The organism is Streptomyces sp. NPDC019937, assembly GCF_040631655.1.
Taxonomy (GTDB): Bacteria; Actinomycetota; Actinomycetes; order Streptomycetales; family Streptomycetaceae; genus Streptomyces.
Genome location: NZ_JBEYAL010000006.1, coordinates 164,725 through 220,570 on the forward strand (window position 1 = coordinate 164,725; position 55,846 = coordinate 220,570).

The 55,846-nt window shown below is 71.2% G+C and carries 53 protein-coding genes, 6 pseudogenes and 1 riboswitch (2 of these 60 running past the window's edge); of the genes and pseudogenes, 44 read left to right on the forward strand and 15 right to left on the reverse strand.

All coding sequences use genetic code 11. The annotated features are described in order from the left end of the window. The 19 genes from ABZ562_RS07765 to ABZ562_RS07855 all read left to right on the forward strand — a co-directional run. Window positions 1-45 carry the 3' end of a hypothetical protein gene (locus ABZ562_RS07765; protein ID WP_361475324.1) on the forward strand. The gene continues 1,710 nt to the left of window position 1, outside the view, so 45 of the gene's 1,755 nt are visible here — the last part of the coding sequence; its start codon lies beyond the left edge, outside the window; the stop codon is at window positions 43-45. 67 nt (window positions 46-112) lie between these two features. Further along, window positions 113-1,831 carry a hypothetical protein gene (locus ABZ562_RS07770; RefSeq protein ID WP_361475326.1) on the forward strand — a complete coding sequence of 573 codons (1,719 nt, stop codon included), beginning with the start codon at window positions 113-115 and terminating at the stop codon, window positions 1,829-1,831. Window positions 1,832-1,900: 69 nt separating this feature from the next. Further along, the gene (locus ABZ562_RS07775; RefSeq protein ID WP_361475328.1) at window positions 1,901-2,173 is read left to right on the forward strand and encodes a hypothetical protein; all 273 of its coding nucleotides are present in this window, start codon (window positions 1,901-1,903) and stop codon (window positions 2,171-2,173) included. Further along, window positions 2,173-2,517, forward strand: coding sequence for a hypothetical protein (locus ABZ562_RS07780; protein WP_361475330.1), 345 nt, complete (start codon window positions 2,173-2,175; stop codon window positions 2,515-2,517). The genes ABZ562_RS07775 and ABZ562_RS07780 overlap by 1 nt, the downstream gene beginning before the upstream one ends. A gap of 21 nt (window positions 2,518-2,538) precedes the next feature. Continuing rightward, window positions 2,539-3,429 (forward strand): hypothetical protein, encoded by an 891-nt coding sequence (locus ABZ562_RS07785; RefSeq protein ID WP_361475332.1) that lies wholly within the window; start codon window positions 2,539-2,541, stop codon window positions 3,427-3,429. A 4-nt stretch (window positions 3,430-3,433) separates the two neighbouring features. Next, window positions 3,434-3,970: a hypothetical protein gene (locus ABZ562_RS07790; RefSeq protein ID WP_361475333.1), complete on the forward strand. Its 537-nt coding sequence runs from the start codon at window positions 3,434-3,436 to the stop codon at window positions 3,968-3,970. An 8-nt stretch (window positions 3,971-3,978) separates the two neighbouring features. Further along, window positions 3,979-4,353, forward strand: a complete 375-nt coding sequence (locus ABZ562_RS07795; protein WP_361475335.1) for a hypothetical protein — start codon at window positions 3,979-3,981, stop codon at window positions 4,351-4,353. Between the two features lie 3 nt (window positions 4,354-4,356). Then, a complete protein-coding gene (locus ABZ562_RS07800) occupies window positions 4,357-5,592 on the forward strand; it encodes a phage tail tube protein (RefSeq protein WP_361475337.1) in 1,236 nt (411 codons plus the stop codon). A gap of 40 nt (window positions 5,593-5,632) precedes the next feature. Next, on the forward strand, window positions 5,633-5,989 hold the full coding sequence (locus ABZ562_RS07805; RefSeq protein ID WP_361475339.1) for a hypothetical protein: 357 nt from the start codon (window positions 5,633-5,635) through the stop codon (window positions 5,987-5,989). Between the two features lie 243 nt (window positions 5,990-6,232). Beyond that, window positions 6,233-6,688 (forward strand): hypothetical protein, encoded by a 456-nt coding sequence (locus ABZ562_RS07810; protein WP_361475341.1) that lies wholly within the window; start codon window positions 6,233-6,235, stop codon window positions 6,686-6,688. A gap of 45 nt (window positions 6,689-6,733) precedes the next feature. Next, window positions 6,734-10,405 carry a phage tail tape measure protein gene (locus tag ABZ562_RS07815; protein ID WP_361475343.1) on the forward strand — a complete coding sequence of 1,224 codons (3,672 nt, stop codon included), beginning with the start codon at window positions 6,734-6,736 and terminating at the stop codon, window positions 10,403-10,405. A gap of 12 nt (window positions 10,406-10,417) precedes the next feature. After that, on the forward strand, window positions 10,418-13,837 hold the full coding sequence (locus ABZ562_RS07820; protein WP_361475345.1) for a hypothetical protein: 3,420 nt from the start codon (window positions 10,418-10,420) through the stop codon (window positions 13,835-13,837). A gap of 15 nt (window positions 13,838-13,852) precedes the next feature. Beyond that, window positions 13,853-14,401 (forward strand): hypothetical protein, encoded by a 549-nt coding sequence (locus tag ABZ562_RS07825; RefSeq protein WP_361475347.1) that lies wholly within the window; start codon window positions 13,853-13,855, stop codon window positions 14,399-14,401. Between the two features lie 71 nt (window positions 14,402-14,472). After that, complete coding sequence (locus tag ABZ562_RS07830) at window positions 14,473-15,294, forward strand: C1 family peptidase (protein ID WP_361475349.1); 822 nt, start codon at window positions 14,473-14,475, stop codon at window positions 15,292-15,294. A gap of 28 nt (window positions 15,295-15,322) precedes the next feature. Beyond that, window positions 15,323-15,547 (forward strand): hypothetical protein, encoded by a 225-nt coding sequence (locus ABZ562_RS07835; protein ID WP_361475351.1) that lies wholly within the window; start codon window positions 15,323-15,325, stop codon window positions 15,545-15,547. A gap of 3 nt (window positions 15,548-15,550) precedes the next feature. Continuing rightward, window positions 15,551-16,360, forward strand: coding sequence for a peptidoglycan-binding protein (locus tag ABZ562_RS07840; protein WP_361475353.1), 810 nt, complete (start codon window positions 15,551-15,553; stop codon window positions 16,358-16,360). Between the two features lie 35 nt (window positions 16,361-16,395). Then, on the forward strand, window positions 16,396-16,719 hold the full coding sequence (locus ABZ562_RS07845) for a hypothetical protein (RefSeq protein WP_361475355.1): 324 nt from the start codon (window positions 16,396-16,398) through the stop codon (window positions 16,717-16,719). A 39-nt stretch (window positions 16,720-16,758) separates the two neighbouring features. Continuing rightward, window positions 16,759-17,076 carry a hypothetical protein gene (locus tag ABZ562_RS07850; RefSeq protein WP_361475357.1) on the forward strand — a complete coding sequence of 106 codons (318 nt, stop codon included), beginning with the start codon at window positions 16,759-16,761 and terminating at the stop codon, window positions 17,074-17,076. 186 nt (window positions 17,077-17,262) lie between these two features. Beyond that, window positions 17,263-17,580 carry a hypothetical protein gene (locus ABZ562_RS07855; RefSeq protein ID WP_361475359.1) on the forward strand — a complete coding sequence of 106 codons (318 nt, stop codon included), beginning with the start codon at window positions 17,263-17,265 and terminating at the stop codon, window positions 17,578-17,580. Window positions 17,581-17,640: 60 nt separating this feature from the next. Here the strand turns inward: ABZ562_RS07855 and ABZ562_RS07860 are convergent, their stop codons facing one another. Further along, on the reverse strand, window positions 17,641-18,303 hold the full coding sequence (locus ABZ562_RS07860) for a helix-turn-helix domain-containing protein (protein ID WP_361475361.1): 663 nt from the start codon (window positions 18,301-18,303) through the stop codon (window positions 17,641-17,643). A gap of 97 nt (window positions 18,304-18,400) precedes the next feature. Here ABZ562_RS07860 and ABZ562_RS07865 point away from each other — a divergent pair. After that, window positions 18,401-18,850, forward strand: a pseudogene (locus tag ABZ562_RS07865) (DUF6233 domain-containing protein); the annotation flags it as partial. 115 nt (window positions 18,851-18,965) lie between these two features. Then, entirely contained in the window at window positions 18,966-19,340 is a 375-nt protein-coding gene (locus tag ABZ562_RS07870) for a hypothetical protein (protein WP_361475553.1), read from the forward strand. 527 nt (window positions 19,341-19,867) lie between these two features. Here ABZ562_RS07870 and ABZ562_RS07875 read toward each other — a convergent pair. The 3 genes from ABZ562_RS07875 to ABZ562_RS07885 are packed head-to-tail and all read right to left on the reverse strand — an operon-like array spanning window position 19,868 to window position 21,772. After that, entirely contained in the window at window positions 19,868-20,101 is a 234-nt protein-coding gene (locus tag ABZ562_RS07875) for a hypothetical protein (RefSeq protein WP_361475363.1), read from the reverse strand. A gap of 41 nt (window positions 20,102-20,142) precedes the next feature. Further along, complete coding sequence (locus ABZ562_RS07880; protein WP_361475365.1) at window positions 20,143-20,592, reverse strand: GNAT family N-acetyltransferase; 450 nt, start codon at window positions 20,590-20,592, stop codon at window positions 20,143-20,145. Between the two features lies 1 nt (window position 20,593). Continuing rightward, complete coding sequence (locus ABZ562_RS07885; RefSeq protein ID WP_361475366.1) at window positions 20,594-21,772, reverse strand: helix-turn-helix transcriptional regulator; 1,179 nt, start codon at window positions 21,770-21,772, stop codon at window positions 20,594-20,596. A 146-nt stretch (window positions 21,773-21,918) separates the two neighbouring features. Between ABZ562_RS07885 and ABZ562_RS07890 the strand changes: the two genes are divergently transcribed. Both ABZ562_RS07890 and ABZ562_RS07895 read left to right on the forward strand, forming a co-directional pair. Continuing rightward, complete coding sequence (locus ABZ562_RS07890; protein WP_361475368.1) at window positions 21,919-22,329, forward strand: hypothetical protein; 411 nt, start codon at window positions 21,919-21,921, stop codon at window positions 22,327-22,329. Beyond that, window positions 22,326-22,523, forward strand: a complete 198-nt coding sequence (locus ABZ562_RS07895) for a hypothetical protein (protein ID WP_361475370.1) — start codon at window positions 22,326-22,328, stop codon at window positions 22,521-22,523. Before ABZ562_RS07890 ends, ABZ562_RS07895 begins: the two co-directional genes overlap by 4 nt. A 980-nt stretch (window positions 22,524-23,503) precedes the next feature. Here the strand turns inward: ABZ562_RS07895 and ABZ562_RS07900 are convergent. Then, window positions 23,504-23,761, reverse strand: a complete 258-nt coding sequence (locus ABZ562_RS07900; RefSeq protein WP_361475372.1) for a helix-turn-helix transcriptional regulator — start codon at window positions 23,759-23,761, stop codon at window positions 23,504-23,506. A gap of 478 nt (window positions 23,762-24,239) precedes the next feature. Between ABZ562_RS07900 and ABZ562_RS07905 the strand changes: the two genes are divergently transcribed. The 3 genes from ABZ562_RS07905 (at window position 24,240) to ABZ562_RS07915 (ending at window position 27,630) form a co-directional block, all read left to right on the forward strand. Further along, window positions 24,240-24,695 (forward strand): Lrp/AsnC family transcriptional regulator, encoded by a 456-nt coding sequence (locus ABZ562_RS07905; RefSeq protein ID WP_009713600.1) that lies wholly within the window; start codon window positions 24,240-24,242, stop codon window positions 24,693-24,695. Between the two features lie 361 nt (window positions 24,696-25,056). After that, the gene (locus ABZ562_RS07910) at window positions 25,057-25,854 is read left to right on the forward strand and encodes a carbon-nitrogen hydrolase family protein (protein ID WP_361475374.1); all 798 of its coding nucleotides are present in this window, start codon (window positions 25,057-25,059) and stop codon (window positions 25,852-25,854) included. Between the two features lie 66 nt (window positions 25,855-25,920). Then, window positions 25,921-27,630, forward strand: coding sequence for an NAD(P)/FAD-dependent oxidoreductase (locus ABZ562_RS07915; protein ID WP_361475376.1), 1,710 nt, complete (start codon window positions 25,921-25,923; stop codon window positions 27,628-27,630). A gap of 7 nt (window positions 27,631-27,637) precedes the next feature. On the opposite strand, the gene ABZ562_RS07920 is transcribed toward ABZ562_RS07915, so the two are convergent. Continuing rightward, the gene (locus ABZ562_RS07920) at window positions 27,638-28,339 is read right to left on the reverse strand and encodes a DUF5995 family protein (protein WP_361475378.1); all 702 of its coding nucleotides are present in this window, start codon (window positions 28,337-28,339) and stop codon (window positions 27,638-27,640) included. 74 nt (window positions 28,340-28,413) lie between these two features. Continuing rightward, complete coding sequence (locus ABZ562_RS07925) at window positions 28,414-29,298, reverse strand: NAD(P)-dependent oxidoreductase (RefSeq protein WP_361475380.1); 885 nt, start codon at window positions 29,296-29,298, stop codon at window positions 28,414-28,416. Between the two features lie 133 nt (window positions 29,299-29,431). On the opposite strand from ABZ562_RS07925, the gene ABZ562_RS07930 reads away from it, so the two are divergent. Then, window positions 29,432-30,271, forward strand: coding sequence for a helix-turn-helix transcriptional regulator (locus tag ABZ562_RS07930; RefSeq protein ID WP_361475382.1), 840 nt, complete (start codon window positions 29,432-29,434; stop codon window positions 30,269-30,271). Between the two features lie 27 nt (window positions 30,272-30,298). Here ABZ562_RS07930 and ABZ562_RS07935 read toward each other — a convergent pair whose 3' ends face one another. Then, on the reverse strand, window positions 30,299-31,684 hold the full coding sequence (locus ABZ562_RS07935; protein WP_361475384.1) for a solute carrier family 23 protein: 1,386 nt from the start codon (window positions 31,682-31,684) through the stop codon (window positions 30,299-30,301). A 189-nt stretch (window positions 31,685-31,873) separates the two neighbouring features. On the opposite strand from ABZ562_RS07935, the gene ABZ562_RS07940 reads away from it, so the two are divergent. Beyond that, on the forward strand, window positions 31,874-33,349 hold the full coding sequence (locus tag ABZ562_RS07940) for a VCBS repeat-containing protein (RefSeq protein WP_361475386.1): 1,476 nt from the start codon (window positions 31,874-31,876) through the stop codon (window positions 33,347-33,349). Window positions 33,350-33,480: 131 nt separating this feature from the next. On the opposite strand, the gene ABZ562_RS07945 is transcribed toward ABZ562_RS07940, so the two are convergent. Then, window positions 33,481-34,707, reverse strand: a complete 1,227-nt coding sequence (locus tag ABZ562_RS07945) for an MFS transporter (RefSeq protein WP_361475388.1) — start codon at window positions 34,705-34,707, stop codon at window positions 33,481-33,483. Window positions 34,708-34,864: 157 nt separating this feature from the next. Between ABZ562_RS07945 and ABZ562_RS07950 the strand changes: the two genes are divergently transcribed. The 11 genes from ABZ562_RS07950 (at window position 34,865) to ABZ562_RS08000 (ending at window position 45,827) form a co-directional block, all read left to right on the forward strand. Next, window positions 34,865-36,169 carry an alginate lyase family protein gene (locus ABZ562_RS07950; RefSeq protein WP_361475390.1) on the forward strand — a complete coding sequence of 435 codons (1,305 nt, stop codon included), beginning with the start codon at window positions 34,865-34,867 and terminating at the stop codon, window positions 36,167-36,169. Between the two features lie 539 nt (window positions 36,170-36,708). Continuing rightward, a riboswitch (FMN riboswitch) is annotated at window positions 36,709-36,839 on the forward strand. Window positions 36,840-37,042: 203 nt separating this feature from the next. After that, complete coding sequence (gene ribD / locus ABZ562_RS07955) at window positions 37,043-38,149, forward strand: bifunctional diaminohydroxyphosphoribosylaminopyrimidine deaminase/5-amino-6-(5-phosphoribosylamino)uracil reductase RibD (RefSeq protein ID WP_361475543.1); 1,107 nt, start codon at window positions 37,043-37,045, stop codon at window positions 38,147-38,149. 1 nt (window position 38,150) lies between these two features. Then, window positions 38,151-38,771: a riboflavin synthase gene (locus ABZ562_RS07960; protein WP_361475392.1), complete on the forward strand. Its 621-nt coding sequence runs from the start codon at window positions 38,151-38,153 to the stop codon at window positions 38,769-38,771. Beyond that, complete coding sequence (locus ABZ562_RS07965) at window positions 38,768-39,445, forward strand: nicotinamide mononucleotide transporter family protein (protein ID WP_361475394.1); 678 nt, start codon at window positions 38,768-38,770, stop codon at window positions 39,443-39,445. The genes ABZ562_RS07960 and ABZ562_RS07965 overlap by 4 nt, the downstream gene beginning before the upstream one ends. After that, on the forward strand, window positions 39,442-40,782 hold the full coding sequence (locus tag ABZ562_RS07970) for a bifunctional 3,4-dihydroxy-2-butanone-4-phosphate synthase/GTP cyclohydrolase II (protein ID WP_361475396.1): 1,341 nt from the start codon (window positions 39,442-39,444) through the stop codon (window positions 40,780-40,782). Before ABZ562_RS07965 ends, ABZ562_RS07970 begins: the two co-directional genes overlap by 4 nt. A gap of 45 nt (window positions 40,783-40,827) precedes the next feature. Next, a complete protein-coding gene (gene ribH, locus ABZ562_RS07975) occupies window positions 40,828-41,307 on the forward strand; it encodes a 6,7-dimethyl-8-ribityllumazine synthase (protein ID WP_361475398.1) in 480 nt (159 codons plus the stop codon). A 43-nt stretch (window positions 41,308-41,350) separates the two neighbouring features. After that, entirely contained in the window at window positions 41,351-41,635 is a 285-nt protein-coding gene (locus ABZ562_RS07980) for a phosphoribosyl-ATP diphosphatase (RefSeq protein ID WP_009713585.1), read from the forward strand. A gap of 48 nt (window positions 41,636-41,683) precedes the next feature. After that, window positions 41,684-42,532: an ATP phosphoribosyltransferase gene (hisG, locus tag ABZ562_RS07985; RefSeq protein ID WP_361475401.1), complete on the forward strand. Its 849-nt coding sequence runs from the start codon at window positions 41,684-41,686 to the stop codon at window positions 42,530-42,532. 59 nt (window positions 42,533-42,591) lie between these two features. Next, window positions 42,592-43,047 (forward strand): PH domain-containing protein, encoded by a 456-nt coding sequence (locus ABZ562_RS07990; RefSeq protein ID WP_361475403.1) that lies wholly within the window; start codon window positions 42,592-42,594, stop codon window positions 43,045-43,047. Between the two features lie 198 nt (window positions 43,048-43,245). After that, on the forward strand, window positions 43,246-44,697 hold the full coding sequence (locus ABZ562_RS07995) for a hemolysin family protein (protein WP_361475405.1): 1,452 nt from the start codon (window positions 43,246-43,248) through the stop codon (window positions 44,695-44,697). Continuing rightward, window positions 44,694-45,827: a hemolysin family protein gene (locus ABZ562_RS08000; RefSeq protein WP_361475407.1), complete on the forward strand. Its 1,134-nt coding sequence runs from the start codon at window positions 44,694-44,696 to the stop codon at window positions 45,825-45,827. The genes ABZ562_RS07995 and ABZ562_RS08000 overlap by 4 nt, the downstream gene beginning before the upstream one ends. A gap of 11 nt (window positions 45,828-45,838) precedes the next feature. Here the strand turns inward: ABZ562_RS08000 and ABZ562_RS08005 are convergent, their stop codons facing one another. Both ABZ562_RS08005 and ABZ562_RS08010 read right to left on the reverse strand, forming a co-directional pair. Continuing rightward, window positions 45,839-47,734, reverse strand: a complete 1,896-nt coding sequence (locus ABZ562_RS08005) for an AAA family ATPase (RefSeq protein WP_361475409.1) — start codon at window positions 47,732-47,734, stop codon at window positions 45,839-45,841. 408 nt (window positions 47,735-48,142) lie between these two features. Beyond that, complete coding sequence (locus ABZ562_RS08010; RefSeq protein WP_361475411.1) at window positions 48,143-48,775, reverse strand: hypothetical protein; 633 nt, start codon at window positions 48,773-48,775, stop codon at window positions 48,143-48,145. 165 nt (window positions 48,776-48,940) lie between these two features. On the opposite strand from ABZ562_RS08010, the gene ABZ562_RS08015 reads away from it, so the two are divergent. Together ABZ562_RS08015 and ABZ562_RS08020 are read left to right on the forward strand one after the other, a co-directional pair. Continuing rightward, window positions 48,941-50,338: a peptidase C39 family protein gene (locus ABZ562_RS08015; protein ID WP_361475413.1), complete on the forward strand. Its 1,398-nt coding sequence runs from the start codon at window positions 48,941-48,943 to the stop codon at window positions 50,336-50,338. Between the two features lie 295 nt (window positions 50,339-50,633). After that, window positions 50,634-50,807 (forward strand): annotated as a pseudogene (locus ABZ562_RS08020) (Tn3 family transposase); the annotation flags it as partial. A gap of 2 nt (window positions 50,808-50,809) precedes the next feature. Here ABZ562_RS08020 and ABZ562_RS08025 read toward each other — a convergent pair. Then, window positions 50,810-51,567 (reverse strand): annotated as a pseudogene (locus ABZ562_RS08025) (SDR family oxidoreductase). Window positions 51,568-51,699: 132 nt separating this feature from the next. Between ABZ562_RS08025 and ABZ562_RS08030 the strand changes: the two are divergent. Together ABZ562_RS08030 and ABZ562_RS08035 are read left to right on the forward strand one after the other, a co-directional pair. Further along, window positions 51,700-51,978, forward strand: a complete 279-nt coding sequence (locus ABZ562_RS08030) for a recombinase family protein (RefSeq protein ID WP_361475545.1) — start codon at window positions 51,700-51,702, stop codon at window positions 51,976-51,978. A 733-nt stretch (window positions 51,979-52,711) separates the two neighbouring features. Further along, window positions 52,712-53,071 carry a hypothetical protein gene (locus ABZ562_RS08035; RefSeq protein ID WP_361475415.1) on the forward strand — a complete coding sequence of 120 codons (360 nt, stop codon included), beginning with the start codon at window positions 52,712-52,714 and terminating at the stop codon, window positions 53,069-53,071. Between the two features lie 603 nt (window positions 53,072-53,674). Here the strand turns inward: ABZ562_RS08035 and ABZ562_RS08040 are convergent. The 3 genes and pseudogenes from ABZ562_RS08040 to ABZ562_RS08050 form a co-directional block, all read right to left on the reverse strand. Further along, a pseudogene (locus ABZ562_RS08040) lies at window positions 53,675-53,961 on the reverse strand (2Fe-2S iron-sulfur cluster-binding protein); the annotation flags it as partial. A gap of 258 nt (window positions 53,962-54,219) precedes the next feature. Then, a complete protein-coding gene (locus ABZ562_RS08045) occupies window positions 54,220-54,987 on the reverse strand; it encodes a glucose 1-dehydrogenase (protein ID WP_361475417.1) in 768 nt (255 codons plus the stop codon). Between the two features lie 91 nt (window positions 54,988-55,078). Continuing rightward, window positions 55,079-55,330, reverse strand: a pseudogene (locus ABZ562_RS08050) (alcohol dehydrogenase catalytic domain-containing protein); the annotation flags it as partial. A 184-nt stretch (window positions 55,331-55,514) separates the two neighbouring features. Here ABZ562_RS08050 and ABZ562_RS08055 point away from each other — a divergent pair. Beyond that, window positions 55,515-55,846: pseudogene (locus ABZ562_RS08055) on the forward strand (transcriptional regulator) (its annotated part continues 8 nt past the right edge of the window); the annotation flags it as partial.

The window sequence follows — 55,846 nt, forward strand, 5'->3', positions numbered from 1 at the left end:
TACCGGGAGCGCGCCAAGGCCCTCCTGGCCAAGGCCGACGCCTGACCGCCTGCACCTTCACCCCACCAGCTCCGGCCCCCTGTGCGGGGCCTCTCGTATGAAAGGGGCCGTCATGGCTCTGCCCCGCGCCGAAGTCCTCTTCGGCGACTCCCCGGAAGCCCCCGCCCTCTCCAAGGCCGAGGTCTCCACGCGCTTCGACGAGCTGATGACCGCCGTCGACAGCGCCCCCGGCCGCGTGCTCGGACCCGGGGACGTCGTCCAGGCGTTCGCCGACGGCCGCGGCATCTCCTTCGACCAGCAGCCGACCACCGCGTACGGCGCCCTCACCAAGGCCATGTCCAGCCCGGACATCGCCAAGGGCCTGTCCGCCGAGTCCCTGGCGTCCATCACTGGCGCGCTGGACGAGCTGAAGTCGCAGCAGCCGGACCTGGTCAAGGACATCTCCAGCACGTCCCCGGTCGCGGGCGGGCTGGTCGCGTTCGATCTGGAGGCGCCGGCGAAGATGCTGACGCCGCGGCCGACGCCGCTGCGGAACCGGATCCCGCGGAAGAAGGGGATCGGCCTGAGCCACCGGTTCAAGGTGATCTCCGGCTTCTCCGGTACCGGCACGGGCGGCGTCGGGAACATCCACCCGGGTATCGCGGACAGCACGCAGACGAACTTCGCTCCGCAGGGCGGGTCGAACGGCCTGTACTACGCGCGCGGCCCGAAGATCTCGTACGCGGGCTACGACAAGAACGTGTCGTACTCGCAGTTCTCGGTGTCGGATCAGGTCACGTGGTCTGCCCAGTACGCGGGCCAGGGCTACCAGGACATCCGGCAGCTCTCCCGCACAAGCCTCATGTACTCCAGCATGCTGCTGGAGGAGCGCATGCTCCTCATGGGCCGCGGCACCTCCGGCAACGGCTTCCTCGGCGCCCTGGCCGCGCCGACCGGCCTCACCCTCACGGCTCGCTCGGCCGCCGCTGGTGAGACCGCGCTGACCGGCGTCAGCACGAACATCTACGTGAAGGTGACCAGCGACGCGGGCGACTTCGGTCAGTCCGTGCTCACCTCGGCGGCCAACGTCGCCCCGTCCTCCCAGGTGGTGGACGTCACCGTGACGCTCCCGGCCGGGGCGACCGGCATGCGGGTGTACGTGTCCACTGGCTCCAGCGACCCGGGCGACTCCGCGCGCTGGTACGCGGGCCGGTCCGGCACCAACACCTTCACGCTTCAGGGGGCTCTGCCGACCAGCGGTGTCGCGGCGTCCACTGTCACCGCCGACACCTCGGCGTACGCGAACGGGTACGACGGCATCCTGCCGATCTGCACCGGCGCCGACTCGGGGTACGTCAGCCGCCTCAACGGGACGCTGAGCACTGCGAACCCCGGCGTCGAGTGGCAGAACGCGTTCGTCGCGCTCTACAACTCGGTGAAGGCCGACCCGGACCGGACGCTGCTGAACGGCGCGGACCGCAAGCAGCTGTCGGACGCGCTCAAGGGATCTTCGTCGTCCAACTACCGGATGACGATCACCCAGGACCAGCTGACCGGCGTCACCATCGGCGACGTCGTCAACACGATCATCAACGAGGTGACCGGCAAAGGCGTCGCGGTCGAGGTCCACCCGTGGATGCCGCAGGGCAGCTCGGTGGTCCTGTCCGACTCGCTGCCCATCCCGGACTCCGAGGTCTCCGACGTCTGGTCGGTGTTCAACGTGCAGGACCTGATGGGGATCGACTGGCCGGTCAACCAGTTCGCGTTCGAGTCGAGCTCGTACTGGTTCGGGACGCTGGTCTGCTACGCCCCCGCCTGGAACGGCGCGATCACCGGCATCAAGGCCGCCTGACCGCCCTCTGATCGTCCGCGGCCCCGTCCGAGGGTACGGGGCCGCGGACCACCCTCAAGGAGATGCGCCATGGCGCGACTGTGCATGCCCGACGGCGCCTGCCGCGGCATCGACATCCAGGGCGCTCAGACCGGCGCCACCACCGCCTACACCCCCGGCCGCGACGGCACCGTCACCGTCGACAACCCCCAGCACGAGAAGGCCCTCCGCCAGTACGGGGCGTTCCCCGCCAACCTCGGCGGCCGCACCCGCGGCGGATACCGCTGCACCTCGTGCGGGTTCGGGGCGTTCTTCAAGTCCTGCTCCCGCTGCGGGGGCACCTGCGAGAAGGAGACCGGCTGATGCCGCCCAGGAAGCGCACCGCCCCCAAGCCGCAGCCCGACGAGGACCAGACCGGTACCGGCCCGGAGGACGACGAGCAGTCGACCACGCCGCCCGGCGACAGCCCGGACACCCCGGACGCGGCCGACGACTCGTCCGGCTCCTCCGACGGGCCGGACGGCGGCGACACCCCGCCCGCGACCCCGAAGGGCGACGGCAAAACCGGCCCGGAGGGCGAGACCCCGCCCAAGAGCGACCTGCAGAGAGTCGACCAGCCGTGCACCGAGTGCATGCCGAACGGCTGGCCCGAGGGGGCGTTCTCCGTCGGCTGCACCCACGGAACCTGGGTCCGCGACGTGAAGTGATGAGAAGGGGGGTGAGGCGCCATGCCCCTCACGCCGTACGTGTCCGCCGCGGCGTTCCGCGCCCACCCCACCTGGATGGACCTGGACGGGCTCCGGCCCGGGAACCCGGACCCGGCCGCTCAGGATGCCGTGCTCACCAGCCTGCTGCTGCAGGCGTCCGGGTGGGCGGACAACGAATGCGATCAGCCGCTCGGCGCGCACCTGTACACCCAGACCGCGCGGGTGCGCACCGACCGGGCCGGGATGCTCCGTATCCACGCCGACCACGGGCCCGTCACCGCGGTGACGAGCTTCGCGTACGGCTCGTCCCCGACATCGCTCACGACCCTGGCCTCACCGCAGGCGTGGGTGGAGGACGGGACCAACCTGGTCGTCGCCGTGGGCGGGGCCTCCGGGGCGTGGACCGGGTCCCTCCAGCTCGGCTTCGGTACGGCTCCCGGGGCGGAGATGTTCGTCCGCCTGTCCTACGTCGCCGGGCGGGCGGCCACCCAGCTCGCCGAGGCGGCGCAGGCGGGCGCGACCAGCCTGACGGTGGCCGATCCGACGGGGATCGAGCCGGGCGGCCAGTACCGCATCTGGGAGCCCGACGCCGAGGAGACCGTCACTGTCTCGCCCCTGTGGCAGCCCCCGGCCCCGGCCGCGCTACCCGCCCCGGCCAGCGTGCTCCTGGCATCGCCCACCGCCATGGGCCACGAGGCGGGGCACGACTTCTCCGGCCTGACCGCCGACCAACGGCTCGCGGTCGTCAACTACGTGACGGCGATGCTCATGCGGCCGGACACGACCGCCGAGGACGAGTACCCCGACAGCACCACGGGTTCGAGCACCCGCGGCAAGGACTCCCGTCGGACCGGTGCCGGGCTGATCGCCGAGGCGCGCCGGATCCTGTGCTCCTACAAGCGGGTGAGGTGAGCCGGTGAGTATCCAGACCGCGCTGGACGGCATCTGTCGGTATTTCGGCGGCCCGTACGACGAGGCCACTCGCACGTACCGCTCCTCGCCGCTGGCGGCTGTCGGGGTGGGAACGGTGCGCCGAGCGTGGGCCAAGCGCGACGACCATGGCGATTACTTCCTCGGCCAGGACGCCGGGGCCCGCACGGGCTGCCAGATCGTCGTTTGGATTCCACGCCACCACGAGGAACGCATTGCCCTGGGCGGCGCGCACAACGGCATGAAGCAGCTCACCTACGAGGTGCAGTTGCTCTGCTACATCCGCTCCCGCACCCCGTACGCCGAGGACGCCCAGGACGACGTCTATGCCTTGCGGGACGCGCTGGTGGAGCACATACGCCTGGACCGGACCCTCGGCGGTGCGGTGTACCAGGCGGGGGAGCACGTAAATGCCGGTCAGGCGGGCATCGACTTCCGGTACGGGCAGCCGGAGACCAAGGCCGAGCTGACCAAGTCGTTCCTCGAAATGTCCTTCGCAGCGATCGAGTTCGTCAACGCATAGGAGCGTCCATGTCCACCAAGAGCACGTCGGCCAAGGACGCCTCCGATGAGGCGCCCGCGAACGAAACCGAGACCGCCGCGGCGGCCCAAGAAGGCACGACCGCGACGGAGCCCGTGGAGGCGCCGCAGGACCAGAACGCCCCCGCGCCGGGCGTCTACGAGTACGTGCATCCGACCGAGTGCGTGTACCCGCACGTGCCGCTCACCGCCCGCCCGGCCGCCCCAGCGCGCCAGGCCACGGACGACGGGCCCGGCGCCGAAGCCATCCCCGCCACCGTCTACGAGTGGCTCTCCGGGCCGCCGGCCGACGGCCGCTGGACCAAGACGCGTAAGAAGCCCAATCAGGCCGCGGATAACGCCGGGCCTCTGATCAGCGAGGAGTGACCGGTGCCGACTCCCACCACCTACGCACCCGCCAAGCAGTTCGTCGGCATCGCCAACGAGACGAGCCAGGGCACCCCCGTCGGCATGACCAGCACGGTCCTCGTCGACGAGTTCAAGCCCAAGGACCAGCCGAAGTTCCTCGAGGACAAGAGCTGGCGCGGCAGCATGGCCACCGACAGCTACGCCCAGATCGCCGGGGTGAAGGCCGCCGAACTCGACCTCGGCGGGCCCGTCTACGGCGACGGCATCGGCTATTTCTTGCGCAACATCCTCGGTGACATGGCCGTCACCGCCGTCGCTACCGGCACCGGCGCGACCACGCTCGCCGCCAGCGCAGCGGCCGGCGCAACGTCGATCTCAGCTACGGCGACGATCCCGGCGGGCACGGTCGTGCAGATCGGCACCGGCACCACAGCGGAGGTCGCCACCACCGGCACCCCGACGGGCGCCGGCCCGTACACGATCCCGCTGACCGGCTACACCCTGCAGTACGCGCACGCCTCGGCCCAGGCCGTGACCCCGGTGACCGGCCCGTATACGCAGGCCCACAGCCTCCTCAACAGCGGGAGCGGGCAGCCGCTCACGCACACGCTCACGCACTTCCTCGGCCCGACGCCGACGTCCGGCGCCCGCCAGTACCCCGGGGCGTGCTTCTCCGAGGTCTCGTTCAAGTGGAACGCCGAGTCGGAGCTGCTGACCTGGTCGGGCAAGGCCACCACGTGGCCCAGCGTCGCACTCGGCGCGGCTCCCGTGGCCAACCCCTCGACCAGCCTGCCCGTCGCGTCGTGGCGCATGACGGCGGGCATCGGCGGCCCGGCCTCCGGCGCCACACTGATCAACACGATCACCGACGGTGAGATCACCATCAAGCGGGAGATCAACCCGTACTACACGGCCACCGGGGTCCAGACGCCGTACATCATCCAGCGCGGTGATGTGTCGGTGGAAGGCAAGCTGAACTTCGTCGCCGCCGACGAGTCGCCGCTGCTGTACATGCTCAACAACACCCAGCCGCAGCTGCAGCTCGTGATCGACAACGGCCTCACCGGCACCAACAAGATTGCCATCCAGTTCGACGTGGCCGTCGCGGCGTTCATGGACGTGGATCCTGACGGCACCAAGGCCGCCGTCGAGTACGGCGGCAACTGGAACTCGGTGCTGTCCACCGCCAACGCGGGCGGATCCGGCGGCTACAGCCCCATCAGGATCTCGGTGACCAACAACGCCACCGGCTTCTGAGCACCACCCACCCTCACCCTCACACCCTCGGAGCACGATCATGTCCACCACCGAACGCCACACCCTCCCCAGCGGCGCCTGGGTCCAGTTCCGCGACCCCATGACGCTGCGCCGCGGCGACAAGAAGAAGGCCATGGCCGGAGTCGGCGGCGACGTCGACAAGCCGCTGGCGATGGCGTACGAGATGACCGACGGCATCCTCCAGGTCCTCATCATCGACTGGTCCTACGACCTGCCGCTGCCCTCGGCATCGCCCGAGTCGCTGGACCTGCTGCCGCTGGCCGACGACCAGAAGCTGATGGAGCTGACCGAGCCGGTTCGCAAGCTCCTGTGGCCCGAGGAGTCGGCGAAGGACGCGAAGGACGAGGCGTCCCCTACCGAGCCCTCCGCCGTCTGAGGAGACGGCTGGAGGGACACCCCGTCCCGCCCGGGCACCCGGCCACCTCCTACGACGAGGCGTACGACTACCTGTGGTACGCCGAGCGGTATCGGTGGACTCCGCAGCAGGTCGATGAGATTCCGGCCTGGGTCGATGCGGTGCTGCCGCGGATGGCCGGGGTCCTGGACGACGTGCGGGAGGCCGAGCGGGAGAAGGCCGAGCGGGACGCGGAGCGCGAGGCACGATCACGGAGGTGACCTCATGGCGGGCAGCGTGCAGGTGACGGGCCTGGCCCAGCTCAACGGGGCGCTGGCCCGCCTCACCACCCAGTTCAACCTGGCGTCCCGCACGGCGACGGCGCACGCCTCGCACCTGGTCGAGGCCGCGATCAAGGAACAGCTCAGCAAGTCCAGCCACCGGCGCGGCACGCCGACCCCGTCGTCCCCCGGGGATCCGCCGTCCCTGGTGACCGGCACGCTGCGCCGGTCCATCACCGTCGCGGGCCCGCACCCCCTCGGCATGGGGGTCTGGGAGGCCCGCATCGGCCCCACCGCCGTGTACGGCCGCATCCAGGAGCTCGGCGGCGTCACCGGCCGCGGCGGCGCCACCGCGCTCCCACCGCGCCCGTACGTGGCACCCGCCTACGAGCGAGTCGTCGCCACCGGCGCGCTCGCCGCCGTCTACCACCAGGCATGGCGGGCCGCCCTCGCCCGCTGACCGCACCGCCGCATCTGCGTCCCCCAGCACCGTGAGGAGGCGCAGATGTCCGAAGGCGCCCTGCTGCCCCCCGTCGTCGTCCGCCTGATGGGCGACATCCGCCAGCTCCGGTCGTCCATGGCGCAGGCGCGCACCATGGTCGACGGCACGGCCGCCGGCATGCAGCGCGCGGGGGCGACAGCTTTCGCGGGCATGGCGAAGATGGGCAAGGCCACGGCCCTCGTGGGCGCGGGCGTGGCCGTCGCCAGCGTCAAAATGGCGGGCGACTTCGAGGCCCAGACGATGGTGTTGCACACCGCCGCGGGCGAGACCCTCAAGAACCTGGGCACTGTCCGCAAGGGCATCCTCGACATCGCCAGCGGCACCGGCACCAACTGGCACAACCTCACCGACGGCATGTACCAGGTCGAAAAGGCTGGGTACCGGGGCGCCGAGGGCCTGAAGGTGCTCAAGGCGGCGGCGCAGGGCGCGCGTGAGGAGAACGCGCGGCTGGACACGGTCACCAACGCCATGACGTCGGTGATGGCCTCGTATCACCTGGGCGCGAACGATTCCATCCGGGTGATGAACGGCCTCAAGACCGCGGCCGGTGAAGGCAAGATGACCATGGAGCAGTTCGCGGCCTCTTTGTCGACGGTGCTGCCCATCGCCTCCGCCAACAAGATCAAGTTTGAGGAGGTGGCGGGCGCTCTCGCCACGCTTACCCAGCACGGCACCTCCGCCCGCGAGGGCACCCAGGAGCTGGCGTCCACGATCAGGCAGTTGGCCTCGCCGAACAATGTCGCGATCGGGGAAATGCAAAGGTTCGGCCTGTCGGCCACCGACGTCTCCACGAAGATCGGCAAGCGCGGGCTGACCGGCACCCTGGACCTGCTCACCACGACCGTCCTGCACAAGATGGGTCCCAGCGGCACCATCCTGCTCGGGGCGCTCAACAAGACCAAGCAGGCCGCGAAGGACGCGGACATCATGGTCCGGGCGATGCCCAAGAGCATCCAGGGCCTCGCCCGCTCCTACGCTTCCGGGAAGATCTCCCTCGGCGACTGGCGCCAGGAGCTCAAATCTTTGCCGCCCGAACAGGCCAACCTGCTCTCCCAGTACGCCACGCTGCGGAACAAGACGAACGGTTTCTCCTCCGAGCTCAAGAAGGGCGGCCCGGCCGCCAAGACGTACACCGACGCCATCCGCAAGATGACCGGCGGCGCGATCGGCCTCAACACCACGCTCCAGCTGACCGGCGAGAACACGGACGGCTTCAAGGAGCGCGTCAAGAAAGTCGGCGAGAGTTTCAACCACGCCAGCAAGGACGTCGAGGGCTGGAAAGAGACACAGAAACTCTTCAACGTCCAGCTCGACAAGGCCAAGCAGACCATCCAGGTCCTGGCGATCCAGATCGGCACCAAGCTGTTGCCGGTCGTCATCTCGATCGTCGGCTGGTTCGGCCGGCACAAGGACGTGGCCGTCGCCCTGGCCGCCGTCATCGGCGGCGTGCTCGCCTTGTCGGTCGTCGCCTATGCGGCGAAATTGACCATGAGCGCGGCCAAAGGCGTCGCGGCCATGGCCAAGCTCGGTGCCGCCGGTGTGAAGGCCGGGGCCCGGGTGGTGCAGGGGTTCCGCTCGGCGCAGGTCGCCCAGTCGGCGTTCAGCGGGCGCGCGGGGTCGTTCGGCGGTGCGCTGCGCCGCGGGTTCGATGCGGCCCGGTCGGGCGTCGTGAGCTTCGGCAAGGCTGTCGCGGGCGCGACAGTGAAGGGCGGCAAGGCGGCCTGGGCGGGCACCATTCAGGGCGCCAAGGCTGTCGGCTCGGCGATGAAGACGGCCGGCGTGGCTGCCCTGGAGTTCAGCCGGAGGATGCTCGCGAGCGCCGCGGCGGGGCTGCGGGCGGCGGCTGCGTGGACGCTGCAGAAGATACGGCTGATCGCCATGGCGGTCGCCGAGAGGGTCGCCGCGGCGGCGCAGTGGGCGCTGAATCTGGCGATGTCGGCGAACCCGATCACGCTGATCATTCTCGCCATCCTCGCCTTCGTCGCCATCCTCGTGCTGGCCTACAACAAGATCGCTTGGTTCCGGAACTTCGTGAACAGCGCCTTCCACATGATCGGCGCTGCGGTCGGCTGGGTCGTCAACTACGTCAAGGCGCACTGGCCGATGCTGCTCATGATCCTCACCGGGCCGATCGGTATCGCGGTCGGGCTCATCATCAAGCACTGGAACTCGATCAAGTCGGCCACGTCGTCGGCCTGGCGGTCGATCAAGAGCGCGGTCAGCTCCGCGATCAACGCCGTCAAGCAGGGGATCAGCTCGGCGCTCAGCGCCATCAGGGCTCGCTGGAACTCGGCGTTGAGCGCGATGAAGGGCGCGGCGTCGTCCATCTGGAGCGGCATCAGGGCCACGATCAGTTCGGCGATCAACTCGGCGAAGAACGCGGTCTCCTCTGCAGTCGGTGCCATCGGCCGTCACCTGGCCAGTATCAAGTCCAAGGCGAAGGCGGCCCTGTCTGGGGCGTCGTCGCTGCTGGTCGGCGCGGGCCGTGACCTGATCCGCGGTCTGATGAGCGGTATCTCCTCGATGGCTGGCGCGGTGGCCGGGAAGGTGCGGAGTCTGGCGTCGCACGCGGTCTCGGCCTTCAAGGGCGCGTTGGGTATCTCGTCGCCGAGCCGTGTGTTCAAGACGCTGGGCGCCTACGTCATGCACGGCCTGGTGTCCGGGCTGACCGGGTCTACGGCCCGGGTGCGGGCGGCGACCGAGCACATCGCGAGGGCGCTGTACACGTCGTTCGGCCGGGGACACCGGGGACTCCAGCGTGCGGTCGCACGGGATAACGCTGCGCTGATGCGGCTGGCGAAGAGCCGCGACAGCGTGGCCGCCAAGCTGAAGACCGCGCAGAAGAAGCTCTCCGACCTCCAGAAGAACTGGAAGAAGGAGCGCGACGAGGTAGCCAAGGGCATCATGCAGAACGCCACGGTGGTTACCGGGCCGCAGGAGGACGGCTCGCCGGTCAACAGCTTCGACGTGGTCCAGCACATGAGGGACCAGGTCCAGAAGGCCCGCCAGTTCGCCGCGAACCTCCAAGCCCTCAAGAAGAAGGGGCTGCGGTCCGACCTCATCTCGCAGATCGCCGCCGCCGGTGTCGACCAGGGCGGAGACACCGCCCAGGCCCTCGCCGCGGCTTCCAAGGGCCAGATCACCGAGATGAACAAGCTCCAGTCGAGCATGAAGTCCGCGGCGAACGCGACGGGCGGCGCTGTCGCCGACGCCATGTACGGCGCCGGGCTCAAGAGCGCTCAGGGCCTGGTCAAGGGCTTGAAGTCGCAAGAGAAGAAGATCGAAGACCAGATGATGCGGATCGCCAAGAGCATGCAGAGGGCGATCAAGCGGGCGCTCGGTATCCGTTCGCCGTCGCGCGTCTTCGCTGACCTCGGCCAGTTCGTTCCGCAGGGCCTGGCCAAGGGCATCTCGGATGCCGCCCACCACGCCACCGCGGCGGCCTCGTCCCTCGCGGGTGCTGTCGTCGGCGCCGGTGCGCTCGGCTCGCCGGGCATAGCAGCCGCCGGTGCGCGAGGCGGCGGCAGGCCGACGATCGTCCACAACCACTACCACTACGACATCCGGGTCGCCGGGAGCGCGGTCACGATGGACCAGCTCTCGAAGGACATCGAGGCGGCGTTCTTGAGGCGCGGCGCCCGGAACTCGATGACCTACCAGCCCTACAAGCGTTGATCGGAGGCTGGTGTGGCCAAGCTGTCGAGCCTGGTCGACCCGTTCACGGACGGGTCGATCAACACCGCCCTGTGGAACAACACCACAGCGGGCGCCGTGACCCTGGACACGGTCAACGACCTCGTAATGCTCGCCTGCCCGACAACGAGCGGAGCGAACAACACCTTCGGCTCGAACCAGGTCTTCGACGCCACCGCGTCGCAGATCAGCGCGCAGATCGGGGTCGTGCCGAACGGCAACGGCGGCACCAAAACGATCTTCAAGCTGGTGGTGGACGCCAACAACTCCGTCGCCATCCGCGTCGAATCCGGCGTCTTCAAGTTCACGCTCCAGACCGCGGGCAGCACGGTCACCACCACCCTGCCCACGTACAGCCCGGACGCCCACCGCTGGTGGCGCCTCCGCGAAGCAGCCGGCACGTGGTACGCGGAGGCGTCCCCTGACGGGCTGTCCTGGAGCGTCCTGACCTCGTCCACGTACACCTGGACGGCTTCAGCGACGGCGATGACGTTCGTGCTCCAGGCGGGCGCGGCCGTCACCGAGCTCCCCGGGCAGAGCGCCACCATCCAGCACATCAACACCCCCCTCGGAGGACCGGCCAACCTGAACTGGCCGGCCATCGAGCACGGCTGGGGCGCCCGCTGGAACTGCAACGGCGGCGACTCCCCGCTCGACCGGTACACCGACATGGGCTCGCGCACCCGCGGCACGACCACCATCAACCGCGGCCGCCAGTACGAGCTGGACCAGGTGCGGGCCGCGGAGGCCAGCATCCAGCTGGCCAACCCGGACGGCGTTTTGGACCCGGTCAACACCTCCGGGCCGTACTTCGGGCACATCCTGCCGTACCAGCCGTACCGGATCCGCGCCCAGTGGCCCGCCACCCGCAACCTGCTCTCCCAGTTCCAGGCCACGGGCGGCGACCTCGGCGGCTACCCGCTGGGGGCCATCGACCAGGGCAACGCAGGACCGTCCACGTTCAACAGCACCGACGGCGCGAACTTCGTCACCGTTGCCAGCTCCAGCGCCTGGCAGGGCGGCACCGTCATCCAGGCATCCGTCCCCGTGGGCACGGCGCCACCGACCGGGATCCTGACCCCGGGCCTGATCTGCTGGACGCCGCAGCCCAACGCGCTGCCGGGCGAGACGTACACGATGCAGATGCGCGTCCGGAACATCACACCTGGCACATCGCTGCAGGTCGCGCCGTGCATCTACAGCATCACCGCCGCCGTCGTCGGCACCACCAACGTCGGCTCCGCGGTGACGCTGACTGGGTCGGCGACCGCCGGGTGGACGACGCTGACGATCACGGCCACCCTCGGGCCGGACGCCGCGTCCTCGACGTACGGCGTCCGGGTCGCGGCCACGGCCGCGGCGACGTGCACGATCCAGGTCGACGGCTGGCAGGTCGAGCACGGCTCCGTGGCATCGCAGTGGACGTGCCCGGGGACCTGGTACCCGATGTACGGGGGGTTCGTGGAGCGCTGGTCTCCGGAGTGGGAGATGTCCGGCACCTACGGCACCATGTCGCCCACCTGTGTCGACGCCTTCTCGCTGCTGTCGCAGGTCCAACTGTCGGACCCGCTCACCCTGGAGATCAACAACCACAGCCCGCGGTTCCTGTACAAGCTCGACGATCCCCAGGGTTCGACGTCCTTCGCGGACGCCACGGGCAACTTCCCACCGGCCCAGATCGGCGCGGCCAAGCTCGGACCCGGCTCGCTGGTCGCCGGAACCGCGATCACCTCAGCGTCCAGCACCGGCGCCTACACCGGCAGCGACGGCACGGTCGTCACCATCAGCAACCCGGAGCCGGGAACCGGCTTCGTTGACCCTGCGAGCTTCATCTCCCTCACTGGGGCCGGGATCAAGGGCCCGGCGAACACCGCAGGTGCATGGACGCGCATGATCGCGTTTCGCTACACCGGGCCGAACCCCACCGGCTTCGCCACCATGTGGTCATCATTCGACAAACGGGTGGGCGGCGGGTCCGCTCTTTACTGGCGCATTTCGACGGGCGGCCTGTTCCAGGTTGTGATTTCCGGGCCGACAGGCAGTGCTGCCCAATTCCAGCCGACCACCACGAACTACGCCGATTCGAACTGGCACCTGGCCATCGCCAGCTACGACCACGCCACCATGGTCATGTATGTCAGTATCGACAACAATCTCCAAGGTGGAGACATGGACCTGGCCTGGGAGCCAGCGGGGCTCGTGTCCGATTCGGTGGGTGGCTGGATCGATCCCACCACCGGTAACGGCAGTGCTTGGCAATACAAGGGCGATCTGTCGTTTGTCGCGGAATTTCCCACTGCCCTTTCTCCGACAGACATGACCAACTTGTATACCGCGTGGAAATCCTCCTGCGCGGGCGAATCCACCGATGCCCGGTACCGGCGCATCCTCCGCTACTCCGGCTACCTCGGCCCCTCGTCGATCCAGACAGGTCTCACGACCAGCATGGGCCCCGCAGCGATCGACGGGCAGGACGCCGTCACCGCGCTGCAGGCCGTGGTGGAGACCGAGGGCGGCGAGCACTACGTCGATCGTGCGGGCACGGTGACCTTCCGGTCCCGGTCGGCCCGCTACAACGCGATCACCCCCGCTCTGGTTTTCGGCGAGCGGGCCGATCTAGGCGAATGGCCGTACGAAGACTGCGCGCTCGACTACGACTCCACGCACCTGTCCAACCAGGTCACCGTGACCCAGGCGAGCAGCGGCCAGACGTTCTACGAGCAAGACCCGACCGGCATCACCAACTACTTCCCCCGCACTTTGACCCGCACCATCAACTCCAGCTCGGCGCTGGAGTGCCAGGACGCCGCCGGATACCTGCTCTCCCGCTACAAGCAGCCCGCCGTCCGCGTCGCCTCACTCAAACTGCACCCGAGCGCGAACCCGACGCTCTGGCCGGTACTCCTCGGCCTGGAACTGGGCGCCCGCGTCCGCGTCATCCGCCGGCCGCCCGGCGCCCCGCCCATCACCGTGGACTGCTTCGTCGAGAGCATCCAGTGGGACCTGGGCGACGACGCCGACGCGTGGGTCACTCTCCAGTGCTCCCCAGCTGACGTCACCCCCTACGGGGTGATCGCCGCGTGGCACACGACGCTCAAGACGAGCGTCGCGTCCGGCGTGACGAGCATCGTCATCAACGCCAGCCAGGACACCACCAACCCGCTCAAGCAGCAGCTCGCCGTCGGGCAGCAGCTCGTCCTCGGCCAGGGCACGGCCAACCAGGAGACCGTCACCATCTCTGCGATCGGCGCGACGAGTCCGGGCTGGACGAGCGCCACGATCGTCCTCACCGCGGCGACCACGAAGGCGCACACGGCCGGAGATCTCATCAACGAGCCGCTGCCCGCGGGCATCACCGACCCCACGACGTGGGACTCCGTCGCGGCCTTGGACGACATGGCCTTCGCATACTGAGAGAGGGGAGGCCGCATGGCCCGACTCGTTCCCACCGTTCCCACTGAGTCACCAGGGACGTTCTGGACCGCAGCCCTGTTCAACGCCACGGTGAAAGCGGCTGCGGACTTCGTCATCGGCTCGTCCGGCTCGACGGGTCCGCCCCGCTTCCGCGGGTACCAGAACTCCGCACAGTCGATCTCGAACGGCACCTTCACGTCGATCACCATCGACACCGAGGTCATCGACTCCGACGGCGGCCACTCCACCAGCACCAACACGTCCCGCTACACCTGTCAGGTCGCCGGAACCTACGCCGTCGGCGGGAGCGTGTGCTTCCCCGCCAACTCGACTGGCTCCCGCGGCGTGCGCCTCGCCGTCAACGGATCGTCGGTGCAGGGCGTCGCGAGCCTCATCCCCGCCGCGACCGGCAACTCGTGCGGCACCCAGGTCGCCACGATTCTCAGCCTGTCCGTCGGCGACTACGTCGAGATCCAGGGCTACCAGACGTCCGGCGGCGCCCTGAACACGGCGACCGCCTCCGACCTGGCCTCACAGCTCTGGGCCCTCTGGGTGTCCTTCTGACCCTGGCCGCTTGCCGCTTGCCGCTCGAACCACAGCCCCGTCGGGGCTTTTTCTATGCCTCGGAGGGCCCCTTGACCATCCGCTTCATCGACGAGCACCGCTCGCACCGCGGCGGCCGACTCGGCCGGCACGTCGAGCACGACCCCCGGTCGCGCGCCTACGCCCTGTCCGAGGACCTGCTGCCCAGCACGTACACCTCCGCGACCCACACCGTGCGAATCCCCGTGCTCGACCAGGGCGACCTCGGCTCGTGCACCGGCAACGCCGCGGAAGCGCTCGTCGGCTCCGACCCGCTGTACGCCGCCATCCCGACGACCGTGACCGCGCGGCCGACCGGGGACGCCGGCGCGGACGAGCGGCAGGCCGTTGCCCTGTACTCGGCGGCCACCCGGCTCGACCAGATCCGCGGCCAGTACCCGCCGACCGACACTGGCAGCACCGGCCTGGCCGTGGCGAAGGCGGCGCAGCGGGCTGGGCTCATCTCCGGCTATCAGCACGCCTTGTCGCTGGACGCCGCGCTGAAGGCGCTCACGGCGGCGCCGCTGATCGTGGGCGTCAGCTGGTACGAGGGCTTCGACTCTCCGGACGCCAAGGGCCTGGTCAAGGTCTCCGGGTCGGTGCGGGGCGGCCACGAGTTCCTGCTGTACGGGATCGACGCGGAGAACAAGGTGGTCCTCGCCCGGAACAGCTGGGGCACCAGCTGGGGGCGCGACGGCTGCTTCTCCTTCTCCTTCGACGACTTCGGCCGGCTCCTCGAGGAGGACGGCGACGCGACGCTCTTCGTCCCGCTGTCCAGCCCGGCCCCGACGCCCACGCCGACACCGACGCCCACCGACGTGGACGCCCAGCTGCTCGCCGCCTTCCAGACCTGGTGCACCGCCAAGGGCATCTGACCTCACCCCAACCAACCCTGGAGCCCGTATGGATGCCACCAACCGGCACCCCGGCACCGCGCACCTCGCGCGCTACTTCACCTACGACCACCTGCCCGCCAACCTGCAGACCGTCAGCCGCCTCTTCCACGACCTCGCCCAGGACCTGCTCGACCTGCTCCCCGACGGGCCTGAGCTGACCGTGGCGCTGCGGAAGCTCGTGGAAGCCAAGGACTGCGCGGTCCGGGCCAAGCTCGACAGCCGGGAGGTATGACCCATGACTGGTCTCCGTGACGAGTTCGTCAACCTCCTGCGCTCCCAGGTCGGCTATCACGAAGGCCGTGACCCGGACGGCGACTGGAACAACATCCAGAAATACAGCCAGGAGACACCGGGCCTGGAGTGGTCCGACGGGCAGGCGTGGTGCGCCACGTTCGAGTGCTGGGGCGCGCACAAGACTGGCCTCGAAGAGAACTGGCCGATGACCGCGTCCTGCTGGACCGCTGTCCAGTGGTGGAGGAGCCGCGGGCGGTTCACCGCGTACCCCGTCCTGGGCGGCCCCCTGTACATGGGCCCGGGCGGCGCCGACCACACCGAGATCGTGTACCGGTACGACGCCGATCAGGTGTGGTCCGTGGGCGGCAACACGAACGACAACGGGTCCTACCAGGGTGACGGCGTGTACGAGCACGTTCGTCCCCGGCGCGGCCCGGGTAGCCCGTACGGATACGGCGTGCCGGCCTACCCGGAGGGGACCGTCTCGGCGGACCCGGCCCTCGGCGGCACGCCTACCGCGTCGGTCGCTGTCCCGGCGCGTGCCTACGAGCCCTTTCCGGGTGCCGCGTTCTTCATGCGGGGTGACGAGCCCGCGCTCGGCAAGTCCTCCCCGGTCTTCACCGCCATGGGGAAGCGCCTCGTCGCCGTCGGCTGCGGCCGGTACAAGGTCGGCCCGGGCCCGAAGCTCGGCCAGGCCGACGTCGACTCCTACGAGGCGTGGCAGCGCAAGTGCGGCTACTCGGGTGCCGCCGCGACCTGGCCGCCCGGCAAGACGACCTGGGACAAGCTCCGCGTCCCCAAGGCCACCTGACCCCTCAACCAGTCCTCCAGAAACGGATCTGCACCATGCCCCTCACCGATGCACAGCTCTGGGCCGCAGTCCTCGGCTACCTCCTCCCGCCCGTCATCGCGGTCGTCGCCCAGCCCCGCTGGACGGGCCCTGTGAAGGGTCTGCTCATGCTCGTCGTGGCGGTCCTCGACGGGCTGGGTACGAGCTACTTCAACGACCAGTTCTCCGGCAAGAGCGTCGTCACCTGCATGCTCATCGCGGCCCTCGCGATCGGGGTCGCGTACCACACGCTGTGGCGTCCGTCGGGGATCGCGCCCGGCATCGAGGCGGGCACCTCCACGGGCGGCCGCGTCACGTCCGCGCCCGTCCAGGAGATATGAGGCCGCGTCGTTGAGACCGATTCGTGAGGGAGGCGACCGATGGCTGCGGACCTGATGGGCATCAATGTGGTTCAAGGCGGAGCGGTCGCCCTCCTCGCCGTGGCGGTCCTGATGGTCCTCACCGGTCGCCTCATCCCGAGGCGCACGTACGACGACCTGAAAGAGGAACGCGACACCTGGCGGAACGCGGCCCTGGAGTCCGAGAAGGGACGGGCCGAGGACCGGGCACAGGTCGGCGAGCTGCTGGAGACCACGCGGACCACCGGCCACGTGCTGGCGTCGCTACCTCTGCCCGGCGATCAGGGGGAGGTGCCTGCTCGTGATCCCCTGGATGAGACGTCGGCGCCGCGGCCGTGAGAGTCCTGGGCAGCGGGCTGCGGCGGCAGCTCTGAAGCGGGCGACGGCTGCGCGGGAGGAGTCGGAGGCCCGGCGGCCGGTGGTGCGTGCAGAGGCGGCGAAGATGCGGCGCCTTCGGCAGGAGAACCATTTCGCGGCCAAGATCCGGGCGGCTTACGGCGGGGGGTCGTGATGGGAGGGCTGGGAGTGGATCAGTGGGTCAACGTGGTCGCGTCCTGTCTGGTCTTCCTGACCTGCGCGGCTTTCGCTGTGGTGTATCACTGGCTCGCGCCGTGGTGGAGATCGGATGTGGGCCGGAACCTGATGGCGTTCGCGGCGTCCGTCGGCCTGCTGTGCCTGTACACGATGTTGATCGCGGTGTGGCCGGACGGCTGCGCGGCGGTCCTGTTGCGGAGTTGCCGGGTCGCGGTGCTGGTGGCGATCGCGGTGTTGATGGCGCAGCGGACGCGGATGGTGGTTCGGGCGCAGCGCGGGCCGGTCGGTAGGAAACGTGCCGACAAGTAGTCCAACGATGGATCGCCCCGCCCCTGCATCGCGCAGGCGGCGGGGCGCTTCGTCATTCGGTCAGACCACCTCGCGGGCACGCTTCTCGGCGCGGTCGACCAGTTCTCGCTCCTGGACGCCGAGTTCTTCGAGCGCGTGCACGGAGAGGGCGGCGAGAAGGGTGCTGGCCTGGTTCGACGTATCGCGAATACCGAGCGCGTCGGACAACATCACCTGGTCCGACTTCGGCATGCCGCGGCGGATCAGCGTGAAGATGGCGTCATTGAAGAGGATGCGGTCCTCTTGGTCACGCAGCCACTTGTCGAGGGTGGGTCGGCTGATGCCAAGGTTCTTGGCGATGGCGTCTTTGGTGTCGCCGTTGCTCCTGGCCCGCCGGATGAGGGCCTCCCGGTCGGCGAGGGCGATCGTCTCGTGGCGGGCCTGGGCGGCGGCGTGAGCACGGAGGGCGGCCAGCGTGTTGTCGGGGGCGTCCTCGATGCGCTGCTGCGCGGCGACTTCGAGTTCCCAGCCGATCCAGGTGAGGAGGTCGGCGCGAGTCTGGAGAGCGTCGGTCTCGCTGGTGACGAGGGTGGTGAAGTCGATCTGCTCCATGTAGCGGTCGGCGATGTCGCCGTGGGGGAGGGTGCCGGCGAGGAGCTGGTCGAGTTCCTCGGGGGTGACGAAGTCCTGGAGGCCGGGGCCCTCGAAGTTCAGTAGGTCGATGATGTTGGTGTGGGCGCTCATGGGTCCTCCTGCTCTCAGCCTCAACGTAAAGAGACTTTACGTTCCGAGGCGAGGAACGTAAAGCGCCTTTACGATTATTCGAACTAGAATCCGAATCATGGATGCGGAGGAATGGCGAGCCAAGGCCGGGCCGTGGGCTCGCGCCCGACTGCCCGACGATCAGCAACTGGACGTCATCGTCACCAGCTGGACCCGCACCCCGGACGGGCAGTGGTGGGCTGAGGCCGAGGCGATCCTGCCCACGCGGCACGAGGACGGCGCCGGTCGCAGCCGCCCCGTCGGAGCGCCCACCGCGATCACGCTCGCCGCCGACCGGGTCGACCCGATCCCGGGGGAGGACTACTCGCTCGTGCCGCGAGAAGGTGCGATCGCCGGGCGGCAGTGGGCGCTGGAGAAGCTGCACCAGCACACAGAGGAAGCCCCCGCCCGCCGCCTCCACCGCCGCGACTGCTGGCAGGCCCGCGACAGCCACACCCGCATCACCACCACCGAGGCGATCGAGCTGTTGGGGAGCACCGCCATTGCGATCTGCGACGTGTGCCGCCCGGATCGTGCGCTCCAGCGGCGCTTATGGGGTGCCACACTGGACGCGGCCCTCGTCGCATCCCCCGTCGGCGGGGACCGCTGCCGTATCCCGAACGGCGCGGCCCCGTTGAGAGGGCATGAAGAACACCACCGTGCAGTACAGCGGCAGCAGCGTCGGGCAGGCACTCAAACGGTGCCTCGCCGCGATGTCGGCCGACTCGACCGTCTTTCCGAAGCAGGCCACCACGAGCTGCTTCATCATCAACGGCCTGGTCCGCACCGAACGCCTCGCATGGCGCGGCCAGGGCGGCAGCAACCTCTTCCGCGTCGGGATCGGCAGCGGCGGCGACTGGGCGCCCATCGAGGAAGCATGGGACGACGGGCACCTGCCGGACGATGAGCTGGAGGAGTTGTTCATCGAGCACGTCATCCTGGAAGACATGATCGCCCAGGAGCCGGAGCAGTGGGGCTTCCCCGGGGACGATTACACGATCGTCGTGGCGCCTGCCTGACGGGGCCGGCGCCCGGGGTTACGCTCAGAACATCTATCCGATCACTGCCAGGCTGCGGCAGCTCGGTTGCGACCCGCCCCGCCAGTTCGGCGGGGCGGTGGCACGTCAGGCCGCTTCCGCCAGGTGGGCGTGCTGGGCTGCGGCCCATGCCCTGAGGAGTCGTTCGTACTCCGCCCGTTCCGCCGCGTACAGGGGTCGCCCCGCGCGCTCGCGCATAAACGCCCTGATTGCCTCATTCGCGGACTCGACGGCACACGACTGCACTGGGCGGGCAGGTCTGGGGGACATGTCGACAAGCGTACGGCGAGGGGCTGACAGAGCACCTCTCTCAAGTCCCTTGGCGCCGTGTGACCTTCGCCGCTGATCATCCGGACGCCGTGGCGCGCCGGCGGGGTGGTGCACCGCAGCCTCCGGCCGCTCTCGCTCTGGGGTGCCGGCGCCTCTGACCCTTAATTCCGGGCGTGAATTCTTCACGGCGATTGCTAAGCCTCCTCTCGGCGCGGCCGGGAGGGGGCGTTTCGTCGTGCTCAGCCGTCGCTTGGGTCGGGGTGCCGTACGGCCTTCTTGACCGCGGCTTCCAGCTCGGCCCGGCTGAGTCCGGCTTCTCGGGCGTGCTCGGTGACGGCGGCCTGGCTGGCGGAGGCGGCTTCGAACCAGCGTTTCCACTGCGCTTCGTGCTCGGTGTCCGCGAGCCCGGTGAGCTTGGCGCGTTCGGCATCGGCCGCTGTCTGGAGTTCAATCAGCCTGTCGGGAATGTCCACGCCGTGGATCATAGGCCGCGCATCCAGCAGCGAAGGCGTCCCTACTTCTGAAGGCGATAAATCACCTTCTCGTCTTGCGGCGCCACGCCCAGCGCTGCATAGAACGCGAGCGCCGCAGGGTTATCGCGATCCGCCGTCCACTCCACACGCGAGCACCCCGCCTCGGCGGCCTCCTTGCGCAGCGCAGCCATCAGCGCGCCCGCCACACCGCAGCGCCGAGCTGAGGCACGGACGAACAGCTCCTTCAGATACAGGCTGGCGTCAGCTCCCGCTGCTGGCCAGAGGAAGGAGTACGAAGCCATGCCGACCACCGACGTGTCGTCGTCGCGGGCCAGCAGGACCGTGGCCACCGGACGGCCGCCGAACAGCGCATGGTGGATCTGGTCGAGGTCGCCCGGCGTGTTCTGGCCTCCGTAGTACTCCTCGATCTCCCCGAGCATCTCGGAGATCACACCTGCGTCGGTCGCTGTTGCCCGGTCGATCCTCACCATGTCAGCCCTCCACGTCACCAGGGGGCAGCGCCAGCACCTCGCGCAGCACCCGCATCTCCGGCAGCGCCTGCCCTGCCCGAGGCACCCTAGCTGCCAGCTCTTCCGCGCGGTACATGATCAGGGCGCTGCGGTGCTCGGCGGGAAGGGCGACGATCGTCCGTGTAGCGGTTTCTGCTGCCTCGGCTGTCTGCCCGTCTGCCAGTAGACAAAGTGCCTGGTCGAGCTGAATGAGAGTCCGGTCGGTGTGGTCCTCGACCGGGTAAAGTTCCAGCGCCCGCGCGTGCTGATCGCGGGCGCGAGCGGTCTCGCCGAGGTGGGTGCAGGCGTTTCCGGCATGGAAGGCGAGCTGGGCTTCGGAGTAGCCGAACGCACTACCGATGCGCTCGGCCGGGTCGAGCCGCTCCAGCGCCGTCTCCGCGCGGTGGAGGGCGTCGGCTGCCGCGTCGTTGCGTTGGAGCACCGCGTGGGCGCGCGCCTCCAAGGGCGCCGCGAGAGCATCGCCGACGCATGGCAGTCCTCCGGCGAGTTGCTGCGCGCGAACGGCGAACTCGACGGCGCCCAGCACCTCGCCGCTGTAGTAGAGCTGGTAGGACTCGTGCGCGTAGATCCATGCCAGGGTGGCTCGGTCCTCGGCCGCTGCTGCGGCGGCCCGGCCGGTGCGCCACCAGTCTCGTGCGGACGATTCCCCGAGCTTCAGCAGGGTGAGCGCCATCAGCCCGGCCATCTGCGCTGTCGCAATCGTGAGGGCGCGCCGTGCCGGCGCGGCGTGGCGGTGGGACAGCAGTAGCCGCAGATCGGAGAAGTCGCTGATCAGGTCGGGCAGATGCTCGGCCTCGGGCCGGTAGCGGGTAGCTCGGCCGTGGCGGGCGATCGTGTATGTCCACTCTTCCAGTGTGGCGTCGGTCATCGGTCCGGCCGCGAGCGCTTCGTGCACCCCGCGTTGAAGGGTGGCCGCCTGCTCGATCGGCGATGCGCCGGGGCGGACGGAGGCCAGCGCGATGAGTTCGCCACCGGCGTCGAGCGCGCTGTCGAGTGCTTCTGCGATCTCCGGGGTGGGAGACCGCTTCCCTCGTTCGAGGTCGGAGACATGGGTCTTGCCGCAGTTGGCGAGCTGTGCGACGTCGCGTACGGAGCGGCTGCCGCGTAGCCGACGTAGGGCCTGGCCGAAGGTCTCATGCATGTGCGCCTCCGTGTCCGCAGTGTCCGCAGCGGTGCGGACAGCGGCGGACACTCAACTCCTGTGCGTGAGCATCCGTGTCGGAAACGCTACCTGCAACGCGCCTCCTCAAGCGGCGTGGCGATGAGAGTTTCTGTCCAGGGAGCGTCATGACGACCAGAGCCGAGCAGTGGACGCCGCCGCGTGACGGCGTAGAGATGGTCGAGGTTGGCCCGCACTGGGACGTCCTACGCGCCCCCGTCGAGATCGGCGAACGCGCCCTCGCCTTACTCGGGGAGACGAGCGGTGCCGTCATCGCGGACTACAGCCTCATGTACTGGCTCATCCCCAGCGGCCACGCCGAGCGCTGGGGCCGTCTCCAGAGAGACATCCACGCTCTCGGCGCGCACGGCGCCGAGACCACGTACGTCGGCGTACCGCCCGAGGGTTGGACGGAGGGCCCGCGCCTGCACTGGCGCATCCCCGCGAGCGACGGCCGGTACCTGACCGACCCTCACCGGCTGCGCCTGGCCCTGGCCCGAGCGCTCGCCGAGCCTGCCGAGGAGGCGACGGCCCTGTGACGACACAGATCTGCGCCCGCTGCGACAAGCCCACCAGCCAGCCGGTCCTGGTCGCGGTCGAACACAGCGCCAGCGTCGGCGGCCGCACCATCTACGCCTGCCCGGGGAAGTGCGCCGAGAGCTTCCCCCGCCAGTCCGACCCGTTCCGCGGCGGCCTCATGGCCCGCTACGTGCCCGTCAGGCAGATGCGATGACGGCCCCCGAGCAGCCGCCCGCGACGGTCACCGCCCTGGTGGATCCCGACACGCTCACCCACGCCCAAACCGGCGGCTGGGACTGCGTCCACTGCGGCCGCCGCCTCGGCGACACCGGCCAGCCGTTGGGCACCGTGACCATAAAGTGCGGCTCCGCCCGTGTGGTCCGCGAGGTGTGGGTGTGCGCGCCCGCGTGCGGCGTCCACCCAGCCCACCCCGAGCCGACGCCCTGGAGTCTGTTCCTCGACCACGCCATGGGCTGCGCCGACTGCCAAGGCGGTGAGCGGTGCGCCGCCGGGAACGAGCTTCACCACGCGGTGCGGGCCCCCCTCCCTGGAGGCGCACTGTGACCTCCCACCCCCTGGGCGCACAGCGCGCCGAACGACGGCTACGCGCCGCCGGATACATCCCCCTGGAGCCGTACCCGGGCCGCGCGGATGTCCCTTGGCCGTCGCAGTGCGCTACGTGCCGGACGGTCCGCTACCCCACGGTGACGGGCGTGATCCAGGACCGATGCCATCACGTCCGCCGGGAGCTGCCGCCGCCACGCAGACGCGCCGCGGCCTCATAGACCGGGCGGGCCGCTGCTGATCCGGTCCCCCCGGCCGGACGTGCCCTCGGCGGCTCGCCCTCTCAGCCCCTCTGGTCGGCCTCGCGGCGGTCGGCCACAGGGAGACGGGGCTCCGGCACCGGCCAGGCATCCGCGCCGGAGCCCCGCCGTACGAAGACGCACCACCCCATCGAGAGAGGCATGCATGACCAGCAGGCGAGACACCATCCGCGCAGCCACGTCCAGCCGAGACGTGCGCCCGTCCAGCGATCAGGCAGCCCGTCAGGGAGACCTGGCCGACCGGCACGTACGGCAGAGCACGCACGTCTGTGACGACTCTTGCGAAGACCCGTGCATGCACGCCGCCGCCAACCCCTAAGCCCCCGCCCCGGCCGCCCCCTTGGTGAGGACGGACCGGCCGGGGCGGGCATCACTTCGGGTGTCGCGGCTCTACTCCGCGCACCAGCTCGGCCAGCGGTACGCCCAGGGCGTCAGCAATCCGGATCAGGGTGTCGAGGGACGGCGCCTGGTGGCCCTGCTCGATCCTGTTCATCGCCTGTCGGTCCATTTCGGCCCGCTCCGCCAGCTTCTCCTGGGTGAGGTTGCGCCAGGTTCGCAGCTCACGAAGGCGGTCGCCGCAAGCCCGGCGGCGGGCGAGGATCCAGTCGGGAGGCGGGGCGGACGGCACCCGTCAACGGTCGAGCGATCAAGATCGTTTGTCTGTATCGTTAACCGTACATTCTTCGATCTTGAGTAACACATGCCGCCTGGTAGGCGCAGACGGTCTTGGGGGTAGATATATGCATGGCGCACAGAACCATGCATGAGCCCTCTGCAAGCGCCCGGTCGGGGATGCCGCCGTGGGAAGCGCCCCCCGACCGGGCACCGCCCCTCGCCATTGTGCGGGGGGCGGCTTCGTTGCGTCGACCTGCGATTTCAGCCCCGTACGGAGGGGGTTCTGAGGGAGTTGAGTCGCTGAGGGAGTGCTGAGGGGGGCCCGTATCGGAAGGCCGCGACAGACAATGAAAGAGGCTGAAAGATGACAATGCCCTGGTGGCGGCCGACAGAAGGAGAACGCGCAGGTCCCGGTCCCTCTGATGTGCTGTACTTCGCATACGGCATGCGCCGATCCCGACTGGCCACAGCAGAGAAGTGACTCCCCCGCAGTGCGACTGAACGACCTCGACGAACGCATCGTCCACGCCCTCGCCGAAGACGCCCGCCGCTCCTACGCCGACATCGGCGAACTGGTCGGCCTGTCCGCCCCCGCCGTCAAACGGCGGGTGGACCGGCTGCGGGCCGACGGCGCCATCACCGGCTTCACCGTACGGGTGGACCCGGCGGCGCTGGGCTGGGAGACCGAGGGGTTCGTCGAGCTGTACTGCCGGCACAACACCTCGCCCGACGACATCCGCCGGGGCCTGTCGCGCTACCCCGAGGTGGCGTCCGCGTCGACCGTCACCGGCGACGCGGACGCCGTCGTGCAGGTCTTCGCCGCGGACATGCGCCACTTCGAGCGGGTGCTGGAGCGGATAGCGGGCGAACCGTTCGTGGAGCGCACCAAGTCGGTGCTGGTGCTGTCGCCGCTGCTGCGCCGCTACACCTCGGGCGCCCCGACGTAGGGGGTGTCGTGTGGATCATGCCGGGCTCCCGACGCCGCTGTGACATCAGCCGCTGCCGCGGCGGGCGGCACCTCGCGGCCCCGCGCTCGTCGCACGCAGCGCCGCTGCGCTCTCCTCACGCGGGTTGCGAGCTACCGCACCAGACGCCGCTCGCTGATCCGGCCTGATCCACAAGACACCCCCTGAACCCCCGGCCCCGGGGCGGCACCTCGCCGCCCCGGGATCTTCGCGCAACGAATCGCCGCAGCGCGCCGAAAACGCGTAACGGATCCACGTGGAGCGCGCAACGATCGCGGCTTGTCGGCCGTTCTCGGCGCAACGTACCGTTTTCTGCGTACGTCCCGTCTCCCCAGAGGTCTCCATGCCGCCGCTGCGCACCGCCCTGCTCCAGAGCTCCGGCCACCCCGGCGACCCCGCCCGTAACCTCAAGGTCCTCGACGCCGCCGCCGGGCGCGCCGCCGCGGACGGGGCCGGGCTGCTGGTCACGTCCGAGATGTTCCTCACGGGCTACGCCATCGGCGACGGAGTGCACCGGATGGCCGAGCCCGCCGACGGGCCCGCCGGAGCGGCCGTGGCCCAGATCGCCGCCGACCACGGCATCGCCGTCCTCTACGGCTACCCGGAGCGCGCCGGTGGGGCCGTCCACAACTCCGCCCGCCTGGTCGGCCCCGACGGCACCCCGCTCGCCAACTACCGCAAGACCCACCTCTTCGGCTGCTTCGAGAACGACTGGTTCACCCCCGGCGACACCGCGGTCGTCCAGGCCGAGCTGGGCGGGCTGACGATCGGCATCATGATCTGCTACGACGTGGAGTTCCCGGAGAACGTCCGGGCCCACGCCCTGGCCGGGACGGATCTGCTGCTGGTGCCGACCGCGCAGATGCACCCCTTCCAGTTCGTCGCCGAATCCCTCGTCCCGGTACGGGCCTTCGAGAGCCAGATGTACATCGCGTACGTCAACCGCAGCGGCCCCGAGGGCGAGTTCGACTTCATCGGGCTGAGCTGCCTGGCCGGGCCCGACGGCACCATGCGCGCCCGGGCCGGGCGCTCCGAGGAACTGGTCCTCGGCGACGCCGACCCCAGGCTGCTGGCCACCTCGCGCCGGATCAACCCCTACCTGCGCGACCGCCGCCCCGGGCTGTACGGCTCCCTCGGCTGACCCCGGACCCCCTTCCCCCTCCTCCCTCACCCTCACCCCGCTCGATCCGCAAGGAGTCCGTACCCGATGACGTCCACGGTGCCCACCGCCGTCCACGACGAGCACGCGTCCGAGCACGCCGCCACCCTCCCGCCCGTCACCATGTTCGGCCCGGACTTCCCGTACGCCTACGACGACTTCCTCGCCCACCCCGCGGGGATCGGCCAGATACCGGCGACCGAGCACGGCAGCGAGGTCGCGGTCATCGGTGGCGGACTGTCCGGCATCGTGACCGCGTACGAGCTGATGAAGATGGGCCTGCGGCCCGTCGTCTACGAGGCCGACCGGATCGGCGGGCGGCTGCGCACCGTCGGGTTCGAGGGCTGCGACGGGGAACTGACCGCCGAGATGGGCGCGATGCGCTTCCCGCCGTCCTCCACCGCGCTCCAGCACTACATCGACCTGGTGGGGCTGACGACCCGGCCGTTCCCCAACCCGCTGGCCCCGGACACCCCCTCCACCGTCGTCGACCTCAAGGGCGAGTCCCACTACGCCCGCACCATCGACGACCTGCCGCAGGTGTACCGCGAGGTCGCGGACGCCTGGAACGCCTGCCTGGAGGAGGGCGCCGACTTCTCCGACATGAACCGCGCCATCCGCGAGCGCGACGTCCCGCGCATCCGCGAGATCTGGGCGCGGCTCGTGGAGAAGCTCGACAACCAGACGTTCTACGGCTTCCTCTGCGACTCCCCGGCCTTCAGGTCCTTCCGGCACCGGGAGATCTTCGGGCAGGTCGGGTTCGGCACCGGCGGCTGGGACACCGACTTCCCCAACTCCATCCTGGAGATCCTGCGCGTCGTCTACACCGAGGCCGACGACCACCACCGCGGCATCGTCGGCGGCAGCCAGCAGCTTCCGCTGCGGCTGTGGGAGCGCGAGCCGCGGAAGATCGTCCACTGGGCGCCGGGCACCTCGCTGTCCTCCCTGCACCACGGCTCCCCGCGCCCGGCCGTGACCCGGCTGCACCGTGCCGCGGGCGACCGGATCGTGGTGACGGACGCGAGCGGCGACATCCGCTCGTACCAGGCGGTCGTCTTCACCGCGCAGTCCTGGATGCTGCTCTCCAAGATCGACTGCGATGACTCGCTCTTCCCGATCGACCACTGGACGGCGATCGAGCGCACCCACTACATGGAGTCCAGCAAGCTCTTCGTGCCCGTCGACCGGCCGTTCTGGCTGGACAAGGACGAGGAGACGGGCCGGGACACGATGAGCATGACCCTCACCGACCGGATGACCCGCGGCACCTACCTCTTGGACAACGGCCCGGACCGGCCCGCCGTCATCTGCCTCTCCTACACCTGGTGCGACGACAGCCTCAAGTGGCTGCCGCTGTCCGCCAACGAGCGGATGGAGGTCATGCTGAAGTCGCTGTCGGAGATCTATCCGAAGGTCGACATCCGCAAGCACATCATCGGCAGCCCGGTAACGGTGTCCTGGGAGAACGAGCCGTATTTCATGGGCGCGTTCAAGGCCAACCTGCCCGGCCACTACCGCTACCAGCGGCGGCTGTTCACCCACTTCATGCAGGACCGGCTGCCCGCCGGACAGCGCGGCATCTTCCTCGCCGGGGACGACATCTCCTGGACCGCCGGCTGGGCCGAGGGCGCCGTCCAGACCGCGCTCAACGCCGTGTGGGGCGTGATGCACCGCTTCGGCGGCGCCACCGACCCGCACAACCCGGGCCCGGGCGACGTGTACGACGAGATCGCGCCCGTCGAACTCCCCGAGGACTGAGGGCCCCTCATGCGGCGGACGGCAGGGGAGTGAGCAGACAGCGCCCGACGAGCCCCACGCTCTTGTCGATCCGCTCCGCGAACTCTTCCACCACCTCCGGCAGGGCCCGTAGCCCCCACAGGGCGCGGAACGCCGCCCACGCGGCGTCCCGCGCCGCCTCCAGGCTCCAGGAGCCGACGAGATGGGTGAGCGGATCGGCCGCCTCCAGCAGATCCGGGCCGGGCATCAGCTCCTCCCGGATCCGCTCCTCCATCCCGGCCAGCAGCACCCCGACCCGCTCGAAGTCGCCCTCCAGGGCGGCCGGTTCGGCGCCCCGGGCCCGGCAGGTGTCCACCAGCGCGAGCGCCAGGTCATGCCCGATGTGGGCGTTGATCCCGGACAGCGCGAACTGCACCGGGCGGACGGCAGGGTGGGCCCGCAGCTCGAACAGCGGCCGCCAGCAGGCGGGCGGCCGCCGCCCCGCCGCCCCCGCGTCGACCGCCGCCAGATAGCGGGCGGCGAACCGCACGTCCAGCTCCTCGGTGGCGGCCGCGTCCCGGAAGTAGCCGGACCCGAGGCGGCGGCCGACCTCCGCGGTGACCGACAGATACACCCGGTTGAAGACCGCCACCCCGTCCTCGGGCGGCAGCGCCGCGCCGAGCGCGCTCATGCGCGCCACGACGCTCTGCACGGTACGCGGCGTCTCGATCCGCTGGGCGGGCATCGTCATGGGCAACAGCGTGGCAGCGCCCGCACGGGCGTGGGCGCCGGTGGGCCGTCACATCCCCCGGACGGACCAAGGTTTCAGAGCGCGCCCGCGTCGCGGGCCGTCCACATCGTCGGATACAGCGGACGCCAGCCCAGTTCCTCGCGCAACCGCAGGTTGGAGGTGCACCCCCACCAGGTGTCGCCGTCCGTCCGCTCGGTCATGCCGTGGGGGAGCGGCGCCCCGAGGATCTGATGCAGCTCGACGGCGGTCGCCGGGGCGTCGTCCACGATGTTGTACTTCCGCCCCGACACCGAGCCGCCCGCCGTACCGCCGGGCGCGCGCAGCAGCCGCAGCAGCGCCTGGGTCACGTCCGCGTGGTGGACCATGGCCAGCCGCTGGTTCCCGGCCCAGCCCCGGGCCGGCCGGAGCGCCTCGGCCAGATGCGGGTCGCCGTCCCCGTAGACGAAGGACAGGCTGCCGATCCGCAGGTCCAGACCGTGGTCGCGGTGCAGCGCCAGCAGCTCCCGCTCGGCCTCCGCCTTCGAGGCGGGGTACGCGCCCCACAACACGCCGCCGGGCACGCTCTCGTCGTCCTCCACCAGCGGCCGCCCGCGCGAGGCGCCGTACACGAGATTGGTGCTGACCTGGACGAACCGGCTCGTGCCCGCCTCGACCGCGGCCCTTCCCAGCGCGACCGCGGCGTCCCGGTTGACCGCCCACGCCTCCTCGTCCGGCACCCCGCGGAACGCCGCCGCGATGTTGACCACGGCGTTCGCGCCGTCCATCGCCTTCCGCAGGTCCTTCTCCTCGCGCAGATCACCCACCGCGACCCGCGCGCCGAGCGCCGCGAACGGCGCGCCCCGCTCCTCGTCGCGGACCAGCACCCGTACCTCGGTACCGGCCCGGGCCCCGTCCAGCAGCCGCTTCGCGAACCGCTGCCCCACGCGGCCTGTCACACCCGTCACCAGAATCAACGGCATTCGATCATCCATCCTTCGCTCCCGACCGGTTGGCCGTAAGCCTGGGACGGGCGGTGCGACGACGGGAGGGACCCGCGTATCCAGGGATCGGCAGACCCTGGATGGGGAACGGCCATGGCGCGACGATGGAGCCGTGCACCGTACGGAACTCGCGGACTTCCTGCGCCGCTGCCGCGCCCGCCTCGGCCCCACCGACGTGGGGCTGACCCCCGGCCCGCGGCGGCGTACGCCCGGGCTGCGCCGGGAGGAGGTCGCCCAGCTCACCGGCATGTCCCCGGACTACTACACCCGGCTGGAACAGGCCCGTGGCCCGCGCCCGTCCCGCCAGATGCTGACCGCGCTCGCCCGGGCGCTCCGGCTCACCGATGACGAACGCGACCACCTCTTCCACCTGGTCGGGGAGGAACCGCCGCGCGACCGCACCATCTCCGGGCATGTGCGCCCCGGGCTGCTGCGGGTCCTGGACCGGCTGTACGACACCCCGGCCCAGGTGATCACCGACTGGGGCGATGTGCTGGCGCAGAACGCGATGGCGGCCGCCCTGGTCGGCGACATCACCGCCCGCCCGCCCGAGGACCGCAACATCGTGCGCTCCATCTTCAGCGGGCGGTATCGCTCCTGGGCCTTCCCGCCCGAGGACCTCGACGAGCACGCCCGCGTCCACGTCGCCAACCTCCGCGCCGTGGTCGCCGCCCGCCCCGACGACCCGGCCCCGGCGGCCCTGGTCGCCGAACTCCGGGCGGCGAGCGCGGAATTCGCGGCCCTGTGGGAGACCCACGAGGTCGCGGTGCGCCGCTCGGTCGTCAAGCGCTTCGTCCACCCGGTGGTGGGGCTGCTGGAGCTGGAGTGCGAGGTCCTGCTGAGCGCGGAACACGCCCAGAGCCTGATCGTCCACACGGCGGCCCCGGGCAGCGAGTCCGCCGACCGGCTGGAACTGCTGCGGGTGGTGGGCCTGCAGTCCCTGACCCCCTGAGCCCCGGCCTCGGTTCGGGGACGGGTCCTACGGCTTGCGGTCGTCGTCGTACGTGCTGGTCCCCGCGTCCAGCAACGGCTCACGCGACGGCTTCAGATGCTCCGGCGCCAGCGCCCGCAGCACGTGATAGCCGACGATCACCACGATCGTCCCGAGCGCGATCCCGCTCAGCTCGAAGTTGTCGCTGATCTTCAGGTTCACGCCGCCGACGCCGATGACCACGCCCGCCGCCACCGGCACCAGGTTCAGCGGGTTCCGCAGGTCCACGTCGTTGTGCACCCAGATCTGCGCGCCGAGCAGCCCGATCATGCCGTAGAGGATCACCGTGATGCCGCCCAGCACCCCGCCCGGCACGGCCGCCACGACCGCGCCGAACTTCGGGCACAGGCCGAAGAGGAGGGCGAATCCGGCGGCGGCCCAGTAGGCGGCGGTGGAGTAGACGCGGGTGGCGGCCATGACGCCGATGTTCTCGGAGTACGTGGTGGTGGCCGGGCCGCCGACCGCGGTCGACAGCACGGTCGCGGCGCCGTCCGCCGCGATCGCCGTGCCGAGCTGGTCGTCGAGCGGATCGCCGATCATCTCGCCGACGGCCTTCACATGCCCGGCGTTCTCCGCGATCAGCGCGATGACGACCGGCAGCGCGACCAATATCGCCGACCAGTGGAACTCGGGCGCGTGCAGGGACGGCAGCCCGACCCAGTCGGCCTTGGCGACGCCGGACAGATCCAGTCGCCAGTGGTCGGTGACCCGACCGCTGCCCCCGATGGAGTGGATCTTGCCGAAGACCCGGTCGAAGACCCAGGAGACCGCGTAGCCGAAGAGCAGCCCGAGGAAGATCGCGATCCGGGACCAGAAGCCGCGCAGACACACCACGGCCGCGCCGGTGACCAGCATGGTCAGCAGCGCGGTCCACTGGTCGGCGGGCCAGTACGTCGTGGCGGTCACCGGCGCCAGGTTGAAGCCGATCAGCATGACCACCGCGCCGGTCACCACGGGCGGCATGGCCGTGTGGATGATGCGCGCCCCGAACCGCCGCACCGCGAGCCCGCTCAGCAGCAGCGCGGCGCCCACCACCAGGATCGCCCCGGTGACGGCGGCGCTGCCGCCGCCCTGCGCCCGGATCACCGCGGCCACGCCGACGAACGACAGGCTGCAGCCCAGATAGCTGGGCACCCGGCCCCGCGTCGCCACCAGGAACAGCATGGTCGCGACCCCGGACATCATGATCGCGAGATTGGGGTCAAGACCCATCAAAACGGGCGCGACGAAGCTGGCCCCGAACATCGCCACGACATGCTGTGCGCCGAGGCCCGCCGTCCTCGGCCACGACAGCCGCTCATCCGGCCGGACGACGGCGCCCGGGGCCGGGGTGCGCCCGTCGCCGTGCAGGGTCCAGCGCATGCCGAGGCCCATGACTGCTCCACTTCGTTTCCGCATACAGGGGAGATCCGCGTGACAGGGGGATCGGAGCAATGTTAGTTGGCCGAAATCGCACCGCTCGGCCCTCGCCCGGGTCCGCAACCCGGCGGTTGGTCGACAACTGGGCAACAGACCTTCGACCGCCCTGGAGTTCGCTCCGTACGGGGTGTGAGGGTGGCGCGCATGGCATCTCGATCCACCTCCCACGCCCTCGCCGCCTGCGCCCTCTGCCTGGTCCTCGTCCCGCTCACCGGATGCGGCCCGGACGGCGGCGAAGCGTCCTCCTCCAAGGGCGGGACCCCGGCCGCCGGGCAGCCCGGCGCGCCCACCGAGAGCCGGGCGCCGTCCCGGGGGAAGGGGTCGAAGGACCCGGACGACCTCAACGGGGACGGCCACCGTGATCTCGTGGTGCCCCTCTTCGCCAAGCCCGGCCAGGATCCCGCCGAGGGCGCCGACGAACGGGTCGGCGTGGTCTACGGCTCGGCGAAGGGCCTCGACCCCGCGACCCGCACCGTCCTGGGCCGCCGCGACCTGGGCCTGCCCGGCCCGCCGGCGAACCCTCCGGTCGGCGCCGTCGGACGCGACTCCGTCTCCGCCGAGGACGTGGTCACCGCCGATCTGGACGGCGACGGCTTCGCGGACGTCGTCACGACCGCGCCGTCGGGGGAGCGCGTGGAGGACGGGAACATCAGCGCGCCGCCGTCCACCCCGTACGTCCTGTGGGGCGGCCCCGACGGCCCGCGGAAGGGCGCCGGGGCGACCCGGCTACGACTGCCCGAGAGCGCGTCGAAGCTGGGCGTGACCTCGGCGGTGCGCGGCGACTTCGACGGCGACGGCCACCACGACCTCGCGGGGCTCGCCCAGAACCAGTCCGCCACGGTGGTGCTGTACGGCCCGTTCACCCGCTCCGGCGAGCCGAAGCGCACCGACACCGCCCTGCCGTACATGGACGGAGACCTGGCCGCGGACGCCATCGACCCGTCCGGCAAGGCCCGCGCGACATCCCTGCTGGTCCACGCCGTCAGCGACGGCGAGCAGTCCGGCAACACCCTCTACCCGGCCCGCCGCGGCACCGGCCTGTCCGCCGAGGGCAGGAAGCTGCGCGGCGGGAACGCCCACGCCTTCGGCGACTTCGACGGCGACGGACAGCGCGATGTGGCCGTCGGGGACGACGGCGGCCGCAACGACGAGCCCGGCGAGGGGACGGAACCGCAGGACGTCGACGGAAAGCTGACCGTGTACCCGGGCAGCGGCGGCGCACCGGTCGCGCACGAGCTGCCCGAGGCGCCCAAGGGCGCGCGCACCGACTACGGCCCCGGGGGGTTCGCGGCCGCCGACCCGGACGGCGACGGCCGCGACGGCATCCTGGTCGCCACGTACGAGGGCGCCACGCTCATCGACGGCGACCGGCGCACCCCGGTCACGCGGCAGGGGCCCGCGAAGGCCGGCGGCGAGAAGACACCGAAGAAGTGGCGGCACGCCCGGCCCGCGGGGGCCGCCGACTTCGACGGCGACGGCAAGGACGAGCTGATCCTGAACTGGGGGTCCGGCACCCTGTTCGGCCTCTACGGCGAGCAGCCCACCCACTGGTGGATCACCGACGGCACCGGCTCCCGGGACAAGACCTCCTTCACGACCACGGAGTTCGTGTCCCGCTAGGGGGTGTCGTATGGATCAGGCCGGATCAGCGAGCGGCGTCTGGTGCAGCGGGGCCGCGAGGTGCCGCCCGCCGCGGCAGCGGCTGATGTCACAGCGGCGTCGGGAGCCCGGCATGATCCACACGACACCCCCTAGGACGACGCCGTATCCGGGGCGCGGTCCGCCCGGCCGGGCTCGGGGGCTCCGCCCGGGGCCGCGGCGGCGGATCCGCGCAGCACCCCGGCCCCGGCCACCAGCCCCAGCGCCAGCGCCGTGACCAGGCCGAACGAGGCGGTCAGCGAGGTCATGTCGGCGATCGAGCCGATCGCCGCCGGTGCGACCAGACCCGAGGTGTACGTGATCGTCGCGACGCCCGCGATCGCCTGGCTCGGCGCCGGGCCGCTGCGCCCGGCGGCGGCGAAGGCGAGGGGGACGACGACCGCGATGCCCAGGCCGATGAGGCCGAAACCGGCGATCGCGGCCACCGGGCCCGTGGCCGTGACCACCAGCACCCCGCCGAGCGTGGCCAGCACGCCACCCGCCCGTACGGTCCGCACCGGGCCGATCCGCCCCACCACCGCGTCACCGGCGAACCGGGCCGCGGCCATCGTGCAGGAGAAGGCGGTGGTGCAGGCGGCGGCGACGCCGGGGGAGGAGTCCAGCACCTCCCGCAGATAGACCGCCGACCAGTCCAGGCTCGCGCCCTCGGCGAAGACCGCGCAGAACCCCACCGCGCCGATGACCAGCGCCGAGCGGGGCGGCAGGGCGAAGCGGGGCGGCGGATGCTCGTCGGGTGCGCCGCGCAGGTCGAGCACCCACCGGCACGCGCCGGTGCCCAGCAGCGTGAGCACCGCGGCGGCGATCCCGAGGTGCACCCGGGCGTCGCTGTCGGCATGGGCGGCCACCGTGCCCGCCGCCGAGCCGAGCAGCGCGCCCGCGCTCCACATGCCGTGCAGCCCGGACATGATCGACCGGCCGAGCCGTTCCTCGATCTCCACACCGAGGGCGTTCATGGCGACATCGGCCATCCCGGCGGTCGCCCCGTAGACGAAGAGCGCCCCGCACAGCCACACCAGGCCGGGGGAGAGCGGGGGCAGCACCAGGGACAGGCACCACAGGGCGATCAGCCCGCGCAGCGCGGTGCGGGGCCCGAAATGGTGGCTGATCGCCCCGGCCAGCGGCATCGCACAGGAGGCGCCGATGGCGGGGAAGGCGAGGGCGACCCCGAGCTGACCGGCGCTGATGCCCAACTGCTCCTGCACCCAGGGGATACGGGTGGCGAAGTTGCCGGTGACCGCGCCGTGGACCGCGAACACGGTGGCGACGGCCATGCGGGCGCGCCGCACGTCACGCGGGGACGGTTCCGTGCCGCCGTTCATCGACGCTCATCGCTGCTCATGTCCGTACTCTGCGCATGCCCGGCGGCCCGGCTCAAGGCTATTTCAGCACGATCTCTTGTCGTGGTCATGGTCCGTCTCTACTCTGACGTCCAATCTCGATTCTGAATATCGTTCAGGTATCTGATTGGAGTGCTCGATGGTTGCGACTCCAGCGGAGCGCGGGAGATCCCCCCGTGCGATCGTCGCCCTCGCCGTCCTGCTCGCCCTCCTGACCGCCCTCGCGGCGCCGTCCGCCCATGGCGCCGAGCGCGGCCGATGGGCGGGGCGGGTGCCGGACACGGTGGTGCTCGACGGCTCCAGGCTGGCCCTGACCAAGCTGAAACTCCAGTTAGGGGACCGGGGGCTGAAGCGGACCCTGCGCGACCTGACCACCCAGGCCGACCAGTGGATGACCCAGGGGCCGTGGACCGTCACCGACAAGGACCAGGTGCCGCCCAGCGGTGACAAGCACGACTACTTCAGCCAGGCCCCGTACTGGTGGCCGAGCAAGCCCAAGACCGAGGACAATCCGTATGGCTGCCCCTACGTTCAGAAGGATGGCCAACGGAATCCCGATGTGGACAAGATGACGGACCGTCCCGAGGTCGGAAAGGTCTTCGAATCCGCCTACGAGCTCTCCCTCGCCTGGTACTACACCGGCAAGCGCGGCTACGCCGAGCACGCCGCCGACATCCTGCGCACCTGGTTCGTCACCCCGGCGACCCGGATGAACCCCAGCCTGAACCACGCCCAGTTCATCCCCTGCAAGTACGACGGCCGCTCCATCGGCATCATCGACTTCTCCCAGGGCTTCACCAGCCTCCTGGACGCCGCCGCCATCCTCGACACCGGCGCCCCGGGCTGGACCAAGGGCGACCACGCGGGCTTCCGCACCTGGAACAAGCAGTTCCTGGACTGGCTGGTGAACAGCGACTTCGGCAAGGAGGAGAGCGCCGCCGAGAACAACCACGGCACCTTCTCCGACATGCAGGTCGCCGCCATCGCCGCCGCCGTGGGCGACCGGGACCTCGCCCGCACGGTGCTGCGCGAGGCCCGGACCAAGCGCATCGACAGCCAGATCGCGGCCGACGGCAGCCAGCCCCAGGAACTCGCCCGCACCCGCAGCTTCCACTACTCCACGTTCAACCTCGTCGCCTACACCCGGATGGCGGCCGTGGGGCGGCACGTCGGCGTCGACCTGTGGCACTACACCGGCCCCACCGGGGCGAGCCTGTTCAAGGCCGTCGACTTCCTGCTGCCCGCCGCCACCGGGGCCAAGCCCTGGCCGTACCCCGACCTGGAGTTCAAGGCGTACGCCGCGAGCGACCTGGTGCACGCGGCGGCCGACGCGGGCGACCGCCGGGCCCGCGCGGCCCTCGGCAAGCTCCGGACCCCGCCCGGCGGCGACCTGTGGTCGCTGCGCCCCGCGGTGGAACAACTCGACAGCATCGCGCAGGGCTAGGGGGCTTTCCCCCACCCCGCCCCTTCCCGACCCGGGGGCTTGCCCCCCGGGCCCCCGTCCCGGGGAGGCTCCGCGGGGCCGATCGCGCAGGAGTTGGGGGGCTTTGCCTCGCTCCGGCGTCTTCCCGAAGCGGAGTCAAGCGTCCGCCCCCCGGTTCGGGGTTTCCGGGGGGCCGACCGTGCAGGGGGGCTTTCCCCTGCCCCGCCCCTTCCTGAACCGGGGGCAAGCCCCCGGGCCCCCGGCTCGGGGAGGCGCCGGGAGGCTCCCCGGGCCGATCGCGTCCGCCGGGTCGGGGGATCGGGCGGCGAGCCCTGCCCGGGCCCCGGCCCGGGAACGGCGGAGCCATCACCGCATGGCCGGGACGCCGACCCGGCCGGCGTGGTGTTCGCCGGGGGCCCGGGGGCCGGCTGGCCCCTGGTTCGGGAAGGGGCGGGGTGGGGGATGGGCACCCGGGCGCCGGACCGGGTGAGACAGCCCACACCAGCCCCACCTCCACCTGCGCTGATCGCCGTGGCACACTGGCCTCGTACCAGTGACGTCAGCGCACTCCGGGGTCGGTGAAAATCCGAACCGGCGGTTACAGTCCGCGACCCGTCCGCCGCCAGCGGCCGGTTGACCAGGTGAAATTCCTGGACCGACGGTGAAAGTCCGGATGGGAGGCAGTGCGCGGCGGTAGCGACATCACCGGTGCGCCGTCATCGTGGCGGCCGCGCTCCCCGCGCGGGCCGTACGCGGCGATCCCGGCGCCCCGGCGGCGGCGTTCCCGCTCCAGTGTCGTTCCGACAGCCCCGGAGTCCGTGCCCGAAGAGGCAGGAGGACCCGGTGGCCCCCGCAGCCGGAGCAGCGGCAACCGCAGCGGCCGAAGCCCGCGCGATGCGCCGCGCCGTGGAACTCGCCGCCCGAGGCCTCGGCCACACCAGCCCCAACCCGGTCGTCGGCTGCGTCATCCTCGACGCCGAAGGACAGCAGGCCGGCGAGGGCTGGCACCAGCGGGCCGGCGGCCCCCACGCCGAGGTGCACGCCCTGCGCGCGGCGGGGGAGCGGGCCCGCGGCGGCACCGCGCTGGTCACCCTCGAACCCTGCAATCACACCGGCCGCACCGGACCCTGCGCCCAGGCGCTCATCGACGCCGGGATCGCCCGCGTCCGCTACGCGGTCGCCGACCCCACCGCCCAGGCGCGCGGCGGCGCCGCGACCCTCGCCGCGGCCGGGGTCGACGTCGCGCCCGGGCCGCTGGCCGACGAGGCGGCGGCGGTCAACGAGGCCTGGCTGACCGCGATGCGCCGCGGCCGCCCCTTCGTGCTGTGGAAGTACGCCGCCACCCTGGACGGCCGCAGCGCGGCGGCCGACGGCACCAGCCGCTGGATCACCTCCGCCCCCGCCCGCGCCGATGTGCACCGGCTGCGCGCCGAGGCGGACGCCGTGCTCGTCGGCTCCGGCACCCTGCGCGCCGACGATCCGCACCTCGCCGTACGCGACCGGGACGGCGTCACCCAGCCGCTGCGGGTCGCCGTCGACACCGACGCGACCGCGCTCAAGCCGGACGCCCGCATCCTGGACGACGCCGCGCCCACGCTCATCGCCGTGGCCGAGGACGCCGACACCGGGCGGCTGCCGCCCGGCGCGGAAACCCTGCGGCTGCCCCGCGCGGAAGCGGGGCGCGGGCTGGACATCGGCGCGCTCCTCGCCGCCCTCCACGACCGCGGCGTCCGCTCCGTCCTGCTGGAGGGCGGGCCCACCCTGGCCGGGGCGTTCCTCGCCGCGGGCGCCGTCGACAAGGTCGTCGGCTATCTCGCCCCCGTACTGCTCGGCGCGGGCCCCGCCGCCCTCGCCGACGCCGGAATCACCACGATCGCGCGGGCGTTGCGCCTCGAGACGGCCGACGTCACCCGGCTCGGTCCCGATCTGCGCGTTACCGCCGTCCCGACCGACCCAGCCGTCCCCACCGCACCCACCACCACCCTCGCCGAGGAGAACTGACGTGTTCACCGGAATTGTCGAAGAACTGGGTGAGATCGTCGCCGTCGAGAACCTGGGCGACGCGTCCCGCTTCCAGGTGCGCGGGCCCGTCGTCACCGAGGGGGCGCGGCACGGCGACTCGATCGCCGTCAACGGCGTCTGTCTCACCGTCGTCGACACCGGGGACGGCCGGTTCAGCGCCGATGTGATGGCCGAGACGCTCAACCGCTCCAGTCTCGGCGCGCTCGCCGTCGGCTCCCGCGTCAACCTGGAGCGCCCCATGGCGCTCGGCGGGCGGCTCGGCGGCCATCTCGTCCAGGGCCATGTGGACGGCACCGGCACCCTCATCGAGCGCAAGCCGTCCGAGCACTGGGAGATCGTGAAGATCTCGCTGCCGTCCGGACTCGGCCGCTATGTGGTCGAGAAGGGCTCCATCACGGTCGACGGCATCAGCCTGACCGTCGTGGACGCGGGCCCCGACTACTTCACCGTCAGCCTCATCCCGACGACGCTCGCCCTCACCACCCTCGGCGTCAAGCAGCCCGGCGACCCGGTCAACCTCGAGGTGGACGTGCTCGCCAAATACGTCGAGCGGCTGCTCGCCCACGGCGGCACGGACGCGCGGAAGCAGGCGATCGAATGATGTCCCTCGACTGGCTGGGCGCCGAGGCCGGGGAGATATTCGGCCAGCACATCCTGTGGTCGGACGCGATCGGCAACACCATCGGCCTGATCGCGCTCGCCCTCGGCAGCCGCCGCTCCCTGTGGACCTGGCCCGCCCAGCTCGCCTCCGGCGTCGTCCTGGTCGCCGCCTACGCCACCGCACACCTCAGCGGCGGCGTCGGCAAGCAGCTCCTGGTCATCGGCGTCGCCGCCTGGGGCTGGCGGCAGTGGCGGCGCGGCCGCCGCGACGAGGGCGGCGCGGTCGCCGTCCGCTTCGCCACCGGCCGGGAGCGCGCGGCGCTCCTCACCGGCCTGGCGGCCGGCACGCTCGCCGTCGGCGCCCTGTTCACCGCGGTCCCCGAACTGTCCTGGAACCCCTGGCCCGACGCCTACATCTTCGTCGGCACCCTCGCCGCGATGGTCGCCCAGGCCCGCGGCCTGATCGAGTTCTGGTTCGCGTGGATGCTGGTCGACGTGGTCGGCGTCCCGCTCGCCTTCAGCAGCGGACTGGCCTTCTCCGGCCTCGTCTACGTCATCTACTTCGCACTCGTCCTGTGGGGCGCGCGCGACTGGTGGCTGCGCTCCCGTACCGGGAACACCCGGACGTCCCCGAGCGCGCCCACACCCGCCATGGAAGGAGTGTCAGTGTCATGAGCGACGCCTACGCGACGACGCAGCCGCGACCGGAGACCGAGGACGCCTCCGCCGAATGGCCGCCCGACGAACTGGCCCTGGACTCCGTCGAGCGGGCGATCGCCGACATCGCGGCGGGCCGCCCCGTCGTGGTGGTGGACGACGAGGACCGGGAGAACGAGGGCGACCTCATCGCCGCCGCCGAGACGATCACCCCGGAGATCGTCGCCTTCATGATGAACGAGTGCCGCGGACTGATCTGCGCGCCCATGGAGGCCGACGACCTCGACCGGCTGCGGCTCCCGCAGATGGTCGAGGAGAACACCGAGTCCATGCGGACCGCCTTCACCGTGAGCGTCGACGCCACCGCCGAACACGGCGTCAGCACCGGCATCTCCGCCGCCGACCGGGCCACCACCCTGCGCCTGCTGGCCGGCCCGGACACCACCCCCGGCGACCTGGTGCGCCCCGGCCACATCTTCCCGCTGCGCGCCCGCCCCGGCGGCGTGCTCGCCCGCGACGGCCACACCGAGGCCGGGGTCGACCTCGCCCGGCTGGCCGGACTGCGCCCGGCGGCCGTGATCTGCGAGATCGCGGGGGAGGACGGGGTGATGCTGCGCCTGCCCGACCTGGTCACCTTCGCCCACAAGCACGACCTCGCGATCATCTCCATCGCCGACCTGATCGCGTACCGCAGGGCCGCCGAGCCCGCCGTGCGGCGCGAGGCCACCACCCGGCTGCCCACCGCCTTCGGCGACTTCCAGGCGTACGGCTACCGCGCGACCGCCGACGGCGTCGAGCACATCGCGCTCGTCCAGGGCGACATCGGCGACGGCGAGGACGTGCTGGTCCGGGTCCACTCCGAATGCCTGACCGGCGACATCTTCCACTCGCTGCGCTGCGACTGCGGACCCCAGCTGCACGCCTCCCTGGAGCGGGTGACGGCCGAGGGCCGTGGCGTGGTGCTGTACCTGCGCGGCCACGAGGGGCGCGGCATCGGGCTGCTGTCCAAGCTGCGCGCGTACCAGCTCCAGGAGCTGGGCCGGGACACCCTGGACGCCAACCTGGAGCTGGGCCTGCCCGCCGACGCGCGCGACTACGCGGCGGGCGCCGAGATCCTGGCCGACCTGGGCGTGCGCTCCCTGCGGCTGATGACCAACAACCCCGAGAAGACCACCGCCCTGGTCCGCCACGGGCTGCGGGTCACCGGCCGGGAGCCGATGCCGGTCCAGGCCGGCGAGCACAATCTGCGCTATCTGCGGACCAAGCGGGACCGGATGGGGCACGACCTGCCCTGGCTGGAGGGCGACCTGCGGGCGGAGAGCCCGGAGCCCGTGTCCGCCTGCGGCAACCAGTAGAACCACCCGTACACAGACAAGACCGGCAAGACCTTGAGGAGTGACGTGAGCGGTAAGGGTGCCCCCGAACTGTCCGTGGAGAACTGCGGGGACCTGCGCGTGGCCGTCATCGCCGCGCAGTGGCACGAGAAGGTGATGGACGGCCTGGTCGACGGCGCCCGGCGGGCCCTCGGCGAGCTGGGCATCGCCCGGCAGACCGTGCTGCGGGTGCCCGGCAGCTTCGAGCTGCCGGTCGTCGCGAAGGTCCTCGCGGACCGCGGCTACGACGCGGTCGTGGCGCTGGGCGTCGTGATCCGCGGCGGCACGCCCCACTTCGACTACGTGTGCCAGGGCGTCACCCAGGGCCTCACCCAGGTCAGCGTGGACACCGGCGTCCCCATCGGCTTCGGCGTGCTGACCTGCGACACCGAGGAACAGGCCCTGGACCGCGCCGGAATCGCCGGTTCCAGCGAGGACAAGGGCCATGAGGCGGTCACCGCGGCCGTCGCCACCGCCGTCACCCTCAGGTCGGTCACGTCACCCTGAGGTCGGTGCCCTGCGCGAAGTTGTGCCGTCCGGCACAAGTAGGATGGCGCACACCATGTCCAAGAAGACGTTCGAGGAGCTCTTCGCCGAGCTCCAGCAGAAGGCCGCCACGGCCGACCCCGCCACCTCCCGTACCGCCGAGCTGCTGCAGTCCGGTGTGCACGCGATCGGCAAGAAGGTCGTCGAGGAGGCCGCCGAGGTGTGGATGGCCGCCGAGTACGAGAGCGACGCGGCGGCCGCCGAGGAGATCTCCCAGCTCCTCTACCACCTCCAGGTGATGATGGTCGCCAAGGGACTCACCCTCGACGACGTCTACGCCCACCTTTAGAACCACCCCGGCTCACCACCCACCCCTCGTACGAAGGAAACATCCCTCATGCTGCGCATCGCCGTCCCCAACAAGGGTTCACTGTCCGAGCCTGCGTCGGCGATGCTCCATGAGGCGGGCTACCGGCAGCGCAAGGACCGCAGGGAACTCGTCCTGGTCGACTCCGACAACGACGTCGAGTTCTTCTTCCTGCGCCCCCGCGACATCGCCGTGTACGTCGGCTCCGGCCGCCTCGACATCGGCATCACCGGCCGTGACCTGCTGCTCGACTCCGGCTCCCAGGCCGAGGAGATCCTGCAGCTCGGCTTCGCCGGGTCCACCTTCCGCTACGCCACCCGGCCCGGCACGGCCACCGACGTGAGCGAGTTCGGCGGGATGACCGTCGCCACCTCCTTCTCCGGCCTGGTCACCAAGCACCTCGCCGACCACGGGGTGGACGCCGCCGTCGTCCACCTGGACGGCGCCGTGGAGACCGCCATCCAGCTCGGCGTCGCCGAGATCATCGCGGATGTCGTGGAGACCGGCACCACCCTGCGCAACGCCGGTCTGGACATCATCGGCGAGCCGATCCTGGAGTCCGAGGCGGTCGTGATCCGCCGCACCGGCGCCCCCGCCGACGACCCCAAGGTGCGCCAGTTCCTCCGCCGGATGCAGGGCGTCCTGGTGGCCCGGCGCTACGTGATGATGGACTACGACATCCGGGCCGACCAGGTCGAGCAGGCCGTGGCGCTCACCCCGGGCCTGGAGTCGCCCACCGTCTCCCCGCTGCACCACGAGGGCTGGGTCGCGGTCCGCTCGATGGTCCCCTCCAAGGACGCCCAGCGGATCATGGACGAGCTGTACGAGCTGGGGGCCCGGGCGATCCTCACCACGGGCATCCACGCCTGCCGCCTCTGAGCCCGGCTCTTCCCACGCCCCCCTCTCACTCCGCCTCTCCCGAGAGAGACCCATCACACGTGTCCGCCGCCGCCCAGCCGCCCGCCCTCCCGGTCACCTTCCGGCCGACCCGCACCCGGGTCATCCTGCTGACCATCGGCGCCGCCCTCGTCGTCGCCCTCACGGCGATCGGGCTGCTCCTGGAGAACCTGTCCCCGGGCGAGCAGCTCAGCTTCGTCGTCACCGGGCTGCTGTTCTTCGCGGGTCTGGCGCTGTTCAGCCGCCCCAAGGTGGTGGCCGACGAGGCCGGGGTGACCGTGGTCAACCTCATCACCACCCGTCGGCTGGAGTGGGCCGAGGTGCTGCGGGTCAATCTGCGGCCCGGCGACGCCTGGGTCTACCTGGACCTCGCCGACGGCACCAGCCTGCCCGCGATGGGCATCCAGGTGGGCATGGCCAAGGCACAGGCCATCGACGACGCCCGTGCCCTGCGCGCCCTCGCGGCACACCACGGCACCGGCGGCGGCACGTCCTGACGGTGGGGGCCTGCCCGTAACCGCCCAACCTTGTTTACTCTGTTGCCGGGGCCGAACGATGCCCCGCCCCGCCTCGACCTGCCCGCGCGCCGCGCGCGCAGCCGGCGGGCCTCCCCTGCGACCCGAGGAGTGACTCCCTCCAGAGATGGACGGATCGTCCTGTAGTACCCGCGCCGCCGCTGACCTCGAGGCGGCGGCATGAGCGTCACCCTGTCTCTCCTGCTGCTTTCCGCGGCACTCGTCCTCATCCTCGCCAACGGCTTCTTCGTGGCCGCCGAATTCGGCCTGGTCACGGTCGAGCGGCCGGACGCCGAGCGGGCCGCCGAAGAAGGCGACCGGCGCGCCCGTACCGTCGTCCAGTCGCTGCGCGAGCTGTCCTTCCAGCTCTCCGGCACCCAGCTCGGCATCACCATCACCTCCCTGGTGGTCGGCATGCTCGCCGAGCCCGCGCTCGGCCATCTGCTGACCGTGCCGCTGTCCGCGGTGGGGCTGCCGCACGGCGCCGTCTCCGGCGTCGCCGTCGTCCTCGGCATGCTGGTGGCGTCCGCCGTGCAGATGGTGATCGGCGAGCTGGTGCCCAAGAACTGGGCGGTCTCCCGGCCGCTGCAGGTCGCCCGCTTCGTCGCGGGCCCGCAGTCCGCCTTCGCCCACTTCTTCCGGCCCGTCATCGCCCTGCTCAACACGGTCGCCAACCGGCTGGTGCGGGCGCTGGGCGTCGAGCCCACCGAGGAGCTGGCGTCCGCCCGTACCCCCGGTGAGCTGGTCTCGCTGGCCCGCCACTCGGCGCGGGCCGGGGCGATCGAGCAGGACACCGCGGATCTGTTCGTCCGCACCCTCTCGCTCGGCGACCTCACCGCGCAGCACGTGATGACCCCGCGGGTGCGGGTCAGCGCGCTGCAGTCCACGGCCACCGCCGTGGACGTGCTCAACCTCACCCGGGCCACCGGACTCTCCCGGTTCCCCGTCTACCGCGACCGCCTGGACGAGGTCATCGGCATGGTCCACCTGAAGGACGCCCTCGCGGTGCCCGCGGGCGAGCGGCTGCGCACCCCCGCCGGGTCCATCGCCCAGCCCCCGCTGCTGGTCCCCGAGACGCTGCCCGTCCAGCCCCTGCTGGAGCGGCTGCGCAGCGAGCAGCCGATAGCCGTGGTCGTCGACGAATACGGCGGCACGGCCGGTGTCGTCACCCTGGAGGACATCGTCGAGGAGCTGGTCGGCGAGGTCCGCGACGAGCACGACGACGAGGCCGCCGACACGCCCGACCTGGCCCAGACCGTCGCCGAGGACGGCCGGCCCGCGTGGGACGCCGACGGCGCCTGCCGCGTCGACACCCTGCGCCGGATCGGTCTGGAGGTGCCCGACGGGCCGTACGAGACGGTGGCCGGTCTGATCGCCGATCTCCTCGCCCGGATCCCCGCCCCCGGGGACACCGCCGAGCTGCCCGGCTGGAAGCTGGCCGTCCGGCAGGTCGGCCACCACCGGGCGGAGCGGGTACGGATCGTCCGGACCGGAGCGGGTACGAGTGCCGGTGCCGGGTCCGCTGTTGCCGCCGAAGCCCAAGCCGAAGCCGAAACCGTGGCCGGAGCCGTGGGCCAAGCCGAAGCCGTAGCCGTAGCCGTAGCCGTAGCCGAGAAGGAAGCTGAGCGATGAGCCTCGTCCAACTCCTCTTCGCCGCTCTTCTGGTCCTCGCCAACGGATTCTTCGTCGGCGCCGAGTTCGCCCTGGTCTCCGTGCGCCGCAGCCAGATCGAGCCACGGGCGGCCGAGGGCTCGGCGCGGGCCCGTACGGTGCTCACCGGGCTGGAGAGCCTGCCGCAGATGATGGCCGCCGCGCAGTTCGGCATCACCATCTGCTCGCTGACCCTCGGCGCGGTCGCCGAGCCGACCGTCGCCAAGCTGCTGGAGCCGGTCTTCCACGTCGTGCACCTGCCCGCGCAGCTGGTCCATCCGCTCGGCTACGCCATCGCGCTCGCCGTCGTCGTCTGCCTGCACCTGGTGATCGGCGAGATGGTCCCGAAGAACCTGGCCATGGCGGCGCCCGAGAAGACCGCGCTGTGGCTCGCCCCCGGCCTCGTCGGCTTCGCCCGGCTGTGCCGCCCGGTCACCGCGCTGCTCGGCGCCTGCTCCCGGCTGGTGCTGCGGCTCTTCCGGGTCGAGCCCAAGGACGAGGTGGAGGCCGTCTTCACCAGCGAGCAGCTGACCCATCTGGTCGAGGACTCCCGGCAGGCCGGGCTCCTCGCCGACGGGGAGCACGAACGGCTCGCGGACGCCCTGGAGCTGGGCAGCCGCCCGGTCACCGACGTCCTCCTCGATCCGGCGGGCCTGGTCACCGTCGACCCCTCGGTCACGCCACGGCAGATCGAGGAGCTGACGGTACGGACCGGCTTCTCGCGCTTCCCGGTGCGCGGCGCCGGTGGCGCCTTCATGGGCTACGTGCACGTGAAGGACGTCCTGGACCTGGAGGCCCCCGAGGGGGCCGTCCCGCAGCGGGTCTGGCACCCGATCGAGACCCTGCGCGCCGAGCTGCCGCTGGACGACGCGCTCACCGCGATGCGGCGGGCGGCCTCGCACCTGGCGGCCGTGGCCGACGCGTCCGGCACGGTGCTGGGGCTCGTCGCGCTGGAGGACGTGCTGGAGATGCTGGTGGGCGAGGTCCGCGACCCGTCCCACCGGGAGGACGGCGGCCGCGTCCGCCGGGCGGCCGAGCCGCGCGGCGTCACACCGGTCCAGACCCCGGCCCCGGTCCCCGAGGAGCCCGCGCCAGCGATGGTTTCCCGCTAGGTCACCGGGGATTACAGCGGGGGGTCCTCCGGGTCGCGGTACATCGGACCGCGACCCGACAGGACCTCCCCGTACGCCTGCATCAGATCCGGCAGCCGCAGCGTCGCCAGGTCGTCCCGGGTCGGGATGCCCGTCCACCCCGACAGCCGCAGATCCCGGTACGCGCAGCTCTTCTCGTACAGGGTGCGCAGGAAGCGCCCGTTCCCCAGCTCGTCGATCCACCCCTGGTCGACGACGTGCCCGCTGATGCTGCGCAGCTCCTCCAGGGACTCCTCGTCCCACACGTCGCCGTTCTCCGCGGCCAGCACCTCACCGATACGGGTGAGTTCGAGCGGACGGTAGCTGGGGAAGTCGACGCGCGTCGTGAAGCGGGAGCCGAGGCCGGGGTTGGCGGCCAGGAGGCGGTCCATGCCCTCGGGATAGCCCGCGAGTATGACCACCAGCCGGTCGCGGTTGTCCTCCGCGCGCTTGAGCAGCACCTGGAGCGCCTCGTCGCCGTACGCGTCGCCCTTGCTGTAGCCGGAGTTGGACAGGCTGTAGGCCTCGTCGACGAAGAGGACCCCGCCGAGCGCCGAGTCGATCAGCTCGTTGGCCTTGACCGCGGTCTGCCCGAGGTATTCGCCGACCAGATCGGCCCGCCCGGCCTCGACCAGATGGTCGCCGCCGAGCAGCCCGAGCGCGTAGAAGACCCGGCCGAGGATGCGGGCGACGGTGGTCTTGCCGGTGCCGGAGGGGCCGGAGAAGACGAAGTGCCGCTTCGGCGGCTGGACCGGCAGGCCCTGTCCGGCGCGCAGCCGGGCCATGTGGAGCTGCGCCGACAGCGCCCGCACCTGCCGCTTGACCGGCTCCAGGCCGACCATGCGCTCCAGCTCCTGCAGCGCGCTCTCCAGCAGGGCGGGGTCGGAGGGCCCGGGCTGGGCGGGCAGGCCGCCCCGGTCGCGGGTGGTGCCGGCGCCGGTCACGGGGCCGGTCATGAGCGGCGGGCCCTCGGCCCCGTCGCCGCCGGTACGCAGATCCCGGCCGTCGGCCGGGTCGGCGGTGGCCGCCAGGGTGTCGGCGGGGTCCCCGACGGTGCCGTCGGTGGCGTCCTGGCTGCTGACCCCGGACAGCGGCACGGTCGCGAGGTCGGCGGTCTCGTCCAGGCCGTCGGACTCCGCTATGGCGGCCAGCCGCGCCGAGGTGTCCATGAACGTGGGGTCGATACGGTGCACCGCGCGGTAGAGGGGGAGGGCCGCCGCGCTGCGCCCGGTGCCCTCATGGGCGCGGGCCAGCCAGTAGCGCAGCTCCTTGCGCTGGGGCTGTTCGCTGCGGCAGCGCATCAGGGCGGCGGCCAGCAGCGGTTCCGCCTGGCCGTACATCTCCAGCCGGACCCGGGCCATGCCGCCGAAGAGCCCGGCCTCGATGCCGAGGAACGCGTCGTCCAGCAGCGGTTCGGTGTGGCGGACCAGCTGCTCCCAGTCCTTGACCAGATACGCGCGGCAGGCGTGCAGGAAGCGGGCCTGCGGATCGGCCTCCACGGGCGGGCAGCCGGCCAGCGCCCGGTCCAGCTCGGGGACGTGGCGGCCGTCGAGCCAATGCGAGGCATGCGCCAGCAGCAGGTCCCGGCTGGTCTCCAGCACGGGCTGGACCCACCAGCCCAGCCAGTACCAGGAGTTGAGGGTGCGGCGGTGGCGGGTGCGCTGTTCGCCGAAGCGATCACGGTGCCGGTACATCCGTAACAGCGCGGTCGCCGTGTCGGCGCGCAGCGCGTGCAGGCCCAGCCACGCGTCGGCCATGCCCGGATCGTGCCGCACCGCCGCCCGGAACTCCTCCTCGGCCTGTGCGTAGGCGCCCATCGTGTAGGCGTCCACGGCACGCAGCCAGGCGAGATCGGCCGGGGTCTGCGAACCCTGCGTGCCGAAATCCATCACGTCCCCCACAACCCCTGCCCCCGTGGATGCCGCCGGGGCGGCTGCCCTTTCCGCATCGTACCTGCGCAGGCCGCACCGGCCGAGGGTGCCGCACTGTTGTTCGTCGCAATCGCACAAGGCTCGGCGGGCGTGCGCGGGGGGCGTGTAAGGGGCGCACACGGCCGGGAGGGGTGAGTGACGGAGCGTGACGATACCGCGCCGTACCGCAGCCGGAAACGGTGTCGAACCGGGTGCGGACAGGACGAAGCCCCCGATCACGGGGGAACAACCGGGGGCTTCGCGTACTGGGGCGACTCGTACGAGTCGCACATTGAGAACGTAAGACCTGTATGGGCCCCAGGTCAAGCCGAGTTGGGGCGTGCCCGGCGGACCGGGCTCGGGGTCCGCATGCTCCGCCCCGGCCGCTCACGCTGAGTGACGCCCGGGGGTGAATCGGGTGGTCGCCGCGGGTCCCGTGAGCAACGTGTACCCCTTATTTCGCTGCGCTATCAGGGTTTCCGCATGGGGGCGGGAGGGGTCGGCGGCGAAATGCGCGCGCTCGGCAGGTTGCCAGCCGTCCCAGAATGTGGACAGTCCGGGGCCGTCGCGCAGCCGTCCGCGCCGCCAGGCGTCCCGGTCGGGCAGCTCCATCCACGTCAGATGGGCCAGTCGCGGCCGCACGGTGCGGCGCCCGGCGCCGACGCCTTCGAGGAGGACGACCGGGGCCGGGTCCAGCCGCCGCCGGGTGGCCGCGAAGCGGCGCTCGACCCAGTCGTACGGGGCGTACCGGGCGGCTTCGCCACGGCTCAGCGGGGTCAGGATGTGCTCCTGCAACCGCCCGGTCCACCCGAACGGCTCCTCGTGCGTGGCGAGATCGTCCGTATGGACGACGGGCGCGCCGCCCAGCGCCTCGGCCAGCCGCCCGGCGAACGTGGTCTTCCCGGAACCGGCGTGTCCGTCGACGGCGACGAGCCGGACCGGCCCGCAGGACGGCGGCAGGGCGCGCAGCCACCGGGCGAACGCGCGAAGCGTCTCGGCGGAGTGGTCGGCGGTCTCCATGAAGGGCCACTCTACGGCTACCCGGTGGTATTCACTCCATTGGTCCACACCAATATTGGTATGCGGGCAGGACGGGAAGCACTGGCCTGACACCACTCGCAGCGGCCATAGTTGTGCGACTGTCGCGCATCCGCCGCCGCTGGACGACGACTGGGGGAGCCCCGTATGACCACTTCCGGATTCACGCCCCGCCGCTCCGTGCTCGCCGCCGCCCTCGGCGTCGCGGGCGCGGCCGCCGTACAGACGGTGGCTTCGGCGGGCTCGGCCGGTGCCGTCGGTGCCGTCGGTGCGGCCGGTGCGGCCGGTTCGGCCGCGAAGAAGGCGACCGCCGAGTACCACGGCTGGACCAGCCACACCGACTGGCTGACCGGCTCCGCCAAGGGCGTCCGCGCCGAGGCCGGAGCCCGCCCCGGCATCGTGATCTCCCGCCCGGCCGGCACCGTCGACTACACCGACCCGCACACCGGCACCAAGGCCGCCTGGGAGTACGCCACCTGGACCTCCCCGGTGCGCGAACTCTCCGTCCCCGCGACGGAGGCCATCGTCTCCTGGAACGCCCGCACCCCGGCGGGCACCTGGATCCAGGCCGAGCTGAAGGGCACCTACTCCGACGGCACGGCCACCCCCTGGTACGTGATGGGCCGCTGGGCCTCCGGCGACGGCCCGGACTCCATCCGGCGCACCTCGGTGGACGACCAGAGCGACGACAAGAGCGCCGTGTGGACCGACACCCTCGCCATCGACGACCCGGCGAGCGGGCTCCGGCTGACCGCGTACCAGCTGCGCCTGACCCTCTACCGCAAGCCCGGCACCACCCGCACCCCCACCGTGTGGCGGGTCGGCGCGATGGGCTCGGACGTCCCCGACCGCTTCGAGGTGCCCGCCTCCGAGCCCGGCCTGCCGGGGGGCCGCGAACTCTCCGTACCGCGCTACTCGCAGGAGATCCACAAGGGCCAGTACCCGGAGTACGACAACGGCGGCGAGGCCTGGTGCAGCCCCACCTCCTCGCAGATGATCATCGAATTCTGGGGCCGCAAGCCCACGCCCGAGGACCTGGCCTGGGTCAACCCCGACTACGCCGACCCGCAGATCTGCCACGCGGCCCGATCCACCTTCGACTACCAGTACGACGGCTGCGGCAACTGGCCCTTCAACGCCGCCTACGCCGCCACCTACCGCGACCTGCAGGGCGTGGTCACCCGGCTCGGTTCCCTCAACGATGTGGAGAAGCTGATCGCCGCGGGCATCCCCGTGATCACCTCGCAGTCCTTCCTCAAGGAGGAGCTGGACGGGGCGGGTTACGGCACCGCCGGCCACCTCATGACCGTCATCGGCTTCACCCCCACCGGCGACGTCATCGCGAACGACCCGGCCTCACCGGACAACCCGTCCGTCCGCCGGGTCTACAAGCGCAGGCAGTGGGAGAACATCTGGCTGCGGACGAAGCGCCACAACGCCCAGGGCAAGGTGGTCTCCGGCACCGGCGGCGTGTGCTACCTGTACTTCCCGGCCAAGCCGGCACCGGCTCAGCACCGCGTTCTGCGCGAGCTGGGAGTCCTGTGACCGGCCCCGCCCCCGGCTCCGGCTGACGGCAGCGTTCCCGCCCGTCTTCGGTGAGGTGGCCGTAACGGTCGACTCTCCGATGTGAACGTGGCCAGGATCTCGTCGCGGACACGGGCGGTGACGGCAAGCGGGGTCGGGATGTCATCGACGCGGCGGCGCAGGGCGTCCCATGCCTCGGCCGGCCGGCTCCAAGCCGTCGCGGCTCCGGGCAGGCTCGTCGAGGACGGTCGCGGACACGGCGCGATCGGTGCGGAACAGCCGGGGTTCACCGTCGTGGGCGGCGACCAGGTACCGCCACGGCAAGCGCGGCACCATCCACCAGGCCTACCGCGACGGCATGGAGGACCAGCGTGGCGCGCTCGGCCTGGTCCTCGACGCCATCGTGCTTTGGACCCCCCACTACACCGACGCCGCCGTCGCCCAGCTCCAGGCCGAGGGCCACGAGATCCGGGACCCGGCCGTCGCCCGGCGTCACAGGAGGGCGCCGCCGGAGCCCTCGATGCGCTGGGCGGTGACCCAGCGCAGTCCCTCGGAGGCCGGCGTAGCGATGGCGTCGCCGATCTCCTCAGGTTCGCCGACGCGGCCGAGCGCGGTCTGTCCGGCCAGAACCTGGCGCATTCCGGCGTCGTCCCGCATCGCTCCGCCGTTGAAGTCGGTGCGGTCGGCCCCGGGGCGATGGAGTTGACCCGGATGCCGCGAGGTCCGAGTTCTGCGGCGAGGGTGCGGCTCAGAGCTTCGACGGCGGCCTTCGATGCGGAGTAGGCCGAGGTGGCGGGGCTGGTGTGGCGGGTCAGTGACGTCGAGACGTTGATGACCTGGCCGCCCTGGGCCAGCAGCGGCACGAGCGACGGGATGAGGAAGAACGTGCCCCGGACGTTGGTGCCCATCACTGTGTCGAAGTCGTCGATCGTGACAGTCTCCAGCGGCCCGAAGACTCCCACTCCCGCGTTGTTGACCAGGATGTCGAGCCGCGAAGCACCCCAGCGCTCCAGCTGCGCGCCCAGTTCGGAGGTGAAGGACGCCAAGGAGGAGATGTCGCTGATGTCGAGCCGGAGAACAGCGGCAGTCCCACCCACGGCCTGCACCTGTTCCGCCGTCTTCTCAGCCCCGGCCGCATCGCCGCGGTGGGTGACCACGACCCGCGCCCCGCGTGTGGCCAGGGCGATGGCCGCGCTGCGCCCGAGGCCGCGATTCGCACCGGTCACCGAAGCGATCTTGTCGATTGTCATGAACTTCCTCCACCGTGCGACAACCAGGGTGCGCCCAGGTGCCACAGATCAGATGCGAGTCACTCGACTCGCCTTTGATCAACGCACCACCCACGGATGATCATGTGATCGCTCGTCCTGGCCGAGGCCGGGATCGAGGACCCGGTCACCTTCGAGGAGAACCCGGGCACCTCCAGCCGACTCCACCCCCTCCAGCGCCCGAAGTTCCGCGCGCTCCTCGACTACGCGCGGCCCGGAGATACCGTGCACATCTCCGAGATGTTCCGCCTGGTGCGCGGCACCGGGCACATCCTCGACGTGCTCGACGTCCTGCACCGCGAGCAGGTGGCGCTGCGCATCCACGACGGCGCGTTCTCCGCCATGGACCTCACCGCCCGCCCCCGCGCACCGGGGAGCTGCTGTCCACCGTGACGTTCGTGGTGCAAACCCTCGCCGTCGCCGGCGAACTCCAACGCGACCTCCAGCGCGAGCTGACCTACGACGGATTGCGCGCCGCCGAGGCCGAAGGCAGCAGGGGCGGGGGCCGCCCCGCCGTGGTCGCCGGCTTCCTCCGCACCGCCGAGCTGGAGCCCGCCGAGCGCGCGGCGCTCGACGAGGGGGTGACGGTACGACGCGGCCAGGGCTGCACCCTGCGCGTCAGCGACGCCCCCGCCGCGAGTACGAGAATCGGGTCAGTGCGCTCGCACCGACCGGACCATGATCGTTCTCGGCGAAGACCTCCAGGCGCTCGGCCAGGTCGGAGGCGGGCAACTGGAGCAGGTACTGAGCACGCCTCAGGGGCGTGCCGTGCCCGGCCGTGGGTGGCCGCCCGGCGCATGTGAGCGATGTTTGGCGTGGGGCGTGCGCCCCGCTCACGACGGGCTTGCGAGCGATTTATGCCACTCTTTCGAGGTATATGGTCCTCCTTTTGTCTATCTGTAGGTTCATAGCCTCATCGCATCAGACTTGATTTCGGGAGGAACCAATGCCGTCCCCTCGTGCCGGTTTCGCGCTTCTCGCAACGGCGTTGCTCGTGGGCGCCACGACTGCGGTAGCGACGTCGAGCAGTGTCAGCGCGGCTCCGCGTGGGCCCGGACAGATCCGGGGAGTCGAACACCTCCACACGCAAGTTGACCTTCCGGCCGGCGCTTGGACCAACACCCCCTTGGAGGTCACGCTTCCGCGGGCCGGCACATACGAACTCGACGCGGACGTCCGCGGACGTCTCTCAGGCGTCCCGGCGGTCAACACGTACATCACCGCGCGGCTGTGGAACGTGACCACCGGCGCCGCGGTGCCGGAGAGCGAACGGCTCGTCAACCAGATCATCGACCACAACCAGGGCGATGCCGTCACCGGCAGCAACCAGACCGCGCCGATCAGCGAACTGATCAAGGTACAGGGGCCGACGACGATCCGGCTGCAAGCCCAGCGGAACGACGCTACCGGAGCGGCAAGCATCGCTCAGGTCTACTCCGACGGCGCCGGCCACACCTCGCTCCGTTACGAGCGGGTCTCTTCCTGAAAGGACACGCACGCGTGGTCCCCGCTCCAGGCAGTTCGGAGCGGGGACCACGCGTCCCCATGCCCGGGTTGTGACCCACCGACGTGACGGACCCCTCGGGGAGCGGGCGTGTCTGCACCGAAGTCCGTTCCATGCGAGGGTGCTCCTCAGTGGCCGTGGCGAGCATCTGGGTGGTCGGGGTGTCCGCTACCGCGTAGGAGCGCAGCGCGGGAGCGAGGCTCGGGGAGAGCGGAACGTCATCCGAACGGTGATCCCATAGCTCTGTGCCGTTCCAGTAGCCCGCGGTCCGTCCCCGAGGAACCTGGAGCTGGAGTGGCGGGTCCACGAAGCCCGCCGTAGGTGATGGGATGCGCTCGGCTCTTGGCGCCGCGCAGCGCGGTCAAGGCGTGTTCCTCGGCCCGGATGTCGTCCGTGTAGAAACCGCTGCCGGCAGCCAGTTCCGGCCGGAAGGGACCTTTCGCCAAGCCCTGGAGAACGTGGAGCTGACCCGAGGTCCCTGGGAGATGACCGGGAACAGGGTGCGCACCGTGGGTGGCTGGCTGCCTGGGCCATGGTGACCAGAGCGCCCAGGCGCAGGCCGCCGCGCTCGGGCGTTTGCCGGTGTCCGTCGACCAGGACGGTGCATGCCCCGCGGGCACCCGCGTCGCAGCCCTTCTTCGAGCCGGTCAGCCCCAGGTGCTCGCGCAGCAGGTCCAGAAGGGAGGTGCGGTTGTCGACCGTGACCGTGTGGGGGTGCCGTTGACGGTCAGGGTGAGGCGGCTGGAGGGCGCCGAAGGAGCGGCTGCCGCTTCCAGCTCGGGCAGGAGGCCGGTTCCGAGGACGCCGCCGGCGGCCACGGAGGTGCCGACGGCGGTACTGGTGGCGATGAAGGTGCGCCGGGTCGGTGCCATGCGCGACTCCGGCTCGGTGGTCGCGGAGGCGGAGAGGGGTGCGTGCGGGACGGGCTCGGTGGGCATGGGGGGAGACCTTCGCGTCGTGGACAGGGGCAACGGCACAGCGGTGGCGTCCGTGCGGGAGAGGGCATGGCCGGATGGCCTCCTGGCGGCCAGGAGGCCGACACCGACCGGAGAGGGTCGTACGAGAGTGAAGCGGGCCTTGGTGATACCGGGGCGGGGAGACGGCCGTGGTGACGTCCTGGCCGGTGGCGGCTATTGGGCGGTGTAGCCGCCGTCGACCGGGAGAGCGATGCCGGTGACGTAGCCGGCGCCGGCACTGCACAGCCACAGGACGGCTTGGGCGACCTCGTCCGCGGTGCCGAGCCGGTCGATGGCCTGGCCCGACTCGGCCTGAGTGCGGTCGAGTTCTCCGCCTTCGACCATGGCGTCAACCATCGGGGTGCTGATGGTGCCGGGGCAGACGGCGTTGATGCGGACACCGCGGGAGCCGTATTCGAGGGCGGCACTCTTGGTCAGGCCGATCACGCCATGCTTGGTGGCGTGGTAGGCGGCGCGGCCGGGGTTGCCGACGAGGCCGCCCAGGGAGGAGCAGTTGACGATTGCGCCGCTGCCCTGATCGCGCATGTGGCGCAGTTCGTGCTTCACGCTCGCCCAGATGCCGCGCAGGTTGATGGCCTGGACGCGGTCGAACTGGTCTGCGCTCTCGTCGGCGGCGTCGGTGGGCGGGGGCATGATGCCGGCGTTGTTGTAGGCCATGTCGAGCCGTCCGAAGGTCTCCACGGTGTGGTCGACGGCGGCGGCCACTTGGTCCTCGTTCGAGACGTCGCACACCAGCGCGAGGACCTGATGGCCGTCGTCTGCGAGCTGTTCGGCGGCGGCGTTCACGGCGTCCTCGTTGATATCGGCGAGCGCGACGGCGGCCCCCGAGGCGGCGAAGGCGCGAGCGGTGGCCAGGCCCATGCCCGAGCCGGCACCGGTGACGAAGGCGACCTGTCCGGTGAAGTCGTAGGTGGGGTTCATGACGGTTGCTCCCAACGAAACTGTGCGGACCAGGAGTTCAGCGCTCGGCCGTCGTCAGTGCGCCCGGGGCCTGCTGCTGTTCGCCGACGTCGGAGCCCACGACGAACTGGCCCGGCTTCACCGCGATGACCTCGGATCCGACCTCCTCCACCAAGCCGACGTACTCGTGTCCCATCGGGTGCGCTTGCTCGGTCGGCTCCGCACCGCGATACGGCCACAGGTCCGAGCCGCACACGCACGTCACCGCCGTACGAATGATCGCGTCGGTCGGCTTGAGGATCCTCGGATCCTCCGGAGTCTCGAAGCGGATGTCACCGGGGGCGTGGATCACTGCGCCGCGCATGAGAGGTTCCTTTGCGTCGCCGGGTGGAGAGTGCGGGCCCGAAGCACGGGCACAGGGCCGCCCGAGCCGGGTGCGGAGCTTCGTCCCCGCCCTCGACCGGGAGGAGAAGCGCCACGGCCTCCAGGTAACTCGCTCTGCACGCGCGGAGCGAGTCACTGACAAAGGGTGTATTGGCAGTACATCCGATGACGCCGAACGTGCCCGCCTGGTGAGCTTGGCCCAGGCCGCCGACGGCTCCGACGCCCTCACCCGGCCTCGCCGCCGACGTACCAAGGACCAGTGGAAGCCGCACCGCAGCCGCCTCGGACTGGGAAGCCTTCGCCGACGTCTCCGTGGCCATCCTGCGTACCGAAGCCGGCCGCAACCCCCGCGATGAGGACCTGCACGACCTGGTCGGCGAGCTGTGCACCCCTAGTGACGGATTCCGCACCCGATGGGGTGCGCACAATGTCCGCCATCACGGCACCGGCACCAAGCACTTCCACCACCATGCTGTCGGTGACCTCAGCCCCGCCT

Bases quoted from the DNA above. Each gene is read 5' to 3' on its own strand.
- ABZ562_RS07920 (WP_361475378.1), bottom strand. From the start codon at position 28,339: ATGACGATGCCCGCCCAGCGGATCGAGACGCCGCGTACCGTGCAGAGC.
- ABZ562_RS07925 (WP_361475380.1), bottom strand. From the start codon at position 29,298: ATGCCGTTGATTCTGGTGACGGGTGTGACAGGCCGCGTGGGGCAGCGG.
- ribD (WP_361475543.1), top strand. From the start codon at position 37,043: ATGCGCCGCGCCGTGGAACTCGCCGCCCGAGGCCTCGGCCACACCAGC.
- ABZ562_RS07775 (WP_361475328.1), top strand. From the start codon at position 1,901: ATGGCGCGACTGTGCATGCCCGACGGCGCCTGCCGCGGCATCGACATC.
- ABZ562_RS07785 (WP_361475332.1), top strand. From the start codon at position 2,539: ATGCCCCTCACGCCGTACGTGTCCGCCGCGGCGTTCCGCGCCCACCCC.
- ABZ562_RS07835 (WP_361475351.1), top strand. From the start codon at position 15,323: ATGGATGCCACCAACCGGCACCCCGGCACCGCGCACCTCGCGCGCTAC.
- ABZ562_RS07860 (WP_361475361.1), bottom strand. From the start codon at position 18,303: ATGAGCGCCCACACCAACATCATCGACCTACTGAACTTCGAGGGCCCC.
- ABZ562_RS07770 (WP_361475326.1), top strand. From the start codon at position 113: ATGGCTCTGCCCCGCGCCGAAGTCCTCTTCGGCGACTCCCCGGAAGCC.
- ABZ562_RS07910 (WP_361475374.1), top strand. From the start codon at position 25,057: ATGCCGCCGCTGCGCACCGCCCTGCTCCAGAGCTCCGGCCACCCCGGC.
- ABZ562_RS07890 (WP_361475368.1), top strand. From the start codon at position 21,919: ATGACGACCAGAGCCGAGCAGTGGACGCCGCCGCGTGACGGCGTAGAG.
- ABZ562_RS08005 (WP_361475409.1), bottom strand. From the start codon at position 47,734: ATGGATTTCGGCACGCAGGGTTCGCAGACCCCGGCCGATCTCGCCTGG.
- ABZ562_RS07880 (WP_361475365.1), bottom strand. From the start codon at position 20,592: ATGGTGAGGATCGACCGGGCAACAGCGACCGACGCAGGTGTGATCTCC.
- ABZ562_RS07805 (WP_361475339.1), top strand. From the start codon at position 5,633: ATGTCCACCACCGAACGCCACACCCTCCCCAGCGGCGCCTGGGTCCAG.
- ABZ562_RS07780 (WP_361475330.1), top strand. From the start codon at position 2,173: ATGCCGCCCAGGAAGCGCACCGCCCCCAAGCCGCAGCCCGACGAGGAC.
- ABZ562_RS07845 (WP_361475355.1), top strand. From the start codon at position 16,396: ATGCCCCTCACCGATGCACAGCTCTGGGCCGCAGTCCTCGGCTACCTC.
- ABZ562_RS07825 (WP_361475347.1), top strand. From the start codon at position 13,853: ATGGCCCGACTCGTTCCCACCGTTCCCACTGAGTCACCAGGGACGTTC.
- ABZ562_RS07810 (WP_361475341.1), top strand. From the start codon at position 6,233: ATGGCGGGCAGCGTGCAGGTGACGGGCCTGGCCCAGCTCAACGGGGCG.
- ABZ562_RS08000 (WP_361475407.1), top strand. From the start codon at position 44,694: ATGAGCCTCGTCCAACTCCTCTTCGCCGCTCTTCTGGTCCTCGCCAAC.
- ABZ562_RS08015 (WP_361475413.1), top strand. From the start codon at position 48,941: ATGACCACTTCCGGATTCACGCCCCGCCGCTCCGTGCTCGCCGCCGCC.
- ABZ562_RS07850 (WP_361475357.1), top strand. From the start codon at position 16,759: ATGGCTGCGGACCTGATGGGCATCAATGTGGTTCAAGGCGGAGCGGTC.
- ABZ562_RS07980 (WP_009713585.1), top strand. From the start codon at position 41,351: ATGGCGCACACCATGTCCAAGAAGACGTTCGAGGAGCTCTTCGCCGAG.
- ABZ562_RS07945 (WP_361475388.1), bottom strand. From the start codon at position 34,707: ATGAACGGCGGCACGGAACCGTCCCCGCGTGACGTGCGGCGCGCCCGC.
- ABZ562_RS08045 (WP_361475417.1), bottom strand. From the start codon at position 54,987: ATGAACCCCACCTACGACTTCACCGGACAGGTCGCCTTCGTCACCGGT.
- ABZ562_RS07935 (WP_361475384.1), bottom strand. From the start codon at position 31,684: ATGGGCCTCGGCATGCGCTGGACCCTGCACGGCGACGGGCGCACCCCG.
- ABZ562_RS07885 (WP_361475366.1), bottom strand. From the start codon at position 21,772: ATGCATGAGACCTTCGGCCAGGCCCTACGTCGGCTACGCGGCAGCCGC.
- ABZ562_RS07940 (WP_361475386.1), top strand. From the start codon at position 31,874: ATGGCATCTCGATCCACCTCCCACGCCCTCGCCGCCTGCGCCCTCTGC.
- ABZ562_RS07970 (WP_361475396.1), top strand. From the start codon at position 39,442: ATGAGCGACGCCTACGCGACGACGCAGCCGCGACCGGAGACCGAGGAC.
- ABZ562_RS07950 (WP_361475390.1), top strand. From the start codon at position 34,865: ATGGTTGCGACTCCAGCGGAGCGCGGGAGATCCCCCCGTGCGATCGTC.
- ABZ562_RS08010 (WP_361475411.1), bottom strand. From the start codon at position 48,775: ATGGAGACCGCCGACCACTCCGCCGAGACGCTTCGCGCGTTCGCCCGG.
- ABZ562_RS07870 (WP_361475553.1), top strand. From the start codon at position 18,966: ATGAAGAACACCACCGTGCAGTACAGCGGCAGCAGCGTCGGGCAGGCA.
- ABZ562_RS07840 (WP_361475353.1), top strand. From the start codon at position 15,551: ATGACTGGTCTCCGTGACGAGTTCGTCAACCTCCTGCGCTCCCAGGTC.
- ABZ562_RS07815 (WP_361475343.1), top strand. From the start codon at position 6,734: ATGTCCGAAGGCGCCCTGCTGCCCCCCGTCGTCGTCCGCCTGATGGGC.
- hisG (WP_361475401.1), top strand. From the start codon at position 41,684: ATGCTGCGCATCGCCGTCCCCAACAAGGGTTCACTGTCCGAGCCTGCG.
- ABZ562_RS07965 (WP_361475394.1), top strand. From the start codon at position 38,768: ATGATGTCCCTCGACTGGCTGGGCGCCGAGGCCGGGGAGATATTCGGC.
- ABZ562_RS07915 (WP_361475376.1), top strand. From the start codon at position 25,921: ATGACGTCCACGGTGCCCACCGCCGTCCACGACGAGCACGCGTCCGAG.
- ABZ562_RS07995 (WP_361475405.1), top strand. From the start codon at position 43,246: ATGAGCGTCACCCTGTCTCTCCTGCTGCTTTCCGCGGCACTCGTCCTC.
- ABZ562_RS07795 (WP_361475335.1), top strand. From the start codon at position 3,979: ATGTCCACCAAGAGCACGTCGGCCAAGGACGCCTCCGATGAGGCGCCC.